The 57,671-nt window shown below is 44.6% G+C and carries 46 protein-coding genes (2 of these 46 cut by a window edge); 16 read left to right on the forward strand and 30 right to left on the reverse strand.

Annotated features, from left to right (window positions below):
• From NQ542_RS16200 to NQ542_RS16275, 16 genes are all read right to left on the reverse strand, one after another.
• Window positions 1-1,058: the beginning of an efflux RND transporter permease subunit gene (locus tag NQ542_RS16200; RefSeq protein ID WP_005650700.1), read on the reverse strand. The gene continues 2,209 nt to the left of window position 1, outside the view; 1,058 of the gene's 3,267 nt are visible here — the first part of the coding sequence; the start codon lies at window positions 1,056-1,058; its stop codon lies beyond the left edge, outside the window.
• 13 nt (window positions 1,059-1,071) lie between these two features.
• Window positions 1,072-2,517 carry a TolC family protein gene (locus NQ542_RS16205; protein WP_050760752.1) on the reverse strand — a complete coding sequence of 482 codons (1,446 nt, stop codon included), beginning with the start codon at window positions 2,515-2,517 and terminating at the stop codon, window positions 1,072-1,074.
• Between the two features lie 54 nt (window positions 2,518-2,571).
• Window positions 2,572-5,655 carry an efflux RND transporter permease subunit gene (locus tag NQ542_RS16210; RefSeq protein ID WP_005640618.1) on the reverse strand — a complete coding sequence of 1,028 codons (3,084 nt, stop codon included), beginning with the start codon at window positions 5,653-5,655 and terminating at the stop codon, window positions 2,572-2,574.
• A gap of 54 nt (window positions 5,656-5,709) precedes the next feature.
• Window positions 5,710-6,774 (reverse strand): efflux RND transporter periplasmic adaptor subunit, encoded by a 1,065-nt coding sequence (locus tag NQ542_RS16215; RefSeq protein ID WP_005640616.1) that lies wholly within the window; start codon window positions 6,772-6,774, stop codon window positions 5,710-5,712.
• A 68-nt stretch (window positions 6,775-6,842) separates the two neighbouring features.
• Window positions 6,843-8,666 carry an O-antigen ligase family protein gene (locus NQ542_RS16220; RefSeq protein ID WP_005650697.1) on the reverse strand — a complete coding sequence of 608 codons (1,824 nt, stop codon included), beginning with the start codon at window positions 8,664-8,666 and terminating at the stop codon, window positions 6,843-6,845.
• A 13-nt stretch (window positions 8,667-8,679) separates the two neighbouring features.
• Entirely contained in the window at window positions 8,680-9,543 is an 864-nt protein-coding gene (gene lepB / locus NQ542_RS16225; RefSeq protein WP_005640614.1) for a signal peptidase I, read from the reverse strand.
• A gap of 52 nt (window positions 9,544-9,595) precedes the next feature.
• Entirely contained in the window at window positions 9,596-10,018 is a 423-nt protein-coding gene (locus NQ542_RS16230; RefSeq protein WP_260069694.1) for a discoidin domain-containing protein, read from the reverse strand.
• A gap of 161 nt (window positions 10,019-10,179) precedes the next feature.
• Entirely contained in the window at window positions 10,180-11,550 is a 1,371-nt protein-coding gene (locus tag NQ542_RS16235; protein WP_260069695.1) for a hypothetical protein, read from the reverse strand.
• Window positions 11,551-11,573: 23 nt separating this feature from the next.
• Window positions 11,574-12,503, reverse strand: a complete 930-nt coding sequence (locus NQ542_RS16240; RefSeq protein WP_229032943.1) for a DUF4221 family protein — start codon at window positions 12,501-12,503, stop codon at window positions 11,574-11,576.
• A gap of 234 nt (window positions 12,504-12,737) precedes the next feature.
• The gene (locus tag NQ542_RS16245) at window positions 12,738-12,983 is read right to left on the reverse strand and encodes an NVEALA domain-containing protein (RefSeq protein WP_005637772.1); all 246 of its coding nucleotides are present in this window, start codon (window positions 12,981-12,983) and stop codon (window positions 12,738-12,740) included.
• Window positions 12,984-12,995: 12 nt separating this feature from the next.
• The gene (locus tag NQ542_RS16250; protein WP_005637769.1) at window positions 12,996-14,054 is read right to left on the reverse strand and encodes a BF3164 family lipoprotein; all 1,059 of its coding nucleotides are present in this window, start codon (window positions 14,052-14,054) and stop codon (window positions 12,996-12,998) included.
• A 12-nt stretch (window positions 14,055-14,066) separates the two neighbouring features.
• Entirely contained in the window at window positions 14,067-14,663 is a 597-nt protein-coding gene (locus NQ542_RS16255) for a hypothetical protein (RefSeq protein ID WP_005637767.1), read from the reverse strand.
• A gap of 63 nt (window positions 14,664-14,726) precedes the next feature.
• Complete coding sequence (locus NQ542_RS16260; RefSeq protein WP_370686468.1) at window positions 14,727-15,035, reverse strand: NVEALA domain-containing protein; 309 nt, start codon at window positions 15,033-15,035, stop codon at window positions 14,727-14,729.
• 157 nt (window positions 15,036-15,192) lie between these two features.
• Window positions 15,193-16,056 carry a DUF1573 domain-containing protein gene (locus NQ542_RS16265; protein WP_005637763.1) on the reverse strand — a complete coding sequence of 288 codons (864 nt, stop codon included), beginning with the start codon at window positions 16,054-16,056 and terminating at the stop codon, window positions 15,193-15,195.
• A gap of 6 nt (window positions 16,057-16,062) precedes the next feature.
• Complete coding sequence (locus tag NQ542_RS16270) at window positions 16,063-17,118, reverse strand: BF3164 family lipoprotein (protein WP_005650689.1); 1,056 nt, start codon at window positions 17,116-17,118, stop codon at window positions 16,063-16,065.
• A 2-nt stretch (window positions 17,119-17,120) separates the two neighbouring features.
• Window positions 17,121-17,351, reverse strand: a complete 231-nt coding sequence (locus tag NQ542_RS16275) for an NVEALA domain-containing protein (RefSeq protein ID WP_005637759.1) — start codon at window positions 17,349-17,351, stop codon at window positions 17,121-17,123.
• Between the two features lie 145 nt (window positions 17,352-17,496).
• Between NQ542_RS16275 and NQ542_RS16280 the strand changes: the two genes are divergently transcribed.
• Complete coding sequence (locus tag NQ542_RS16280; protein ID WP_227945701.1) at window positions 17,497-18,609, forward strand: hypothetical protein; 1,113 nt, start codon at window positions 17,497-17,499, stop codon at window positions 18,607-18,609.
• A gap of 1,089 nt (window positions 18,610-19,698) precedes the next feature.
• Here NQ542_RS16280 and NQ542_RS16285 read toward each other — a convergent pair.
• Window positions 19,699-20,700 (reverse strand): 6-bladed beta-propeller, encoded by a 1,002-nt coding sequence (locus NQ542_RS16285; protein ID WP_005637748.1) that lies wholly within the window; start codon window positions 20,698-20,700, stop codon window positions 19,699-19,701.
• A 228-nt stretch (window positions 20,701-20,928) separates the two neighbouring features.
• Here NQ542_RS16285 and trpS point away from each other — a divergent pair, with 228 nt between their 5' ends.
• The 8 genes from trpS to NQ542_RS16325 all read left to right on the forward strand — a co-directional run bounded on the left by trpS (window position 20,929) and on the right by NQ542_RS16325 (window position 32,005).
• Window positions 20,929-21,981: a tryptophan--tRNA ligase gene (trpS, locus tag NQ542_RS16290; protein WP_005637744.1), complete on the forward strand. Its 1,053-nt coding sequence runs from the start codon at window positions 20,929-20,931 to the stop codon at window positions 21,979-21,981.
• 217 nt (window positions 21,982-22,198) lie between these two features.
• Window positions 22,199-22,714, forward strand: coding sequence for an RNA polymerase sigma-70 factor (locus NQ542_RS16295; protein WP_005637743.1), 516 nt, complete (start codon window positions 22,199-22,201; stop codon window positions 22,712-22,714).
• An 81-nt stretch (window positions 22,715-22,795) separates the two neighbouring features.
• Window positions 22,796-23,554, forward strand: a complete 759-nt coding sequence (locus NQ542_RS16300) for a porin family protein (protein ID WP_005650686.1) — start codon at window positions 22,796-22,798, stop codon at window positions 23,552-23,554.
• A 55-nt stretch (window positions 23,555-23,609) separates the two neighbouring features.
• On the forward strand, window positions 23,610-24,455 hold the full coding sequence (locus tag NQ542_RS16305) for a FecR family protein (protein ID WP_005637739.1): 846 nt from the start codon (window positions 23,610-23,612) through the stop codon (window positions 24,453-24,455).
• Window positions 24,456-24,460: 5 nt separating this feature from the next.
• Complete coding sequence (locus tag NQ542_RS16310; RefSeq protein ID WP_005637737.1) at window positions 24,461-27,121, forward strand: TonB-dependent receptor; 2,661 nt, start codon at window positions 24,461-24,463, stop codon at window positions 27,119-27,121.
• Window positions 27,122-27,126: 5 nt separating this feature from the next.
• Window positions 27,127-28,149 (forward strand): DUF4249 domain-containing protein, encoded by a 1,023-nt coding sequence (locus tag NQ542_RS16315; protein WP_005650681.1) that lies wholly within the window; start codon window positions 27,127-27,129, stop codon window positions 28,147-28,149.
• 76 nt (window positions 28,150-28,225) lie between these two features.
• Window positions 28,226-30,985 carry a TonB-dependent receptor gene (locus NQ542_RS16320; protein ID WP_005637733.1) on the forward strand — a complete coding sequence of 920 codons (2,760 nt, stop codon included), beginning with the start codon at window positions 28,226-28,228 and terminating at the stop codon, window positions 30,983-30,985.
• Between the two features lie 12 nt (window positions 30,986-30,997).
• On the forward strand, window positions 30,998-32,005 hold the full coding sequence (locus tag NQ542_RS16325; protein WP_005637732.1) for a DUF4249 domain-containing protein: 1,008 nt from the start codon (window positions 30,998-31,000) through the stop codon (window positions 32,003-32,005).
• Here NQ542_RS16325 and NQ542_RS16330 read toward each other — a convergent pair.
• Together NQ542_RS16330 and NQ542_RS16335 are read right to left on the reverse strand one after the other, a co-directional pair.
• The gene (locus NQ542_RS16330; RefSeq protein WP_005637730.1) at window positions 31,992-32,891 is read right to left on the reverse strand and encodes an endonuclease/exonuclease/phosphatase family protein; all 900 of its coding nucleotides are present in this window, start codon (window positions 32,889-32,891) and stop codon (window positions 31,992-31,994) included. The genes NQ542_RS16325 and NQ542_RS16330 overlap by 14 nt on opposite strands.
• 66 nt (window positions 32,892-32,957) lie before the next feature.
• Complete coding sequence (locus NQ542_RS16335) at window positions 32,958-33,788, reverse strand: hypothetical protein (protein ID WP_005637729.1); 831 nt, start codon at window positions 33,786-33,788, stop codon at window positions 32,958-32,960.
• A gap of 124 nt (window positions 33,789-33,912) precedes the next feature.
• Between NQ542_RS16335 and NQ542_RS16340 the strand changes: the two genes are divergently transcribed.
• Window positions 33,913-34,086: a hypothetical protein gene (locus tag NQ542_RS16340; RefSeq protein ID WP_005637727.1), complete on the forward strand. Its 174-nt coding sequence runs from the start codon at window positions 33,913-33,915 to the stop codon at window positions 34,084-34,086.
• A gap of 102 nt (window positions 34,087-34,188) precedes the next feature.
• Window positions 34,189-34,845, forward strand: coding sequence for a fructose-6-phosphate aldolase (gene fsa, locus NQ542_RS16345; RefSeq protein ID WP_005637724.1), 657 nt, complete (start codon window positions 34,189-34,191; stop codon window positions 34,843-34,845).
• Between the two features lie 14 nt (window positions 34,846-34,859).
• Here fsa and NQ542_RS16350 read toward each other — a convergent pair whose 3' ends face one another.
• A complete protein-coding gene (locus tag NQ542_RS16350; protein WP_005637722.1) occupies window positions 34,860-37,265 on the reverse strand; it encodes an ABC transporter permease in 2,406 nt (801 codons plus the stop codon).
• Window positions 37,266-37,519: 254 nt separating this feature from the next.
• Here NQ542_RS16350 and NQ542_RS16355 point away from each other — a divergent pair, with 254 nt between their 5' ends.
• Complete coding sequence (locus NQ542_RS16355) at window positions 37,520-38,329, forward strand: response regulator (protein ID WP_005637721.1); 810 nt, start codon at window positions 37,520-37,522, stop codon at window positions 38,327-38,329.
• Between the two features lie 14 nt (window positions 38,330-38,343).
• On the opposite strand, the gene NQ542_RS16360 is transcribed toward NQ542_RS16355, so the two are convergent.
• Window positions 38,344-39,657, reverse strand: a complete 1,314-nt coding sequence (locus NQ542_RS16360) for a DUF4933 domain-containing protein (protein WP_036724370.1) — start codon at window positions 39,655-39,657, stop codon at window positions 38,344-38,346.
• Between the two features lie 690 nt (window positions 39,658-40,347).
• Window positions 40,348-41,568, reverse strand: a complete 1,221-nt coding sequence (locus NQ542_RS16365; protein WP_172676529.1) for a 6-bladed beta-propeller — start codon at window positions 41,566-41,568, stop codon at window positions 40,348-40,350.
• A gap of 169 nt (window positions 41,569-41,737) precedes the next feature.
• Between NQ542_RS16365 and NQ542_RS16370 the strand changes: the two genes are divergently transcribed.
• Entirely contained in the window at window positions 41,738-42,739 is a 1,002-nt protein-coding gene (locus NQ542_RS16370; protein WP_005637711.1) for a sensor histidine kinase, read from the forward strand.
• On the opposite strand, the gene NQ542_RS16375 is transcribed toward NQ542_RS16370, so the two are convergent.
• Window positions 42,736-45,420: a S9 family peptidase gene (locus NQ542_RS16375; RefSeq protein ID WP_005637710.1), complete on the reverse strand. Its 2,685-nt coding sequence runs from the start codon at window positions 45,418-45,420 to the stop codon at window positions 42,736-42,738. The genes NQ542_RS16370 and NQ542_RS16375 overlap by 4 nt on opposite strands.
• Window positions 45,421-45,558: 138 nt before the next feature.
• On the opposite strand from NQ542_RS16375, the gene NQ542_RS16380 reads away from it, so the two are divergent.
• A complete protein-coding gene (locus tag NQ542_RS16380) occupies window positions 45,559-46,539 on the forward strand; it encodes an acyltransferase family protein (protein ID WP_229055966.1) in 981 nt (326 codons plus the stop codon).
• Window positions 46,540-46,793: 254 nt separating this feature from the next.
• On the opposite strand, the gene NQ542_RS16385 is transcribed toward NQ542_RS16380, so the two are convergent.
• Together NQ542_RS16385 and NQ542_RS16390 are read right to left on the reverse strand one after the other, a co-directional pair.
• On the reverse strand, window positions 46,794-47,939 hold the full coding sequence (locus NQ542_RS16385) for a TlpA disulfide reductase family protein (RefSeq protein WP_005637707.1): 1,146 nt from the start codon (window positions 47,937-47,939) through the stop codon (window positions 46,794-46,796).
• A 139-nt stretch (window positions 47,940-48,078) separates the two neighbouring features.
• Window positions 48,079-48,753 (reverse strand): ABC transporter ATP-binding protein, encoded by a 675-nt coding sequence (locus NQ542_RS16390; RefSeq protein WP_005637705.1) that lies wholly within the window; start codon window positions 48,751-48,753, stop codon window positions 48,079-48,081.
• Between the two features lie 458 nt (window positions 48,754-49,211).
• Between NQ542_RS16390 and nudC the strand changes: the two genes are divergently transcribed.
• Window positions 49,212-49,985 carry an NAD(+) diphosphatase gene (gene nudC / locus NQ542_RS16395; protein WP_005637704.1) on the forward strand — a complete coding sequence of 258 codons (774 nt, stop codon included), beginning with the start codon at window positions 49,212-49,214 and terminating at the stop codon, window positions 49,983-49,985.
• Window positions 49,986-50,019: 34 nt separating this feature from the next.
• The gene (locus NQ542_RS16400; RefSeq protein WP_005650667.1) at window positions 50,020-52,161 is read left to right on the forward strand and encodes a S9 family peptidase; all 2,142 of its coding nucleotides are present in this window, start codon (window positions 50,020-50,022) and stop codon (window positions 52,159-52,161) included.
• Window positions 52,162-52,232: 71 nt separating this feature from the next.
• Here the strand turns inward: NQ542_RS16400 and NQ542_RS16405 are convergent, their stop codons facing one another.
• The 5 genes in view from NQ542_RS16405 to NQ542_RS16425 are tightly spaced (at most 52 nt apart) and all read right to left on the reverse strand, a layout consistent with a single transcriptional unit that may run on beyond the window.
• Window positions 52,233-53,867, reverse strand: coding sequence for a sialidase family protein (locus tag NQ542_RS16405; RefSeq protein ID WP_005650665.1), 1,635 nt, complete (start codon window positions 53,865-53,867; stop codon window positions 52,233-52,235).
• A 6-nt stretch (window positions 53,868-53,873) separates the two neighbouring features.
• Window positions 53,874-55,310 carry a sulfatase gene (locus NQ542_RS16410; protein ID WP_005637699.1) on the reverse strand — a complete coding sequence of 479 codons (1,437 nt, stop codon included), beginning with the start codon at window positions 55,308-55,310 and terminating at the stop codon, window positions 53,874-53,876.
• A 52-nt stretch (window positions 55,311-55,362) separates the two neighbouring features.
• Window positions 55,363-56,490: a sialidase family protein gene (locus NQ542_RS16415; protein WP_005637697.1), complete on the reverse strand. Its 1,128-nt coding sequence runs from the start codon at window positions 56,488-56,490 to the stop codon at window positions 55,363-55,365.
• 21 nt (window positions 56,491-56,511) lie between these two features.
• The gene (locus NQ542_RS16420; RefSeq protein ID WP_005637696.1) at window positions 56,512-57,450 is read right to left on the reverse strand and encodes a dihydrodipicolinate synthase family protein; all 939 of its coding nucleotides are present in this window, start codon (window positions 57,448-57,450) and stop codon (window positions 56,512-56,514) included.
• A 9-nt stretch (window positions 57,451-57,459) separates the two neighbouring features.
• On the reverse strand, window positions 57,460-57,671 hold the end of the coding sequence (locus NQ542_RS16425) for a RagB/SusD family nutrient uptake outer membrane protein (RefSeq protein ID WP_005637694.1). Its footprint extends 1,243 nt past the window's final position; only the last 212 of its 1,455 coding nucleotides appear in the window; the start codon falls outside the window, past its right edge; it ends in the stop codon at window positions 57,460-57,462.

Consider the following 57,671-nt stretch of genomic DNA (forward strand, 5'->3'; position numbering starts at 1 on the left):
GTGAGCCCCGTACGGACATAAATCTTGTTCAGTTCGTCCTGAATGAATTCGGTCGCGTCATAGCTGGTATGTATTTCATAACCGGGTGGAAGCAAGGTACGGATATGTTCCATTTCGGCTCTTACCCGTTTGGCAAGTTCCAGCTGGTTCGCCGTCTCCTCGGCGCGGATGGACAGATAGATGGAATTCAAGCCGTTGATACGGTAATAACTCTGTGGAGCTTCTTCCTGACGGGTAACTTTTAGCAGTTGGTCCAGGCGGATCAGCTTGCCGTCTTTGTTCAGGACGGTTATAAGCGATGGGTTGAATCCGTCTGTTTCGTTTTCAGGAACCAAAGCGAGACGTATCCACTGGCTACTTTGTCCTTCTTTGCACGAAGTCGCCAACTGGGTTTCCACGTTTCCGGTTCCTAAGAATTCTTTTTGATAATACTGGCTGATCGCTTTCTGTATATCCGGGATGCTGATACCTAACGTTGCCAGCTGACGGCTATCATATTCCAGTCGCCATTCCATCGGGGTGGCACCACTGACATCGATGCGGTAGATGCCGGGAATCCCGCTTAGGCGAGGTTTTATCTGGTCTTCGGCAAAGCGTTGTATGAATATGGGTGTGGCTGCCGCATTCAGTGTGTAGCTCATGAAAGGCCGTACTTCCTTGTCGTCCGGCCGGCTCATTTCCAGGACTGGATAGCTCAGTCCGTCCGGTAGGCTGGGCCATGTCTGTCGGATGATGGTAGACGCTTCGAAACGGGCGGCATCGATATTGGTATGCTTGTCCAGCTCGAGCGTGACATATCCCCATCCGTTGCCGGAAGTGGAATTGATCTCCTTGATCCCCTTGATGCGTGCCAACATCGCTTCGAGCCGCGAGGTCACTTCCATCTCTATCACGCGTGCCGAATTGCCCGGCATGTTATAGCTGATAGTCAACTGTGGCAGCGTGCGTGACGGCGACAGCTTGATCGGCAGCAGCGGTATAAAGGCAATCCCTGCCAGTGCCACGCAAAGGAAGGTGACGATGATGGTGAAAGAGGATATTTTAGGAGATGCACTCATTATTCATTTTTTGTTACAATCCGTATTTATATTCGAACTCGTTCGAAAGGGAAACTCCCGTTTCGAAATCGTGCAACGTCAGTTTTCGGATCTTATAATAGCTCAGCCAGTAGTTCTGTAAAGCCGAAATATAGTTCCGCTGCGCTTCCTGTTGGCGGTTCAGCGACAGAGTAAGACTGTTGATATCCGCTTTTCCGATCATGAAGCGTTGCTTGGTTTCGCTGTAGGCTGTTTCTGCCAGGTCTACCGCTTCTTCGGCACTCCCAATCAGGGCTTGCTGGATATTGAAGTCGCCGACTGTCATAATCACGTCTTCTTCTACTGTCAATTCTTTTTGTTTGGCGGATGTTTCGGTGACAAGCAGGTTGTTCTTGGCAATATTATGCTTCCCTTTTCGTACGCCCCAGTCTACCAACGGGATCGAAACAGACAAAGAGACGATTTCCTGCTGTTGCAGATTTTTGTAGGCGTCCTGTATGTTCTTGGACACTTGGTTGAATCCGACGCTGGCATTGATCTGGGCGTTGAACATCGCTTCTTTCTTGGTTTTGTCTACCTGCTGCTGGGCTTCTAATATTTGCTGGCGCAACTCCAGAAAGGTCGGGTTGTTTGCACGTGCCAATTCGAGTGCTTTGTCGACCGAGATTTCCATATTGCGCGGGCGGCTTGGGAGGCGCAGGCGTATTTCTGTATTCTTGTCGAAGTTCAAGTAAGAGGCGAGGCTGAACATGGCACGTTTTAGGGCGATTTCCGCATTTTTCAATGTGTTGCGTGCGTTTACGGCATCCAATTTCAGTGTCAGCAAATCCGCTTGGCTGATAGAAGCTATCTTATGCCGTTCCTGCCCTGTCCGGTACAGTGTGTCGGTCGTGGCGACATTTTCCTTGGCCAGATCATATTCCACCTGTGCCATTGCCAGAGCGAAGAAATAGGTCGTTGCTTGCTCGCTCATTTGCTCTACATTATATAATAGTTCTTTCTTGACCTTCTCGTATTTCAACGGTTCGATTTTCCGTTCCCATTTAAAAGCGTTATACCCCAATAAGTCTTGCTGGTAGCCGAGGCGGATCGGAACCGATGAGAACTGGTTATAAGTTTGGTCGCCGAAATAGCGCATATAATCCAAGTCTGTATCCAAATAGAATGTACCGCCTAAGAGGTCGAAATTCTGTTCGATCTCCAATTGCCCGCCCGCATAAAACGATTGTTGTTTTCTATATACGTCGATATCAGCCTCCGAGTCATATCGTTGGGTAAAATAACGGCGGTATTGTGCCGGCGTCAGATTTAGGGTAAGGCTTGGCAGACGGCCGGCCTTGTAAGTCCGGTATTCCCAGTAGCCGGCCAGATACATATTCTTGTATCGGAAAGCGTCCAGCGAACTGTCGGCCGCCAGTGTGATAGTTCGTTCCAGCGTCAGTGTGAGCTGCGCTTTTCCTCCGAACACGCATGCAAGCATCAACAACGTGATGACATATCTATAAATGAATTTCCTGTCCATAACTTCCAATTTTCAATTTTCAACATTCAAATTACCAACCTCATGTTTGCGATAAATGAACCAGTATATCAGTGGTATGACAAAAAGGCTGACTGCCGTACCGATCAGCATGGCCGAGATCATGGCGATGGAGAGCGGCTTTTGCAGTTCGCTGCCCATATCGAATGTGAAAAGCAGCGGAACCATTCCGAATATTGTCGTTAATGATGTCATGATGATAGGGCGCAGGCGCCGCCGTCCGGCTTCATGTATGGCTTCCATAAGAGGAACCCCTTCTTTGCGGAGTTCGTTGATAGCATCCAGTTTCAGGATGGAGTCGTTGATGATGATACCGCAGGTCACGACGATACCGATGGCACTCATCAGGTTCATGGTATGGCCGCATATCCAGAGCACCAGCAAGGAGGCTGCCACATCGATCGGAATTTCAAGCAGCACGATGAGCGGCTGCAGGAAACTTTCGAACTGGGCTGCCAGGATGAAATACATCAGTAGGATCGAAATGAACAAAATCACGACCAGCTCGTTCAGCATCTGCCGGTTGGAAAAGAAACTTCCTGAAAAATCGATATCCCAGTCTGTATCGATTTCTTTTTTTACATTTTCCATCAACTGTTCGGCATTGTCTATATCATAGAAACTGAATGGAATGTATTCTCCGTTCTTTCCTGCCGTGATCGTTTTCAAGTCCTCTCCCGGAGTGACACGCACCAGCGATTGCAGCGGGATATATCGTACGTTGCCTTCCGTATCAGGAACAGTGTTTACCAATGTTTTCTGCAAGACCTCATTTACCGTTTGTTCCTCTCCGGCCAATGCGATTGGCAGATATTGTTGGTAGGAGCGGAGCGTTGCTACTTCATTCTCTTTGAATGCCGTTTTCAGCAACCGGTACACTTCGTTGTAGTCGACGTTATAAAGCAGAAGTTTCTGTCTGTCTATTGTGATATTTAATTGGTTGTCGAAGGTGATACCGACAGGAGTATGTCCTGTTTTCGCCTCGATTTGCTGTTCTATTTTATTCAAGACGGAGGCTTCCGGTGCTTCAGATTTATTGCGGGTGTGCAATTCGGCGACAATGTCGGCTTCACCTGTCACAAACAGCTTTTCAAATACTGTTTCGGGAGGCGAGAAGGATATCACTGCCATCGGGTAATGCGTTTTGATCCATTTTTCCACCGATTTTTGTAAAGGAGCGATTCCGGTTGGTTTCTCCGTCTTGAAATATAACTCGCTTTCGGAAACCGACATCTCGCGATCCCGGTTCAACAGGAATTGCTGCTGCCCGACATAGGCCGTGTGTTCTTGTACCTGATTGTCGATAGAGGCGAATAACTGGCTGACACGGCTCTGGTTTTCATCGATATGGATGTTTTCGTTCCATTCCACATGAGCGATCAGTTCGTTCTGGTCTATCTCCGGCATACGGCTTTTCGGTATTTCGTAGAACAGAAAGGCGCAAAGCGGGAGCGTAATGGCAATGAAAATCAGGCTTGCCGTTTTGTGACGGAACACAAAATCCACTCCGGTATCATAGAAGCGGTCCAATGTATGCTCTTTTACCAGATTGTTGATTCGTATATTGAAACCCTTATGTTTGATGTCCGGAATACTGTATACCAGTTTGTAGAGTACCGGCAGCAGCATGATTCCCGTGAAATAGGAAACCATCAGACCGACGGTGACGGCAAAGGCTTGGTCGAAGAAGATCGCTCCTGCTATTCCGCTCATGAACACAAGCGGAACGAAGACGGCAATTGTCGTAAAAGTGGAACTCAGCATCGGAGTAATTACTTCGGTCGTCCCTTTATTGCAAGCCTCTTCCAGCGAGTCTCCTCGTGTCCTGTATTGGGTAATGTTTTCCGTTACGATGATCGAACTGTCGATCATCATACCCAAAGCCAGGATCAACCCGGAGATGGAGATGATATTCAGCGACATCTTGCAGAGGTAGAAAAAAAGGAAACTGATGATCAGGCTCACCACCATACTTAACCCGATCACTGCCGGGCTCTTGATATCCCCTAAGAAAAGGATGGCGACGATACAGATGAAAAGGAAACCCAACGACAGGTTTTGTTTCAGGTTCGAGATGGTATAATCCAGCAATTCCGTCTGGTTGCGGCTGACACTGAAATCGATATCCGGATAGACGGAAGCAAAGTAATCCGTCACTTCTGCCAATGCCTCTTTCATGTTATCCATATTTTCATCCGCCTGCTTGATTACAGCCAGCGTTACCGCCCGTTTCCCGTTGGAAAGGGAAGCTCCGGTCTCTTTCTCCGGCACGACGGAAATGCGTGCCAAATCTTTCAGTTGAAAAATATGGTTATTTTTCCTGATATAAATATTCTCGACATCTTCCGGTGTGCGCAGCAGTGTCGAGAACTTGATATTGTACTCGTAATAGCCGTCACGTACGGTCATGCTACCCGGTTCTATATTGTTAGATGTCAGTGCGGCCTCCAGATCGTCAAGTGTGATCTCCGACATTTTCAGCAACTTCATGTCCGGAACAATCTGTAACTGCCGTTTCAGAATTCCGGTCACATCTACCATTGCCACTTCGGGCAACTGTTCGATACGACGTTTGATCACCGTTTCGGCAAACTGGCAAAGGTCGAGGAACGATCCTTCGTTTATTTCACTGTAAGCGCTGTCGCTTTTCAATGTCAGATTCAAGCAGAATACGGGAATATCAGTGGCACTGGCTTTGATTACCCGTGGACGTTCTACTTCACGTGGCAGGTAGTTCATAGCTGCGTCTATCTTTTCGTTGACTTCGATAAAAGCCAGATCCGTATTTGTTCCGAAATCGAAGTTTAGGCGTATGATGGCAGCACCGTCGCGTGTTTCACTGTGGATGTCGCGTAAACTGGCAACCTGCATTAATTGCTGGCGGATGGTTTTTACTACTGTGTTTTCCAATTCGCGTGCCGAAGTGTTCTGGCCGGATACCTGTACGGTGATCTCCGGAATTGCAATATCAGGCAGCAACGACACCGGAATGGTGAAGTAAGTAACCAGTCCCACGATAAAGCAAGCCGTAAAAGCCATCAATACCGCGATAGGGCGTTGTAGTAGAAACTTTATCATGTATTAGAACTATGATTTATAAATTATGATTTCTGAATTGTCAATTGTCCATTTTTAATTGTCAATTACTTTGACCGGTGCTTCGTGAGCCAGGTTAATGTTACCGCTTGTAATCACGATATCCCCTTCTTTCAGTCCGTCAATGATCGTATAGCTGTCGGCATTTTCCAAACCTGTATGTACATAGTTCCAGTATGCTTTGTCTTCCGTTAATGTGAATACAACCTGTTTGCCGGAACGGAGTACGACAGCGCTTTTGGGAACGACCAACTGTTTACCCAGCGAACGATGGATACTTACTCGTACATTCATCCCTTCGAACAACTTACCTTTATCGTTTACGGCAGCTTTCACCTGTACCATCCCGTCTTTGTCTACCAGCGGGTTTATTTCGGATATACGGCCGTCAGCCGTGACATCGGACAAGGCAAAAGGAGCTACCTCTACACGATCGCCTGTTTTGATAAGCGGCAGTTCGCTTTCCAAAACTGTGAAAGCGGCTTCCAATGTGCGGGTATCGATAATGGAACAGAAAACATCGGAGGTAGAAGCCGTATTGAACTGTTTGGCGAACAGGTTAGCGACGACACCGTCGAAAGGGGCGGTCAGGACTGCGTTTCGTTGTTCGTATTCGGCAAGCTGCCAAGAGATCAGTGCCTGGTCATACCCGCTTTTTACCTTGACTAACTGCATGGTTGCGGGCGGTACTTTTGTAGAATCTTCCAGTTTGTAGCCCTGTCCGATCAGTACGTCTTGCAGTTCCAGTTTGGCGCGTTCGAGTGCATCTTTGGCTTGCGCTGTCTTGTTGGCAAGGCGGAAGGTTGAGAGTTCTGCGAGTTTTTGCCCTTTCGTCACGCGATCGCCGTTCTTCACATATATCTTGGCGATCGGTTCTGCCGATTCGAATTTTAGGTCGACAAAGTTTCGGGCTGACAGTTTGCCGTTACTGATCAGTTCGTGGTTGAAATCAGTAGTATTCAACTTCATCACCGTCACCTCGTTTGTCTCATCCGGTAGAACGGTTTCTACGCTTTCTTCGGAACCTTTCTCTTTCTTTTCACCGGAGCAAGCCATCATCCCGGCCAGAATCAGTATAGCAAACAATTTGTAGTATTTCATATTTTATTGTTTTTATCAAAGTTGTTTCGCAAATATACAAACATATTTTAGTTACGAGCCTTTCGTAATTACTTTTTTTCTATTATCTTTTTTACTTCTTCCCTCATTTCCCGGATTGCCGTACTTTCCACCTTCGGTTCTTTGGTCAGCACAGCTCCGGCGGCAGCCCGCAATTTATCCACCTGGTAGAACTCCGGCTCTGCATATAGCTTGGCTAACAAATAATATGGATACAATCTCTCCGGCAGTATCCCGATAGCCTGAAGCAATTCTTCTTCCGCCTCCCGGTAATCTCCGAGCATCTGCCGGTTTTTGGCGATCATGTACCGGATCATCGGGTCTCCGCTCAGCCGCTTCGCCCGTTCCAGCACCCGTATCGCTTCGGCGTGTTGTCCCGTCTTGCTGAGGCATTGCGCCTCTTCGAACAAGAATTCAGGTTTATGCTTTAGCTTGTCATGCAAACTGTGATAATCTTCCGCAACCGATTCATACGCCTTGTTGTTGTAGATCATCTGCATCCGTCCCCATCGTTTATATGCCTCATATTGCCCTTTCTGCAAGATGAACAGACAGACGGAGGCAAGCGACAACAGACTTATCATCGTAATATGGCACACCGGTGATACGGATAGGGCAGATGATCTTGTCCGCGTCCCATCTTCCGTCACGCATATCGCCCCCAAAAACACCAACGCCACCCAAAACGACGGCAACTGCAACGGATAGGACGACACCGCGAACACCGCTAACGCCAACACGCCACCGGCCGTTCCCTGCTGCCTGTTCCGGATTCCATAGTACGCCATGCTCCCCAGCCATGCCACGAACACGATCAACCCTCCGACCCCCTGTTCCAGCCCGATCTGCAGGTATTCGTTGAACGCATATTCGGGACATCCCGCCACCCGTTTCTCCCGGTCTGTTGCGTTCCCTGTTGCGAAATACCCGCCTTGCGCCTCCGCGTATGCCGCCGGGAATCCGCCTAACCCCGTTCCTGCAAGCGGCTGTCCGGCAATCGCTTTCACCGTCACTTTCCACATCAGCAATCGCCCGTCCGCCGAATCTTGTTTCATCCCGTAAACCCCGGCAATGGTACATCCCACCAATATCGCCACAATTGCAATAAAAGGAATTGTAGCATTCTTATACCTTCGACATACAGCTTTCGTCTTCTCCCATCCGATCCGTTCCGTCCAGTACACCCATCCGCAAGCCACGACCGCCGCCATCCACGCCGACCGACTCATTCCGGCAGGCAGGACAATCAGGATAGCTCCGGCGCATACCCAACCGAAATAATGCATCCCCTTTTGAAACCGCAACGCCGTCCACAGGCAAACCGGCAGCACGACCGCTAAGTACCCGCAGTAAGGCCCCGGATTAAAGAAAGAACCCGTCAGCCGGAAAAGCGAATGGTTGGAATAGGCATAGCCATGCAATTGCTGCATTCCCCAGACGGCTTCGACCAGTCCGGTGAGCATCAGCACAAATAAGAAAAAGAACTTCAGGCAAGGAGCCTCTGTAAGAAAATAGCGCAACAGAAACCACAACACGACCAACTGCCCGCCGAAAAGCAGTTTTTCGGGTTCGGGATCGAGCTGCCAGTCGTATGTCGCGAGCGTGATCCCGGCAAAGAGGAGCAACAATCCGTCCGGCAATGCAAACGGGATGCTTTTCCTCCCGCCAGGCCATGCCGTCACAACCGTCCCGATCGCCATCAGCGCCATCGACAGGTGGAACCAGAAGACTTTCCCCGTCACAATGCCGTTCGCCAATGCGCTGTCGCCGACGAACGGCGTGGCGATCAGCATCGCCCCGAAAACGGATGCCAGTGCAGTCCGGATTCCATGCCTATGCAATTTGAGTTCCATGCCGGTGTATTTTATTTCCATGCTTATCCGTTTTTTATTCGATTTTCTTCATGAACCGATCCCAGCGGAACTGCCCGGTGTACGGATCGACCGATTTCCAGACAAATGCCGCCTTGCCGACGATATATTCTTCCGGCAACAAGCCCCAATAGCGCGAGTCCTGCGAGTTCAGGCCTTTGTCACCCGCCATGAAATAATAGTTTTTCAAGAAGCGGTATTCCCGTATCGGTTCGCCGTTCAGGAAAACGGTTGAATCATTATAGTTGATTTCCGCTTTTTGTTCCCATGCGATCAGCTTGCGGTATAACAGATAATTTTCCCGGTTCATTTCGACCTTGTCACCGGCTTTCGGGACATAGAGCGGTCCGAAATTCCGGATGTTCCAACTGATGACGGAGTCGAACGGGAATGCCTTATAGACACCGTCCGGAAACTCTCCCGGCAACGTCCGCCCGATGCGTTCCTGCGAATCCATGTTCCCGAGCGGTTCGTTCGTGCCGTTTATCCGGAACCTTCCGTTCCGGATGGAAAGCGTGTCGCCCGGCAATCCGATACACCGTTTGATGTAGTATTTCAGGATATGCATCTCGATCTTGTCCCAGCCGTTGGGATGCGGGAAGTTGAAGACCAGCACGTCGCCCCGCTTTGTTTTCCGAAATCCCGGTGTGCGGTGTATCTCGGTCTGTTCCAGCCGCAGCGTCGCGTTGAGGTCGAACAGCCGTGCGCCGAGCGTCGGTTTCCAGACCGCCACGAAATCCCCTTCGACCAGTTCCGGCTCCATCGAGTCGCTGGGGATGCGGAAGGAGGCGAGGAGGAAGACTTGAGAGAAGAGCCAAAAGGCGATCAGAACCACCAAAGCGAGAAATAGATTCAATAATATGTTAATCCATCGTTTCACAATCTATCTTTTAGATTAAAAAATATATCATTTTATATTCAGGTTGCTACAATCAATACCAGTCAATTTTATTATCTTCATCACAAACGAATATTCTTTGTTGCTTTCCCTGCGAGCATTTAATGGCCAAAAGGGCTTTTTGAGGCACATTTTCAAATTCGATAAAAACATCATTCGCTATTTTGGTATTGATAAGTTGCCAATTATTATTATCCCAATAATATAAAGAATACTCCAATCCTGGCTGAATAGAATTTCCATCACAACGACGAATATACGAAATTTTGGATATATTTACTGGCCGGCAAAAATCAAAACCGACCCAATCTTCTCCTTTGGCACTGAAATTTGTCAATTGATCACCATCTGCTATATTAGCTGCGTTGTTGCTTTTATCAAAAATCGAATTTGTACATTTGATAATGTTGCCTTGAATGATCGAATCATGTTCATCATAGAAATAAATTTCAGCCATGTCACACTGACTTGTATCAGAAGATGTAAAACGCCAATATCGATATTCGGCATTTTTATCAAGAAACACTGTGCCATTTGTTAAATTCCCTTGAGGTAATTCCGCTATTTTCTTTGTATGATCAAATTCCCTGTTTTCAGAAGTTTCGATAATACCTCCTGTTATTTTTTTCTAATAGAAAATACATTGTCTCCCAAAGGATATTTTCGATTCAATCTGATCGTACGAAAAGCTGAAGTGTCTGGTTCTATAAATTGGATATGCTTCGAAGCAGAAGCCAAAAACGGTTTGCTGATCGGAATAGCATTGCCATTAGAGTCATACGCCAAGGCGATATAACAGGTATTCAGTCCCATTCTTTCGAAAACCACATGACTACCAGCTATTTTCCCCCAATAGACAGGAGTCCAATTATTTCCATCATAGATGGCTATAAATGGAGATTGTCCACTCTTCAATGATTCCTGCAACGAAATACGTATGTCAATCGTAGGCATATATTCAGCGGTAACATCTTGTATAAACATATTCCTGAGTTTGGGTGGGATATATTTCTCAGTTGCGATTTTCAGATACTCTTCATTGGGTTTGTACACATTGCGGAAAATCTTAGGGACTTTCAAATATGGATAATGAACTGTGCCCGGATCTGTCGTATGGGGCGCAAACTCCAAGTTTCCAAAACGCGTTGTATAAACTGTATTCCAAGAATGTCCATTATTACCTGTAGACCAATTGGGCGTAAAATCATAAGCGACAGGAATTCCTTTACTACGCATGATTAAGACAGCCCCTAAACAATACGTGGCACAATTAGAAAAAGGAAGTTTCAGTATGATATCAGGATCATAAATCGGAAGTGTCTTTAATAATCCAAAACTTTGAGGTGTGTTTTTCATTTGGTTATTCACTTCTGTTGCTGCAAAAATTGGATTTCGTTTATACTCGTCACACAAATATGCCAGATCAATATCTCCTTTACAAATATCGTAATAGGCATTCCTCCATTCGGTAAGCGGCTGCCCTTCAAAACATTTATAAGGTAATAGATATTCACAAAATTGTTCGAAATCCAGATGTTCGGCCCATTCGCATTCTCTCCATTGTTTGAAAGCTTCATCGATTGACTGAATAAGAAACTCCGAAGTGATAACCTCTATATCCCGTTTCTGTTTATATTTACTTTCAAATCTAAGACGAAGCGATTCGATATGTTTTTCTTGTTCAAGTTTGTCTTCTGATAAAGCAACGACAGAATCAATGGCGTGATAATAGTCCTCAATGCCTTTATCATAAGAAGTATGGTAAGGCATGTATCGAATCAGGTATTGGGCTGCTTCCAGTTTCTGCCGATCATCCAGTTTTGCGTAGTGCGACAAAACCGCTTCAAGCTCCCCTCTGTTTTCTCCGGCTTCCCGCAGAGCGTATTCCACATCGGTTATTTGTAAGCCGCAAGCAAAAAGCATCAAGTAGAAAGGCAACGAAAAAAACAGATATTTTGTAGTTGTTTTATATTGCAATCTCATATTCATTGTTTTAGGGGAGAAACTATATTTCAATCATTCTTTATCATGACAGGATGAAAGATATGCACTTCTAAATCTTCGGAAATCTCTTGATCTGTAATTTTATCTACAAAAAAAAGGATTCCATCATGAAGCTGACACCAGCCTGTATAAGGATTGAATGTGTTTATGGGCAGTTTGATTTCTTTTATTTTATTAAGCTCATTATCAAACAGACATAAATAAAAATCCCGTTCTCTGGATAATAATTCCAGGTTTTCGTTTTTACCGAAATCAATGGCATCCACATGCAAACGGGCATACATATCACATGTCGGAAGATACATGATATCAAAAAAATGAGGATTTTCAAATCCGTGTCTTTGCCATTCTGTATAATCTGTTTTGGATTTACACTTTTGAGCTTTATTGGAAGTGTAATCGCTATCAGCTTTGTACATTTTTCCAGATCCTGTGTTCAAATCGATCTTGTAGAGATGTGATTCTATCGGATAATTATATAAAATGTAATCATCCCGAAAGTTGACATTCGGTTCACTCATGTTCGCATACCCTTTGCTTATGTCTGGTTCCGCAATAGATGGAGATAAATTGAAAGTTTTTACCTTTTGGTTTTCTTCGAGGAAAATTTCTTTTACTTTGAATCGGGGTGGCGAAACAGACCTATCTTTTACCGTGCATAGCAGCGACTGGTGCAGGGCATTGTAATACAAACGAATTGTAGACATAGCATGATTCGTATTTATGATCAATTCCTCGTCTTCTTGCAAAGAATTACGGATTTGAATACGTTTCAACACATTCCCTTTCGGATCAATCAGGAATACGGATTCCGATTCATCAGCAACCCAAATGGAGTCTTTTTGATATGCAAAAATTCCAGTTAAACGAGTTATGGCGTTAGGACCACTTGTTTGTAACGGAATTTGAATGATTTTTTCTCCAGAAGATCGATACAATCCAAAGCATGTTCCTTATGGTTATATCCAATCAATATATGTTTAGCACCTACTTGTACCGAAGAAGACAAATAATAGGACTTTAGTTGTAATACGTCAGAAGGAGGGAAAAAAGTTCCTCCTTCTGTATTTCAACTAAGTCATTATCAACGGTCTTTATATTTTCTCTTCTCTGAGAGCAAGATATACTAATGCAAATTATGCATAAATAATGAAATAGTAATTTGTACATGGTTATCTACAATACGTTGGACCATAACATTCAGGACGTTCACTGTCTTTAAAACGGCATTCATTTCCGGAACTTGATGGACATGGAAACAAATGATAGTTTGATTTATTCTCATCCCAAGCTAAAGCCTCGACATTTTCCAATGCCAAGTCAGAGAGTTGAACCTCATTTTTGTTTTGCTGGTAGTTCCAGCCTGCTACTGCGGCGATCGCTGCAAAAGCGATTACGCCGATGATTTTCTTTCCCATGTTTCTCTTTAATTATAATTGATATTCTATCACATGAAATTCAGGATTATCACTTAATCCATACAATTTATTTGTCGTAGGATTGATTGTAAAGGTGAAAATAGGCGAATCCAATGTATATCGTTGTAGAGGATTTCCTTTATCGTCAAATACAAAAAGTTGATCTTTTAGATATTTGTGGTTTTCACGATTAAAATAGATCCCAGAGTATAAAACATATACTCTCCCATTTATGGATAAAGGTGAAAAATATGCATCTCGTGATTGCCCTGAAACAGAATTAACATGAACTGATTCATCTTGAATAGTCTGTTTGATTACTGGAAAAAACAAATCAGGACCTTGTATTCTTTTTTTTAAATTGCCATATATATCATATAGCTCTATTAAATCTGTTTGTTTATAAAAAAGGAAGATCCCATTTTTATCCGGAGACAGGGTAGCATAACAGGAAAGTCCTTCTATTTTTTCAAAAGGGGTCAATATCTCTCCATATTCCGGGTATTCACCTTTTGTTTCTATAAATTTGCCTTCTGAGTCGTAGAATGATAAACGCTTTTGAGTACTATTATAAGCTGTTGTCATAAAATGGTGATTGGGTAAAATAACGATATTTCCAAAAAGATCAGGCAGCATAACTTCTTTTATTGCTGTTGGTGATATAGTATCTGAAAATAAGATGTCTTTTTTACGATAAGCAGATATGAATGGTCTTTGTGCATCTGATAGCCATAATAGGCTGTCAGATGATTGTATTTGTTGTATATGAAGAAATTCTCCAGGGCCATTTCCAAAAGAAATAGATGTGTTAACTTTCTCTCCTGTATTAACATTATACATATGCAATATATGTTCATCCATATCTTCTTTTAGAATAAGGATTGAATCTTCTATATGTAATGCTGTCGGACGCATTACCTCTTTAGAAAATTGAAGATCAGTGCCTTTAATCTCGCCTTTATCCAAGAAATCTGTCAATTTGAAAGATATGCAATTCTCATAAACTCCTTTGTTGTTACAAGAACAAAATGTAATAAAAATACATATACTGATAAATTTTGCAATTTTCATAACCTTTATTTTTTAATTGGCTATATAATATACTATTATGTAACGATTTAACTTTGACGTGATGAGATCTTTTTCATTCGGATCCAATTTCCCGTCATGCAAAAAGGATTTTAATGTTTTTTGTTTGATCCTATCTTCTATATCAGCCTCATATATGATCAATAACGGAATCTCTTTATTGTAAATCATCTCTTTGGTATAGTCGAAAAACTTATAGTCGAAATATTTGTTCAAATCAGTTGTTACTTTTTCTCGAAGAGACATGGAGCCAGATCTATAAAAAGAGAAAATTTTCACATGTCGACAATTTGATGTATCCGGAGTCAAGATCCAAGACACAGTACTTCCTTTTTTCGGATAAGCAAATTCAGTCAGTTCAAATTCATCTGGTATATGTTTTTGATCCACGTATTCCTTTGTGTAGATTTTGTAGTTGGTTTTTTCTTTAGTCGCTTTATTACTGATAGTTCTACTTTCACTATTGAAAGACGGACTATCTACGAACTTTCCATTGTTAGGGGTTGTCGTACGGCGAACACCTTTGGATGGAAATAGATTTTGCCCCCATGTGACGAAGGGAAACAATAATAATATGATGATTAATTTCATGGTATATTTATTTTAGAAAGTGCTGAAGAGGCTCCTTCAGTCACTTTCTTTATTCGACACGTTTTATCCTCTCATGTTTGGACAAACTTTTATTAAATTTCCCCAAATGGATGAATATACATTACAGGTACTACTAAAATCAACAATACAACCATAATAAGTACAATTTCCCCAATCTGTTTCGCCTTGGGCTAACGCTTCCGCATTAGCTAATGCTAAATCTGACAGCGGCACTTCATTTCTACTCTGATTGTAATTCCAGCCGGCAGCCACTGCTATTGCTACTAAAAGTGCTGCTCCAAGTATACGCTTTTTCATTTTCGTATTTTGTTTTATCGTTTTTGATTCAGTAAATTCCCTATCTTTGTTCATTCTTTTAAAGCAACAAGATAGCCAAATGATGTACTGAACTTGCATCATTCTGTTTTGTCCGGTTTATATTACCATCATACACCTCCTTTCTAAGGGGTTTCGGGGAGCTTGCCGTCGTAGTTTCTGAGGCTTTTCAGGCAGGCTCCCTTTCGTTCAATTACTGAACTTGGCCTCTTATTTTTACTTTGACAGGACTTGCTGTGTTACATTTAAGTGTGACGATTTCATCGAAAAAGCCTGTGTCTTTCGGTGTCATCCTGACTTCAATACGAAGCCGCTCTCCCGGCTTCGCTGGGCGTTTGTCATAGTTTGCAGTCGTACAACCGCAAGTGGTACTGATATCCAATATGACAAGGGGATTGTCTCCCGTGTTTTCTATTTCAAAAACAGCCGTTTTCTCTTCGGATTTCGAAAATGCGCCGAAGTCTACTTCGCTGTTTATGGCTTTTGCCGTCGTTTTGATCCGGTCGCGCCCCGGTGATATTTTCCCGGTCATCTGTTTCAAATACAAATCCTTGACCTCCAAGTTATGCACCGGATTGCCGATCACTTTCACCTTGTTGTCCCAGTCAAGCAGGAAGGTTTGGAATGTGATGTCTTGCGGAAATTTGTTCAATTTGTCCAACTGACTGTCCCGGTCGATACAGACCGGACGGTTAAAGTTGTCGCGTTTCAGGATATATCGCAATTCTTTATCATCTTTCGACTGGAAGACGAAAATGAACGGGATGTTGCTGTTTGTTGCCGAATCGACATGGGCGATCAATTCTTTCCATTTCGGCAGTTGCAATTTGCAACTGGTGCAACCTGTTGAATCGACATAAATCAGCACTTTATATTCCGCATCGGGTATCCGGTATTCCACCTGCTCAGTGACGAAACGAGTGAAAGCCATATCCTGCGGAAACACGATCTCTTTTCCCTGCCATTCCTGAACCAGACGGGCAAATTGATCTTTCTTGTCTTCTTTGCAAGAGGTTAACAAAAAGAATATAGATAATATGTATAACAGTGGTTTCATCTATTGTTATATTTTAAATTCCATGATCGGCTCGTCGCTTTCTACACATGTGGCGATGACCGTCTTTGTTTTTTCGTTTATATCGATTCCGTATATGGGTTTGTCTAAGGTGTATTTTTGTATGGGATTTCCTTTCAGGTCGAATACATATATATAACGCCCTCCGTCTTCCGGCTTTTCGCCCCGTTGATAAGAGGCTAATTTGTCTTTAAACCGGATTCCTTGGAATACGCTATAGATATATTTGTCTGTGATAACAATATCGCTGAATCCCATAATTCCGGTCGGGAAGCCTTCACCTTTGATGCTTTTAAACCGGGGTTCGCCGTTCGGACCGTATAATACGGTATGGGTATTCTCTTTGGTATTGTATATTTCGATGGATTCCCCTAATTGGGTGACCATTGCCAATATGCCATTGTGCGGGTTGTAATCGATAAAACTACGCCATGCCTGTGCTAATGCCGGGCGGATTTCCGAAGCCAAATCTTTTTCGGTAGGTATTTTACCGATGCTTCTGATAGGTTTACCACTGTAATTGACTTGCCAATATCGGTGCTCTCCTAAATAGTCCGGGATCAGAAAACAAGAGTCTGTGGCACAGAAATCTAATGAACGGATTAGATTTTTATCTAATCGTATCACTTCCTGTCTTGTAGCTGAATGGTCTTTTGCTGAAATCGCCCAGCGTGAGATCTGCATCTTGTTTGCATCGAGTGCATATATGGAATCGAGGGAGTTGAACTGGAATGTTTCGGCCGAAAGCATTTCTTCCGGTCCTTCACCCCGTTTGCCAAAAGAAACAATATGTTTCCAATTCGGATATGTGAAAGCATGAAAATAATTGTCTGCGTTATGCAAATCCATTACAATAGCTATACTGTCTTTGACCACTACCCGGAATGGGTAGCGGAAGAGGGCAGTGTCCAGTTCGATCACCCGCGCACTTATTGCCTTTTCATTGGGAAAAGTCGAATATCGTGGGTAGTAAGTACCGGGGGAATCGGTACAGGAGATTATCGCACTGATACCTATTAATAATACGTATGCAAAACGTTTCACGATTATTCTAAACTTAAACCTGATATTTTATATTTTACTTTGTAGCTTCGGCAATCGACTGAACCATAACCATAGCAATGGGCATCATCATCATTTTCGCCTTGGGCCAATGCTTCAACATTCTGAAATGCCAGACTGTCCAATGTGCTTGTTTCATTATTGTAAAACAGGCTACACACAGCCACCAAACAACTTGTAATAAAAAGCAATTTTAATACTGTTTTCTTTTTCATGTTCCTTTTTTGAGCGTAAAAGTAATCTTCCGATTTAAGATTGTCAACTAAAAGTGGAAACACTTTGCTGTTTCCGGTGAAATGTTGCTAAAGTGTTGATTTTGCTTGTTCGTTTTGTTACTTTTGTCTCACAAATGAGATGAAAATGGAAAAACATAGATTTATTATAGTCTTTGGAGGGATATCGATTTTAACGATATTGGTCGTGTTTTTATCTTGTTGTTACTTTTCTCAAATTAAAAATGAGCAGATTCTTAAAGCAACTTATCTTTTTAGTCATGCAGTCGATCTGGAAAAGGAACTGATGCAACCGGAGTTTATCTCTTTCCCAAGATCTGATACCGGCATTTCTTCTGATTCTACTGTTATCGAGACCGAAAAGGGAAAAGTTGTTTATAAAAAAAATAAGCAGGCGGATAGTCTTGCTTTGATCGATAAAAGAGAATGGTTTTTTCAGATGTTCATTTCATTCGAAAATCCCAATCGTGCCTTTACCCTCGACAGTCTTTTTCAAGAAGAACTGAAAAGTGAAGGCATAATGGCCCGGACTGCCGTTTCTTTTTTACAGGGCGACAGCCTTGTCAGTTGTTCGAATAAGCCGTTATCTCGGGCAGGGATCGCTTTAGACCCCATTGTCTTTGGCGTAGAACAGGATCAAAGGCAAATAGAACTACAAGCGTATGTCCTGTTCCCCCATTCCTATTTATTTAGCCGGATGCCTTTGATTTGGGGGCTGATTTTGCTGTGGTGCATTCTTGTTATTATAATGTATATATGGCAACGCCGCAAAAAGGTGGAGTATAATAAAGCAGCTGTTGCTCCTGTTACGCCCGTACCGGCAGCGCTTTCTTCGGATGCTTCGGAGTGGATAGAGATAGCGCAGGATGTTTTTTTCAGCAAGAAAACGGGAGAATTGAAAGATCGGGATCATAAAGTTTTTTTGGCAAGAAACCGTTTACGTGCTTTTATCCGCTTTTTGGAAGCGCCGGATCATACTGTCAGCTATCCTGTTTTTTGTAATGATGTGTTAGGGCGGCCTTTGAGCGAAGATGAATCGACAGAAGAAAATAGGCAGCAAAACCGAGCGATAAAGAAATCTATGACGCAAACCATAATGCGACTGAGAGAAGATTTGACAACTTTTCCGGAGTTGTCTATTGAAAATGCTTCCGGTTTATCTTATCGCCTGAATATTGGAACTGTCCGGGAGAGCAACATCGGGCTGGAGGATACCCGTAGTAGGTCATGCGGATCATAACCGGGGCGTTCTTCAAAATTTGGCATATTCCTGCCATTTTCAGGACAACCGCATCAAAATTTTCCAGGGTTGTGATCTACATATGAAGTTTTCTGCAAATCCTCTATCACTCCATCACTCCAAAGGTTGTAGCTATTAATATTCAAGCGTCAGAGACAGTGATACAAGACATTTTCCTCTATCACTCCTCTATCACCTCTGGAACATGTTTTTTTTGTTATATTATTGATAATCAGTATGCTGTATTCTATATGCTTTGGAAAAAGCATATAGAATAATCGAATAAACAAATGTAAAAATAATATAACAGGTATTAAATCGGCGAAATACGGTTCTTCATTCCACAAAAGCCCTCTCTTTTTTTGCCAAAGACAAGCAGATAATTCCGTAAACACCCCCATGTTGCCATCCTTAACACCCGGGTGTAGAAAGTCGGTACACCCGGGTGTTAAGGATGGCAACATGGGGGTGTCCGGCAACTAAAGTACCGTGCTAGACAATGAAAACCACCCGGTTTTACCTATTTTGCACTCGTTTTTACATAAAATAATCGCGTGATTTACAGGGATGAGAAAAACTGCTATTGCCAGTGATAGGGTAGTGATAGAGAAAACGGGCATGTATCACAAATCAGACAATTTGAATATCAACTGATAGAAAGAAATCAGTGATACAGTGACAGAGGAAATGGGAAAAACTTATAAGATAAGGTCCTATTTTTTCTTTGGTATATTTCATACACAATAGTTCGTTAAAAATTCGCCAACCCTAAGCGGCTCTGGCAGTAAATAAAATGAGTTCTTTGAAAAGTTTGTCAATAACTTGCGTGTCTGGGTTAATCCCAAACACGCAAATAAATCGGGAGTGCTGATAAAAAGCACTTGGAACAAATCGTGATCCGATTGCGAAAAGGCTTGAAGGATATCTTTCTTCTGGCTTTCCAAATTATACTGGAAACAGACTTGTTCAAAGTTGGCTGACAGAATGTGAATCTACTCTTTTTATCTATCTGAATTGTGTATTCAGTCCGTAATATAACAACGATAGTAAAGTTTCTTTGCATAGCCAAGACTGTCGGACTGATATAGTCTAAATTATCCCTTCTAAATCCAAATAAGCGAACTGTATTTCATCGTTTAAGTTTATGATAAGCCGGTTATTTTCTTTGTCATAACAGAAATCGGTTATCATGTATCCGGTTTCCAGGGTTTTGAGGTAATTGCCATTTAAATCGAAGACCAGGAACTTTGTTGGATAGTAGGCGTCTGTGCGGTGATCGCCACCGGAATAAAGGGCCAGAATCTTATCTCCACAAAATTCAACTCCGAGAGAATAGTGCTGGGTTTGTGTTTTTTCGTTTACCCATTTCGGGCCGTAGATATTGCATTTTAAATTCCCGTTAAAATCACAGATGGTCATCAGGTCGTATTGAGTATAACACTGGACATATAATTGGTGCTCTGCGGATGCAGCGTATATGAAGCGGACTTTTTTCAAATCGGGATATTCGTATGGCATAGGATTTATTTCCTCGGTTGCCATATTCCATCTGGCAACCGAAGGTTTATAATCGTTGTTACCTATCGGTTCGATGATTTTGGCAATGCAAAGTGTGTCATTCAAATATAAATAATCATCCGGAAACAGTTTTTTCTTCATATCTATTTTTACACTTGGCTGATATTCCGGAGTCGTTAAAACACTGTCCAGGTCGTAAGCGAATATTTTCAGTTTGCCGTGATCCGATACAAAGAAGCGGCGGTTCGTCTCGTCGATTCCGACATGGCCTATAATTGTAATCTCATCCGGACCTTGTCCCTGATATGTACTGCTGGCAAGATGTTCGAATGTGTTTTTGTCAAACAGATGAATGAGTTTGTCCGGTGAATTATAATCGGTGACAATTAAATAATTGTCGATTAGATAAGTCCTCGATATCCGGCCTATCAGCACATCTTGTGTTGAAAACTCTTTCATTTTGTCCCGTACGTCGACCACCTGATCCCGTTTACTCTGGTGTTTTTCTGTTTCAGAATCCTGACTGCAACTCCAACAGACAGCGATCAATAAAAGGTATAACAATTTATTCATGACTTTATTTGCTTTTAATATGTTGTCACGATACAAATATACGAATATTATTTAATTACGATATGATCGTAACGGCTTTGTCCGAATTATTGATAGACATGAACTATATTTTTGTTTTTCATATCTTCATGATGAGATATTGGATCAGCCGGAGGCATAAAGATTCGGAATCTGTCAAAATAATTGCTATCTTTGTCGCCATTTGATATTAATAATTTAAGAAAGAAAATGGAAACAGTAGTAAGTGGCATTCGCCCAACGGGTAATTTGCATCTGGGGAATTACTTCGGAGCAGTAAAAGGATTTTTGCAAATGCAAAATGAGTATAATTGCTTTTTCTTTATTGCAGACTGGCACTCGTTGACTACACATCCGCATCCTGATAATATCCGTAACAGTGTAAAGACGATCCTGGCCGAATATCTGGCTTGTGGCATCGATCCGGAAAAAGCGACCATCTATCTTCAGAGCGATGTGCGCGAAATTCCCGAATTGTATCTGTATCTGAATATGAATGCAGGGATCGGCGAGTTGATGCGTACTACTTCTTTCAAGGATAAGGCACGCCAGCAGTTGCACATCGACCGTGTCAACACCACGGAAGGGGATGTGGAAAAGGAAATTTTCAACGAAGGCAATAAACATAGCGTAAGCGCCGGTTTGCTGACCTACCCGACTCTGATGGCTGCCGATATCATTATTCATAAGGCGGTGAAAGTACCGGTAGGGAAAGACCAGGAACAAAATATGGAAATGGCGCGCCGTTTTGCCCGTCGTTTCAATGCAACTTACGGAGTCGAATGTTTCCCGGAACCCGCCTCTTTCTATTATTCCAATAAGGCGATCAAAGTTCCCGGACTGGACGGATCCGGCAAGATGGGGAAGAGCGAAGGTAATGCTATCTACCTGATCGACGATGAAAAGACAATCAAGAAGAAGGTGATGAAAGCTGTGACAGATGCAGGTCCGACGGAACCGAACAGTGTGAAACCCGAACCGATTGCCAATCTGTTTACGATGATGGAGATCGTATCGACAAAAGATACTTTCGATTTCTTCAATGAGAAATATAACAATTGCGAGATCCGTTACGGAGATTTGAAAAAGCAGTTGGCTGAAGATATCAATAATTTCTGTGCTCCGATTCGTGAACGTATCTTGGACATTCGTTCCAACGAAGACTATTTGGCAAAAGTAGCCCGCATGGGAGCCGAAAAAGCAAGCGAGAGCGCTGCGAAAACGTTGCGTGAAGTGCGTGAGATTATCGGATTCAGAGGATAAGCATATTCAGGCTTACTATATTTGAGGCACGGATTGCACCGACCTCACGGATGAATTAAAACCGTGTAGTCTGTGTAGTCCGTGTTTTGTTTATGTTTGCAAGGCAGGTGATTTTGTGCGGTATAATTTATTAAAATCATAATAAAGAACCTGAAAATCGGATTATTAAATGGAAAACTACTTTACTTTGCAGTGAATAGAGACAAGTAACAAATGTATGGCGGCAATATCTGCGGGTGAATTTGAACGTATTTTCAAGGAGTTTTATAAGCCCTTGTGCCTGTTTGCACTCCGTTTTACAGAAAAAACGGAAGATGCCGAGGACGTCGTGCAGCAGGTTTTTGCCGATGTTTGGGATAAGAACAGCCATGATATGGTAATTGCTAACTTTAAATCCTATCTCTATCAGGCGGTACGGAACCGTTCCCTTACGCTTATCGCCCAGTCTTCCGATATGTTACAGACAACGGAATGTATTGCTGATATAGAAGACCTGTCGGAAGAGGAACAGATATATCAATCGGAACGGGATGCGCGTCTTTGGGCGGCTATCGACGGATTGCCTGCTGAACGGAAGAAAATATTTCTGCTTTCCAAGCGGGACGGATTGAAATATCAGGAGATTGCGGAGGAGTTGCATATTTCCATTAAAACAGTTGAAAACCAGATGGGAAAAGCATTAAAGACTTTGCGGGAAACTGCCATACGGATTTATTGTTTCTTTTTTTCTTGAATGAATAGGGGTTTTTTCAGATTTCCGGTCTTAGTGATAGAAAGGTTAAATGTTTATGTATCACTAATACAAAAAAGAAAAATGAAGAAATTCGTGTTATTTGTGATGTTGATGATGAGTGTGGTATCGGTGAGCGCACAACGGTGGTCGTTGACGCCGGAAGTCGGGATGACGGCCGTCAAGAGAGGCGGCTCTTCTTATATCGATGAACCGGGATACACTTGGAATGCCCGTTGGAAAATCGGAGTTGGAGTGGAGTATGTTGTTAAACCGGACCGTTTTTCATTGAAATCGGGGTTGTATTATGCTCAACGGGGATATTCGAGACAATCGACTTCGTTCGGGAACATTTACCCGACAATAGACGATCAGTCGGAGTCTACTTTTAGTAAAAGCTATTATAAGACGAGGCGTCATTTCTTGCAAGTCCCGTTGATGGCGAATTTGTCATTCCGTTTAGCGGATAATGTACGGTTGAATCTGGCTGCCGGTCCTTATATCGCTTATTCGATGGGAGATAAAAATATAGCTGTGTATAATGAATATACACCGGGTAATAGTAGCAGTCATGAAAGTTATGGCTCTATCTATTATGGAGGTAATGGAGGTTATTTGTATGGTGGCGGATGGGTAGAGAAAGGTTTTAGTCATGAAAGTTGGACGCACGATAACTCTTTCGACTGGGGACTTTCGTTTCAGGCAGGATTGGAAATAGGCTCCTGTGTGATGAATGTCGGTTACGATGCCTCTTTGGGCAAGGAATACGAATATGATTCGGTCGACTTGAAATACCATACTTTCAGTTTATCTGTCGGGTATAAATTTAAATTAGGAAAATAAACAATGGAAAGGGTTGTGGCAATTGTCCATTGTCCATTATCAATTGTCAATTGAAATGAAGAACAACGAGCGAGATGATAGATTTGAAAAACGCCTTCGTTTTGTAGTCCGGCACTACAAAGAGGGGAGCTTGGATGAGGATAAGGCTTGGAAACGGTTTGCCTTTCGGCAGGGAATCTGCCGCCAGGTCGCTTTTCGCCGTTATTGGATGGCGGCCGCTTCTGTTGTGCTTTTGCTTATTGGATTCGGCACTTTTTATGTGAAAGAGCGTAATAATCCCGAATGGGTATCTGTCGCTACTGTATCGGGGCAATTAAAAGATGTTTATTTGCCGGATAGCACGCTGGTTTCTATGGCCGGAAATTCGACACTTCGGTATGATGTGAAGAAATATGGAAAGGAAAGACGTGTGGTGGAGATGACGGGAAAAGCTTTTTTCCAGGTGAAGAGGAACGAGGCGCGCCCCTTTTCCGTTCATACTGCCATGACGGAGGTGACGGTTTTAGGTACCAGCTTCCAAGTTAGTGAACAACCGGACATGACGGAAGTCGATGTCGTTACGGGAAAAGTGCGTTTTGCTGCCGGAAAGGAGCCTGAACCGGTTATCCTGACAGCGGGAATGTCGGCCTCTTATTCGAATGAAAAGAAAGAAATAGATATCCTGAAGGAAGAGAATCCGAATAATCTTTCCTGGAAAACGAAGCAGTTGAGGTTTAACGATACGCCTTTGGAGAAGGTGATCAGGGACCTGAACGAGTATTACCAGGTGGAGATCATCAACAAAGTGGATTCGCCGGATTCCCGACTGACCGCAACATTCAACGATCTGCCTCTTGACGAAGTCCTGATGGTTATCAATCAGACGTTGGATATCCGATTGGTTCCCCGGAAAGATAAATAAAAAATATGTATCGTGTTTACCTATTTGTCATCGGGATTTGTATATGTTGCCCGCTGATCGGAGCGAAAGAACCTTTGCCCCTGTTGGCGGACCCGACTCCTACTGTCACGCTGGATATGAAGCGGGTACCGTTACAGGATATTTTGCTGGAGATCGAAAAGCAGACCGGCCTGTTTTTTTCCTATGAATCGTCGATGTTGAAAGAATTCCGCCATGTTTCGTTGACGGCGCGCGACGAGTCTCTTTCTTATTGCCTGAAACGGTTGTTCGAGCCTTTACCTCTTGTTTACCGGATTACGGGACGTTATGTTATATTGAAACGGAAACCCCGGCAATATACCATCAGTGGGTTTGTGCGGGATTCCGTATCCTACGAGAGTCTGATTGCGGCAACCGTGGTGGAGCGTTCTTCCGGAAAAGGATCGGTTTCCAATAATTACGGCTTTTACAGTATTACGCTACCTCCGGGGAAAGTGGTGCTGTCTTCTTCTTATGTCGGCTACGAGCCCTGTTTCGTTACGTTCGAGTTGACCTGCGACACGATGATCGATCTCTCCCTATCGCCTGCCGGGGTACTGGGGGAAGTCGTGATAAAAGGAATTTCTCCCCGGTCGGATGTTTTGAACAGTCGGGTAGGGGTGTCGGATGTCCCGGCAAGCCGGGTGAAATCGTTGCCGGCCCTGTTGGGCGAAACGGATGTTGTCAAGACTTTGCAACGGCTACCGGGTGTGACCGGAGGAACAGAAGGCATGAGTGGCTTGTTCGTGCGGGGAGGTGATGGCGACGATAACCTGTTTTTGCTTGATGGAAATCCGGTCTATCATACAGACCATGTGTTAGGCTTCTTTTCGGCTTTCAATCCGGATGCTGTGAAGAATGCCACTTTTTATAAAGGAAGTTTTCCGGCAGAATACGGCGGGAGACTTTCTTCTGTTGTAGATGTGCGTACAAACGAAGGAAACCGGAAAGAATATCACGGGAATATCTCGATCGGCTTGCTGGCGGCGCGTGCCAATCTCGAAGGGCCGATCATCAAGGATCGGTCTTCGTTCAACGTGTCGGTACGGCGTACTTGGATGGAATTGATTACCTGGCCACTCATGACGGCAGTGAACAAGAAGGCCGATACTGAATGGAAGGGGGGATACCATTTCTACGATATGAATGCTAAAGTCGATTATTCTTTTACGGACCGTAGCCGTGCTTATCTGAGTTTTTACATGGGAAGTGACAGTTATCGTAACGGTGAGGATTCGAAAGATATACATGGTGAAGATCGGGACTTCCGTTGGCGCTGGGGAAATCTGATCGGGTCTGCCGGGTGGAACTACCTGATTAACCGGAAACTGTTTGCCACTTTCACCGGAGGATATACCCGCTATCGTTCGCATATAATCCAGAAGCAGAATGCTTTTGTCTCATCGCCGGATAAGAGCGGACAGGTCTATTTTCAGGAAGGGCATTATCGTTCGGCTATGGAAGATGTGAGTCTGAGAGCCTCTTTTGACTATCGCCCGAATGTCGACCACCGGGTCCGGATGGGAGGCGATTACCTGTTCTATCTTTTTCGTCCCGAACAGAGCAATATGAGTTCCTGGTATAAGGATTCGGTTGTTTCGCAAATGAATAATACGGTCTTTTCGCATTCCTTGATTCATGGCCACGAAGTTTCCCTGTATGCGGAAGACGAAATGTTGCTGACCGACCGGTTGCGGGTGAATGCCGGGTTGCGCTTTACCCTTTTCCATGTGCAAGGAGAGACATACCAGTCATTCCAGCCCCGTTTTTCCGCCCGCTATCTGTTAGGGCGGAACCTGTCGGCAAAAGTGTCCTATACGAAGATGAACCAATATATCCATTTATTGTCCAACAGCTATATCAGCCAGCCGACGGATATCTGGGTTCCGGTTACCGGGAATATCCGTCCGATGCATGCGCATCAGGTAACGGGTGGCCTATTTTGGCATTATAAAGAATTGGATTTCTCGGCTGAAGGCTATTACAAACGGATGAATAATCTGGTGGAATATAAGGATAACGGTCCGGTTCTTCCCTCTTTTGAGGGGTGGGAAGACCGGGTCGGAGTGGGGAAGGGACGTTCTTACGGCTTGGAACTGATGGTGCAGAAAAAGACCGGGCGGTTTAACGGATGGATCGGGTATACGCTCTCCTGGTCCGATCGCTGGTTTCCGGATGGGACGGTCAACAAAGGACATCGTTTCCCCTCCAAATACGACAACCGGCATAAAGTCGATATCGTCGCTTCCTACAAACTTTCTAGGAAAGTGGAGCTGACGGCAGCCTGGATGTATAAGTCCGGTAATCACCTGACGATTCAGGATGTGCAATACCGCCCGTTACCGGAGCTGACGGAGCGCGGCTATCAGGAGGAGCTTAGGTGGGGATATGGCGAGAACGCAAGTTCGCGCAACAATTACCAGCTTCCGGCTTACCACCGGCTTGATTTAGGTGCTAATTTCTACCGGTATAAGAAGAACGGGCGTATGGGAATCTGGAACCTGAGTCTTTGCAATGCCTATTTTAAGGCGAATCCTTTCTCAGTCCGGCCTATTTATTATCAAACGGAAAAAGGGCGGGAGGTCGTGTTGGAGCAGACCTTGTTGTTTCTTTTCGTCCCTTCCGTTTCTTATACATATAAATTCTGATGGCGATGAAGAAGATACTGTTTGCCTTGTGCCTGCTTTTGTTTGCCTCTTGTACCCGCGACGTGGTGCTGGTCCTTCCGCCCGTTTCTCCACGCCTGGTGCTGAATGCTTCCGTTTCGCCGGATACGGATGTGACGGCTTTCTTGTCCAAAAGTTGGTTTGTCTTGGACACGGTTACGGACGACGGGGTCGAGGATGGCAGCATACAAGTGTTTATAAACGACCGTTTGCAAGGACGTATGCAGCCCGTTTCCGATAGCCGGTTTACAGGACGGTACGTGTTGCCCAGATGCCGTGTGAGGGCCGGCGATCGCTTACGGCTGGAAGCAGAGGCGGGTGGTTTCGATCCGGTAGGGGGAGAGACAGTTATCCCGGATCCGGTGGAGGTGTTGTCTGTCGATACGGTCCGTTTTACCCGCTTTGGTTATGGAGGATATGAATATCCTTCCATACGGCTGTATGTCCGGTTCCGTGACAAGCCGGATAAACGAAACTATTATCGCTTGATAATTGAAAAACAGACAGAGTTCCAGAAGGGAGACAGTGTGATAACCTGTAGTTCGATGTACCGGTCAGAACTTAATTATACGGATTGGTTGGGTGTAGTTTATGAAGATCCGGTATTTCGTTCGACAGTGACGAATCCGGTTATTGAACAGTTAGATGGGACGACTTGCCGGGGCACGTTTACGGACGATATGTTCGATGGCAAAGACTATACGGTCCGCTCTTCTTTCTGGCCTGTCGATAGTTCCTTTAAGGGCGATTCTGTAACGACAACGGTGCATTATGATATTCGTCTGATGGCTATTTCGGAAGAATACTATCGGTATCTGGTTGTAATCCGTAATTTCTCTATCTCGTTGGGTGATGCTTACTTAGATGGTTTGGTGGAACCCACCGCCACTTATACGAATGTCGAAGGTGGTTTTGGAATTGTTGCCGGTTGCCAACTGGCCCATCGCCGTTTTACAATGCCTTTCGGTGATAAAGAACCCTCTTGGAATCCGTTTGCCGTTTATGATTGATTTAAAAAAATTTCCGGATCGAGTAGGGGTTTTTCCTGTTTTCCTGTCTTATGGATGAAAAGTCAATAAAGATAAGATGAAGAAGTTTATGTCGAGAGGATGGTTTACCTGTGTTTTTGTGTGTTTGAGTTGTTTTTTGATATCGGAGAAGTTGTCGGCAGAGGTAAATGGTGGAGATGAGGTTCGAACGGTTACATTGAACATGTGGAACGTTTCTTTGAAGGAGATTCTGACAGAGATCGAGAAGCAGGCCGGAGTGACTTTTTCGTATGAATCATCTTTGTTGAAAGAGTTTCAGAAAACGAGTTTCAAAGTGAACGATGCTGCATTGGACGATTGTCTGGCACGACTTTTTGCCGGCTATCCGTTCGTGTACAAGAGGACAGGAAATATTGTCGTTCTGAAACGTAAACCCAGACAGGTCACGATCAGCGGTTTTGTGCGGGATAAAACTTCCGCAGAATCCCTGGTCGGGGCTTCTGTGTATGAAGTGAACAGCCTGAGCGGTGTGGCTGCCAATACCTATGGATTCTTTAGTCTTTCGTTGCCTGTACCGTCGGGCAGTGATGGTGCTCCCGTTCGTTTGCAAGCGTCTTATATCGGTTATGAGAGCCATCTGTTCACAATTCCAGTGTTGAAGCAAGACACAGTCTTGGTAATCGATTTGCAGCCTAATGCCGCAATCGGAGAAGTGTTGGTGACAGCCTTGGAAACAACCCGCCAAACGGTCCGTAGTACGCAAATGGGAACATTGGAGGTGAATCATGCTACTATTCGTGCGACTCCGACTTTGTTGGGGGAGGCCGATATTATCCGGACCTTGCAATTGACACCTGGAGTGTCGGCTGGGACGGAAGGTATTTCTGGTTTGTATGTTAGGGGTGGAAATTCGGATGAGAACCTTTTTCTGGTCGATGGTAATCCTGTCTATCAGGTGAATCATATCGGCGGTTTTTTCTCTGCGTTCAACAATGAGGCGATTAAAGGCATGAATTTCTTCAAAGCCGGTTTCCCGGCCCGTTACGGCGGACGCCTTTCTTCGGTGGTGGATGTGCATACCAAGGAGGGGAATATGAAAGAGTATCATGGATCCGCCTCTTTAGGGTTGGTTTCCGGTAATCTGAATCTGGAAGGGCCGATTTGGAAAGACCGGACTTCTTTCAATATAGCGCTTAGGCGTACGTGGTTGGATGTGCTGACGGCTCCTGTGTTGGCGATTGTAAATAAGAAAAATAAAAAGAATGGGGAACGTATTAATGTCCGTTATGCTTTCCATGATTTGAATGCTCGTATCGACCATCGTTTCAGCGACCGGAGTAGGATGTATTTGAGCCTCTATAACGGGAATGATGTCTTGAAAGTAGAAAGTGAAGATTTTGCTTATTCCGAATATACAAGCGAATATCGTAATACGATCGACGCCTATATGCGTTGGGGGAATTTGGTCGCTTCTGCTGGCTGGACGTATGCGTTCAGTAATAAGTTATTCGGAAAATTGTCCGGTTTCTATACGCGATATCGTTCTAAAATCAGATATAAAGAGGAAGATGTTTCCGGTAAGGAAGGTGATTCCGGATATAAGTATTCTTTGGACGAGACGACCAATGTGACAGGAATCACGGATTTTGGTGTTCGTACCTCGTTTGATTATCGACCGGTGGCGGCACACCGTATCCGTTTTGGCGGTGATTACCTGATTCATTATTTTCAACCGGAGTATAACCGGATGAAAGCATTGGACAATAGTCTGCCGGATTCTATGCAGATTGCTAAAACTTTTTCCGACGACAAGTTGTGGGCACATGAATTGGCTGCCTATGCTGAAGATGATTGGTCGATTTCCGATGCTTTTCGTTTAAATGTCGGACTTCGTTTCAGCCTGTTTAATATTGATAACAGGACGTATACCGGTATTGAGCCGCGTGTTTCTATGCGCTGGTTGCTTTCACCGGATGTTAGTTTGAAAGCTTCTTACTCCCGTATGAACCAGTATGTACATTTGATCAGTAACAGCTTTATGGATTTGCCGACTGATTCTTGGATGCCGGTGACTAATAAGTTGAAGCCGCTTGTCAGTGACCAGATTTCTTTGGGTGGTTATTACAATTGGAATCAGCTATTGGATTTTTCTGTTGAAGGTTATTATAAACGGATGAACAACTTGTTGGAATATAAGGATGGTTATAGTCTGATTCCTTCATCCGTTTCATGGGAAAATAAGATGGCTTCCGGTGAAGGGCGTGCTTACGGAGTGGAGTTTATGGTTCGTAAGCAAACAGGAAAAACAACCGGATGGGTCGGGTATGCGCTGGCGTGGGCGGATCGTCAGTTTGACGAAATAAATAAAGGACGGCGCTATCCTTCCCGTTACGACAATCGGCATAAATTGAATATTGTTGTCATGCATAAACTCTCCAAAAAAGTAGAGCTGTCGGCTGCCTGGACTTATTCGTCTGGTAATTATACAACATTGTCACTGGAAAATTATTATCCGAGTGACCATCTGCACCAACCGGGAGAAAGACCTTTCTGGGGGAATGGGACTGGTGAAGATTATTATGACCAACGTAATAATTATCAACTTCCTGCCTACCATCGTTTGGATGTGGGCATTAATATATATCGTCCTAAAAAGAAGGGGCGTATGGGAGTTTGGAATATTAGTATTTATAACGTGTACAGCCGGATGAATCCTATCCTGGTTTATAAAGGAGATGTCAAAGAGGAGGCTGGATCAGACGACTATGGGAATCCGAATGTCACCTATCGGAATGCATTCAAGTCTATTGGTATTTTTCCGATCATACCGTCGGTTTCATATACATATAAATTTTGAAGGAGGAAAAAGATGAGATATAATATTTGTATATTGGTTTTGTTGTTGTTTGTCTTGTCCGGTTGCGAGAAAGAGATAAATTTGGAACATATGCGTCCTGAACCCAAACTGGTGTTGAATTGTCTGGCCGTACAAGGTGATACACTATCGGTAGAACTTTCCCGTACCTGGTTTTATGCGGATAATAAGGTCAAAGATATTTTTGTGTCTGGTGCGGATGTAAAACTTTATGTGAACGATGTGTTCCGGGAATCATTGTCCGAAGTGGCCGTAAAGTATGAAGAGCTTGATATCGATGCCGTTCGTTACAAATCTTCATCTTATATACCTGTGACGGGCGATCGGATACGCCTTGTGGCTTCTCGGAATGGTTTTAAGGATGTGGAGGCCGTGACGGAAGTCCCTCGCCCCTGTTCTGTCTCGGGTTTCGAGCTTCAACAGGAGAGTGTAAGAGATACTACTGAATGGTTTGATGATGCATATATACATTTGGCTCAAAATAATACCGTGTGCTTCACTCTTCACGACGAACCAGGCGAAGACAATTATTATCTGATTTATTTCCGTCAGGGAAATATTTGGGGAGGAGAAAACGATACCGTTTATTCCTGGTATTCTTTTAGGCCTGATTATGGTAGTGAACCGGTATTTGCTGTTCAGAATTCGGCTTTAGATCAGATTTTCGGATATGATGGTGTGGGTGGTTATAACGGACTCGCTTTTTCGGACGAGTTGTTCGATGGGAAAAGCTATCAGTTTAAGATCCCTTGGAAAATAAGTCTTAGCTATACTCAGAGTGTCGATTATACCCCCTACATATACCGTTGTTATCTGTATTCCGTTTCTCGCTCCTATTATAACTATATGAAAACCATGAATGATTTGTATGAGAGTGGCTTTGTCGGCGATCTGGCGGAAATAGGCTTTGCCGAACCGGTCCGCATCTATTCGAATGTAGAAGGCGGAACCGGTATTTTAGGCGGCAGCTGCATGGAGTCCTGGGAATTTACAAGTGAATGATCAAGTCTACGCTGACCGGATAATGGTCCGAAATCCCTTCAGTTTCTATTCCGTTGTGGATATGGGCGTCGACACACCGGGAAACCAGGGATGGAGAAACCAGTATATAATCCAACCGTTCGCTTATCCCGTGCAGACGGGTGTCGCCATGTTGCCATCGGTAAAGGAAAGCGGTCGGGAATGTCGTTCGTTTATCGGCAGGGACATACAAACGGCATATATCGGTCAGCCCGATGGATAGGAATTGGGACAGAACTGAATAATCAAGCCGTCCGTCACGCATATTCCGGTATGTTTCTTGTTCGGCATCCCATTTCTGCTTGTTTTTGATGAGTTGGGCGTGTGTTTCCACCCAATCGGCGTCGAAAGGCGAATAGGCGTTGAAATCTCCCATGACCATACAGTTGTCCAACTGATTGTCCTGTATGTATTTTGTCAGCATTTGCGCTTCTTTCAGTCGGAACTTCCAGTCGTGAGGGCTGAGATGGGTGACGATGATATCCAATCCATACGTTTTTACGTGCAGCATGCCGTGCCAGAAATCTTCTACTTGTTTCTTTACGACCGTGATCGGTTTGTTGGAAGTTATGCCGACCGGGTATCCTTCTTCTTTCACGATGGCATAATACTTATGCCCGTATTCGGAGGCTAGTTGGCCTAAATTTTTTTCTGTAAATCCAACCAGTTCGGTTATGGCCAGAATGTCCGGTTGCTGTCCTTTTATCCAGTCGATAAAATTTGCTCGCCGGGAAGCATCATGTTCGAAACCGTTCCAAATATTGTAGGATATAACCCGTAGTTTCTCTTTTCTTGCTGGTTGCCCGTTGCTTGTTATGGGAAATAACGATATGAGCAGTAAGGTATAGAGTATATGATGTAGTTTCATGGTTCTATTGTTTTGACACATTTAAAAGTGGGTGTTGCGATAATTTTGTCTATTATTTCTTTATGTTCAGTTACCGATCCGGAACATTCCGATCTTGCCTGCCGGATAGAACATGAACTGGCGTTCCATCTTTCCGCGGATCGGATTGTATTCGTAGTTAACCCCTACGCCGACCCTGAAGCCGCTGTCGTTCACCTTGAATTCGAATGCTCCGCCTACGTTTGTATGGTTGTAAAACGGGTTCATCAGCATATGTGGGTTGTTTCTTTCGTTGTGATCGTAAAACGTATATTGTCCCCATCCTCTCACTGTCATCCAGTCGGTCACGTCATAGCTGGCCATCGCATTGAACCCGCCCATGAATTGGGGGGAAGGATTGAACGGGGTGAAATAGCGTCCGCCGAAAGCGCCTCCCGACAGGGAGAACCGGTCGTATGTCCATAGTAGTTCCGTGTTGATCCGGGTAAGACCACCGATGCCGGGCCATGTGTATTGTTGTCCGCTTGTGATAAAGGCCACTTGTTCGCTGACGGGGATGATCGATACTTCATGGAAATCCAATGCCATCGGCGAAACACGTCTTAACATCGGTGTGTAAGGATTGAAGAAAGGCTGGTAGGCAGCAGATGAAATAATCATGTCCATCGGGCGCTCCTGTTCATATGCGGATTGGACCGGAAGATCGGGAATGAATTCACGCAACTTGGCTTCGATCAGTTGCCTGTCCGATGGCGTGAAACTTTTGTATGTGAATTTGGGCAGGTTCAAGTCGAAAACCGCCCGTTTGGGTACTGCCACCATTCGTCCTTCTTTGGTTCTGATCCAAGTCAGATCAGATTGTGCTTGCAAACATAATGCGCACAATAACAATATGATTAAACTAATTCCCCGCTTCATACAACAACTCATTTAATTTCTGCGAAGATAAAAATAAATTTAGATATTTGTGTATAAATAATGAAGATCGGTGCAACTATCCGGAAATCTGTTTCATCATGTAATCAGAGAGTAGCAAGTATTTATGGACGAACAACTGTTAATCGACGGATGTAAGCGTGGCGAAGCATTGGCTCGTAAAGAATTATATGAACTGTACGCACCTGCCATGATGAGCGTGTGTGTCCCGGTCAATTTGGTGATTAATTTGTGGGACAATCCGGATTGGAATGTGTACGTCTCCGGGGGGGCAGCATGATAGAGAAAGGAGTGCGCTTCGAGTTTTGAAAATCAATGGTATAGTATAAACTATTATGTGCTTCCGCTTGTTATATTTTATAGTTACTTAAAAAAATAGGCGATGAAATTCTTTATTGACACGGCTAATCTGGATCAGATCCGGGAAGCAAATGAATTGGGTGTACTAGACGGTGTTACCACCAACCCTTCTCTGATGGCGAAAGAGGGTATCAAGGGAGTAGAAAACCAGCGTAGACATTACATCAAAATCTGCGAAATGGTGGATGGGGATGTGAGTGCCGAAGTGATTGCCACAGACTACGAAGGCATGATCAAGGAAGGTGAGGAACTGGCCGGACTAAATCCGCATATCGTAGTGAAGGTCCCTTGTATAGAAGCCGGAATCAAGGCAATCAAGTATTTTTCAGGTAAAGGCATCCGTACGAATTGTACGCTTGTCTTTTCTCCGGGACAGGCATTGTTGGCGGCCAAAGCGGGTGCGACGTATGTTTCTCCTTTTGTCGGCCGTTTGGACGACATTGCGAGTGACGGAATCGAACTGGTGCGTAAGATTGTTGAGATGTACGATTACTACGATTACGAGACGCAGGTGCTGGCAGCCTCCATCCGTTCTACACAGCATATCATTCAGTGCGTGGAAGCCGGAGCCGATGTGGCAACCTGTCCGCTTTCTGCTATCAAAGGCTTATTGAAACATCCGCTTACCGATAGTGGCTTGGCAACTTTCCTTGCCGACTATAAGAAGGTGAACGGATGATTTTCTTCCTTTTTTTATTCACTCTTTAGGCTTTTTACCGGGTTGCTCGAAGCTGCCCGGTAACTGTGCCATCCTACCGTTAGTAATGTGATGGCCAGGACGATGTCTCCGCCCATTAGGAAATAGAGTGGGGAAATGCTTATCCGGTTGGCGAAACTTTCCAGCCAACGGTTCAGCAGTACCCAGGCAAGAGGTGTTGCAATCACGAATGCCACTGCTATCCATTTGACGAACTGTCGGATCAGCAGTAACATGATGCTTCGTGTGCTGGCTCCATTCACCTTTCGGATGCCGATCTCTTTGGTCCGCTGTTTGGTCGCGTACAAAGCCATTCCAAACAGGTCGAAGCAGGTCAGGAGGATACTGATGATGGAATACATCAGCAATAAGTTCGCCATATCGGTCGTCCTGCGGTTGCGTTGCATGAATACTTCGTATACATCTATATAGGTGAAGTATTCATTAGGGTTTACCTTTTTCCATACCGCTTGTAACGTTTCCATCCCTTCCTTTTTCTGTTTTTCATTCAGTCTGACATAGAGTGTCCGGTAGTGTTGGTTGCCGGCGTTATTGAGATAGATCAAGGAAGGCATCGCTTCTTCTTCCAGCGTATTGATATATAGGTCGCTGACAATCCCGCAGATTGTACATGCCTGTTTTGGATCCCCGGCCAGAACATTTTGGAAGGATTTGTCATACCGGCTGACCAGTTGGCCGACAGGGTTTTCGCCGGCCGGGATCAGTATGTCCGCATATCTCCGGTTTATGTAGACTGGTTGGTCATATTTCTGCATGGCTTCCCGGGGAGCCAGTCCTTGGTGGATTTGTAGGTTCAGGGTTTGCAGGAGATCTTCTTCGCCCATGTATTGGACCGACGAATAGTAGGATTCTGATCCATCTTTGTTTTCAACAATGATCTGTTGGAGCCAGGCGAAGAGGAGGGAACCTCCGGCACGTGTGACGGAGACTATTTCCGGTCTGTTCTTCAGTTCGGCTGCGAATGTGTTGACATCCAGTTTCCCTCCTTTCCAGCTTCCGATTTCGATTAGATTGCGGTAGCATTCGCCTTTCTTTTGTGTCAGTTTCAATTGTGCATGGATGGTGAGTGTTCCGATAACCAGCCCGATGGAGATGATATACTGCATGACGGAGAGAGCGGTGACGACCTTTCTTTTTTTGTTTCCGGTGAAGAACATGCGGTAGTTGCTATCCGTCAGGTTGGCGATTTTCCGGCTCATGTAGCAAGCTGGGATAACGGACAGGATTAGGATTAGTCCGCAGATAACGGGTAGCACCTGCCTGTTCAGAAAAAATCCGGTGGTGATCCTTCCGGACATGATCCGGTTGAAAACGGGGATCAGGTCGTGGGCGATCAGCAACGAGAGCAGGAAGGCGATGCCGACCGTGAGGAATGTATCCAGAAACAATTGGTAGTTCATCTCTGCTTGTGTGGCTCCCATCAGCTTTTGTGTGTGTATGATCCGTATCTGTTGAAGGATCCGGGAGAAACTGAGATTGATATAGTTAGAGCAGGCGATCAGCAGGATCAGTAAGGCTGATATCAGCCCGATGAGTAACAGCGATTGCTGGGAACGGGCGATATAAGGAATCGATTCCTGCGTATAGTGTTGGAAATAGGATTCTTGCAAGGTATAGAAATAGTATCGCCCTTTCTCCTGTTGCAGGGTAGGGACTCCGTCTGCTTTGATCTTTTGGGCGAATTGTTCTTTGTCGAACGAGGGGGAGACTTTCAAAAGGGCGACTCCTCCACCGTAATAGTCTTGTCCGATACCGGTGAGCATGTCGAATTTGAGGTAGGACTGAGAATGTTCTTTCAATACGGCAGCAATTTGGAAAGGGCGGGAAAGGGGTGTTGTTTCGTCCTCATAACGTATGCCTCCGTCCGCCAGGTCTATTTGGACAATCTTTCCTACCGGGTTTGTTTTTCCGAACAGTTTCCGGGCACATGATTCGCTTAGCGCGGCTTTGTCCGGGGAGGCAAGGGCGTCATGCAGGTTGCCGTGCAGTACTTCATATTCAAAGAAGCGGGCAAAAGTAGTGTCTGTTATGGTAATCAGGATTGGGTCGTATTTTTTATCCCCTATGGTGACGGAGTTGCAATCGATTGAGCCGAAGCGCAGATAATCTTTCACTTCCGAATATTGCTCTTTTAGTTGAATCGGGATCTTTCCAACAATAAAAGATACCTTTTCTCCTGACTTCAGCGGCGAATCCTGGGCCATATAGACGATCTTTTCTTTGTTCGGATTATCAGCCTCGATGTTGAATTCATATATGACGAAGGCTGCCAGCAGGTTTGTACAGGCAATCCCGATTGCCAAGCTGACAATCGAAATAATGGAAAACGTTTTATTGCGCCACCAACTACGGAGGACCAGTTTGAGTGCTACGGCTTTCATGACTTTTGTTTTAATACGGATCAAAGCTATCCCCTTTCTGTGGATGTCGCAAAGGATAGTTCTTTTTTCTTCGGGAAACCGAAAATTTGTCTAATTATTGGACAATGGGACCGTCATAGAGTGAAGGGAAATGTTTAGGTGTAACTTGTTTTCGACAATGTCGAGAATATATGTAACATTGTGGGGAACAAATTACGTTTGATTGCGGATTTCTTGATAGAAAATATAATTTTGTAATCAGAAAAAATGAAACTATGCTGGATGGGAAAATAATTCTTGTGGATGATAACGAAGCGGTGTTGAAAACATTGAAAATGATTCTGGCACGCGAGTTCAAGACGGTAGTAGGAGTGTCCGTGCCGACACTTTTGCCGGCTTTGTTGCGTGAGGGCGATGTCGATATTGTTCTGTTGGATATGAATTTTGTGACCGGACGGCAGGATGGAAGCGAGGGCTTGTTTTGGCTGGATCGGATTGTGGGGCGTCCCGATCCGCCGCAAGTGGTCTTGATCACGGCCTTCGGAGATATTGAACTGGCGGTTTCCGCCTTGAAAAGGGGAGCGGCTGACTTTGTTGTCAAACCGTGGGATAACGAGAAGCTGGTAGCGATTTTACAAGGGGCTTTCCGGCGCAGGCGGAAGGTGCGGACAGAAGCGGCTTCGATGAGGCGGATATCGGCTGAGGAGGAGAAGGGGCAGGTTGTTTCCCTTTTGGTCGGGTCTCTATTAAAGAAATACGCACAGGCGTATGGAAAACAATTGCCGGTTGTCACTTCCGGCGGATTGGATAAACTCTCCGGTCTGATCCGGCAAGGGGATCTTTCGGCTTTGCAACAAACAATCGAGCGGGCAGTCTTGTTGACGGACTCGTCTTCGCTGGGGGCGGACGATTTCCATATCGAAAAAACAGCTTCCGCATCCCGTCCGGTGACATTGGAGGAGATGGAGAAGCTGTTTATCAGTGAAGTTCTGCGCGAGAAGAACGGCAACCTGACACTTTGTGCCCAACAGTTGGATATCAGCCGGCAGACGCTATATAACAAGATACGGAAGTACGGTTTGTAGCCGGATAGACACCCTTATCGTACAACGATCATTACATAATCCCGTTCATGCACTTTCGGGTTATCCAGCAGTTCGACCAACTTCTTTTGCTTGGGCGAGCCGGTGCGCTTTACCAGTTCGCGCATCTCGGTGACGGTACGGAGCATGTACAGGCAATCGTCCGTTTGTCCGTCCGGCCAGAAAGGCATCCCGTCGTCTAGGTCGTTAATGAAGCCCCTGTTTTTGTCAGCCGGGAGCATGACCGTGCGTCCTTCTTCTTTCAAGTAGACCGCCTGGTGGGTCAGGCTCGGTTTGTAGTCATATTCCCAGCCGAGCCAGTTTGCGATGATTCGTCCCCCCTTTTGATAAAGGCCCATGAACAAACCTTTGGGGTTCTCGTAAAAAGTTTTCAACCACATTTTGCCTTTGGGAATTTTAGCATCTGCCATCTCTTTCAGGTTAAGCCCTTGCTCCCCGTAACGGATAGCGTAGAGCGGGGCGACGGTTTGCGGATTGCGTAATTGGTAGACGGTGTCGCAATAGGGCATCATGAAAGTCATCCGGTCTTGTCCGGTGTTCCAGTAAAACGTTTGGAAGAACGGAATGTTGTCGGTCATCGTGCGCGGGGCCAACTCCCCTTCTTTCAACCTGAATTTGCAGAGCGTATCGCCTTGGAGGTTGAACGTCGTGATTCCGTCCGGTTCTCCCGTTGCCTCACTTTGGTTACATAAGGTATAACCAGTGGAGGAGAAACCAAGTAGTTTGTCGTCGCGTCGACCGAGCGGATATTTCTCGATGGGGCTTTCGGGGAAGATGTAACTTTGGATCGTCAGCATCGTATCCAGTGGCGGCAAGACACTGATGCAGGGGATGCTGTCCGTCCCGGTTCTCCGCGTTTCCTGAGTCTTCCCGCTAAGGGCGACATACATGCGGGTGGTTTTCTTATCGTAAAACATGTTCTGCCCGTTCATCTCGTTGTTCCATTTATAAGCCAATGCCTTGAAGCCATACCGTTTGCTCGGAATACCTTGTTTCCGGTAGTAGATGCGCGGGTTGTTGAATGTGATAAAGGCATTGCTATCCGGTAGCTCGATTGCCTGGGTGACGGTGAACCGGGCATCTCCGACGGTATAGTATTCGATCTCGGAGGCGATCTGGCTCAACTTCAACGGAGCGGGTTTCCTGGAGGCTTGTTCCACATCTACGATTTTTACGGGTTCGGAACGGTCTATCTGGGCTTCCATCTGTGGGGCGGCCGGGATGTGCCGTGCTTTTTCTTCCGTCTGCTTGCATCCGGTCGTTATCAGTAAAACGGATAGGATACCTATGGTAAAAAGGTGCTTTTTCATCTTGAATCTGTATTTGTAGCGAATGTAATGATTTATTATGAGCCTGTTTAAATTTCCCTGAAATAAATTTTGCATAGCCTTCATCGGCCAGCTTTATCTCTTTATAGGATTATTTTGAAAAACAACTGTCATACTATCACTAATTTCCTTTTATCAATTGAATATCAATAGACACAAGCAATGATAGTAGGTATGATGGATGCCTATTCCATCTATCATACTATCACTAACCGCCTGTTTAAGATTCTTCTTCACATGACTTATTTTCAATAACATAATAAGATAAACCCATTGACACCCGGGTCTCGATATCATTCACACTCGGGTGTCAAGACCGTTCACATCCGGGTGTAAAAAGCCTGTAAACGGGAATCTTCGGCACTTTTTCTGCCTGTTTGAAGCAAAATAAGTCACGTGTTTCAACAAAAAAGACTGTATCTCCTACAGAAAAACATCCTCACTCCATTGAAGTCTTGTGTGTCCAGGCGACGGCCGGTATATTGGGAAAAGGTAATAGCCTTCTTTATAGGTCCGGATAAAGAGGGCTTTCGTGTTTTTCGGCGGAAGCGGTTGATGAGCTTCGACCTTGATGATCGTGCCTTCCGTTCCGGATGCCTGTTGTTGTTTACATCCTGTTGTCAGCAGGAGTGCCGGCAACAGGATGAGGAGTAGTTGTTTGTTCGTGGGAGGCTATTTTTTGAGCTTGGCGATCATGACATAATTATTGTCGTTATCCTCGATCGTGTTTTGAAGATCGGTCAGCTTTTTACGCATTTCGGAGGTGATATCCTTGTTTTTCAACGCGTTCTCGATGTCGGTCATGAGGTTACCGGGTTCGATATTCCGGATATAATAGCCATTTGAGAATGCATAACTGGGATAGTCGATTTCCAAATTGCCGAAATAGTCGTTATAGAGTTTAAAGAAAGAACCTTTTCCTGTTTTTTTGTCCACGATGTAATGAAAAGTCTTTCCGTTGGTCCATGATCCGGGAGCGACTTCAACCGGCGGTTCTGAGAAATCTCCAATGAAATGGTGTGGCCATTCTCCGTATCCGTGCCAGGGAATTTTATCTGTATTGGCAAAGTTGAGTGTGAATGTCGGGATCAAACGACTGTTGTCTCCGTCATATCGGTAGAGCGAATCGACGCGGGTCGGCATTATACATAAAATATTGACATCGAACGTGCCGGGGATATTGAATCCTGATATTACTTCATTACTGAAGTCCTGAGGTGCTTCCAAATGTCCCGGTTCCATGTAGCCGAGCCTGTTTCCTTTCAAATCCTGTGTCCAGGCAACGGCCGCAGAGCCTTTGAAAGGCAACAGAACTATCGAAACCTTGCCTCCGGTAAGATCGACATTGAATTTTGCTTTCGGACAACGCAAGCAAAGAGGAATCGGGTCTAAGACGTTTCCTTGCAAGTCATACACTAAAAGTTGCGATGCATTCCAAGGCAGGATATAGATGCGGTTGTTTGCCTCGTCCAATTTGACATCATACACCATTTGGTATTCGCCGGGGCCTTGTCCGATCGCACCGATGTTGGTCAGGAAATTCCCCTTGCGGTCGAATAGTTTGAATGGGTTTGGCCGGCGGCCATGTACCAAGATGTAATTATCTGAAATTGTCACTCCGGTTTGTCCGACCAATGCCTCGTCCCGACTATCCAGTTTTACTATTTCCAATTTTTCTGTGAAGAAACTGAGAGGTATGCGTACAGTATCGGCCAGTAGTTTTTGGTCGCACGACATTACTTTGTCTGTTCCTGCCTGTACATATTGACCGACTATCGGGCTGTTGGCCAAAGGATCGTCTGTTTGTGCGGATTGATTTTTGTCTCCCGTTCCGCAGGATGTTGCTATTGTGATAATAAGCAAACTTCCTAAAAGTCTCGTTGTCTTGTTCATAATCTCCGGATTAATTGTTTGTATTTTGTTTGCATTAGATAGTCGGATACAAATAAATCGATTTAATTTGTTAAAAACAAACATATTACTGTTTATTCGTAAAATAACGTGCAATTCGTATCCTTTCTGCCTTTTTGCTGGTTTACTGTAATTGATGTACCTTTGTTTTATGTACAGTCGTAGGTTATATGCTAAGATTGTAGGGGGTGCAGTATTGATCGTGCTTTTATCCTTGATTGGCTCCTGGTTGTTAATAACACGGTTGTCATTTTTCTTATCATTTGTGTGTCTGCTGTTTATCCTGTTGATAACTCTGTTTATAATCCGGTTGGCAACCCGCTTGAATTATAAATTGTCCGTCTTCTTCGAGGCGATGCGAAACGAGGATACGACGCAACATTTCCCTGCTAATCCGGATGATCCCTTTACGAATGCTTTATATGCCGATATGAATCATATCCTCCGGCAGTTGGGTGATAAACATATTGAGATTGAAGAGAAAAGCCTTTATTATGAGAGTATTCTCCGAGTGATGACACATGAAATTCGTAACTCTGTCACTCCGATCGCTTCTCTTTCGGCAGACCTGTTAAAACATCTGGACCGTACTTCCATATCCCGGCAACGCGAAGGACTTGAAGTTATCAACAGCCAGGTGAAGAATCTGACTGCTTTTCTCGATTCGTACCATCGTTTGACACATTTGCCGGAACCGGAATATAAAACAGTTTCCGTACCGGCGTTATTTACTAAGCTGGAACGGTTGCTACAAGCCGAACCGAGAAGTGAACGGGTCGTTTACTGCGACGGTAAAGCTGATAGGTCGACAGGCAAGGAACTTCAAGTATATGGCGATGCCAATCTGCTTACTCTTGCATTGATTAATCTGATCCGGAACGCATTGCAGGCAGTAGAAGGACAAGAGGATGGAATTGTCAGGGTCGATACATGTGCTGGGGCAACCGGGCATCTCCTTATAATAATAACAGACAACGGTCCGGGGATTCCTCCCGAACGGTTGTCTGCAATCTTTACTCCTTTCTTTTCCACCAAATCCGGCGGAAGCGGTATCGGCCTGCCGATTTCCCAACGTATCATGCAATTGCATGGCGGCCAACTTTCTGTCTCATCCATACCGAATGTCCGGACAGAGTTTCGGATGGAGTTTTAATATCCCAATTCGAAATCCTGATCTACCGCCGGAACACCTTCATTCATCCATTTAGGCATGGGGGCATTTTGCAGGTAGTGGTGGAAGAACTGGAACATGCGTTTCTGGAAATCGATCCGGTTTGCCAGGCGCATCGGCCAGTGCGGTTCGCCGGTATAGTTGAGCAACCACACAGGTTTTTGCAAGCGTTTAAGGGCAATGAAGTATTCGATTCCCTGATACCAGGGTACATGCCCGTCTGCATCGTTGTGCATGATCAGGATCGGAGTGGTCACCTTATCCATATTGAACAAGGGAGAGTTTTCAATGTATTGCAACGGCATTTCCCAGATATTGCCCCCTATGCGACTCTGCCCGTGTTCATATTGCATGGAACGGTTTAAGCCGGAGCCCCAACGGATTCCGCCATACGCACTCAGCATATTAACAACCGGAGCACCCGATTCGATTGCGGCAAAGAGCCGGGTGCGGGTAGCTAAGTAGGCAACCTGATAGCCTCCCCAGCTATGTCCCTGTGCACCGATCGCCTTTTCATTTACATAGCCTTTGGCGATCAGTGAGGTGATACCCGGCATCACGCAATTGTAACAACTTTCACCCGGATAGCCGTCTGTGAAGCGGACATCAGGATTGAAAATGATAAAGCCGTGGCTGAGGTAGAACGGATAGTCGATCGTTGAACGTCCGGGACTGGGCATGTGGTAGTTGTATAATGTATTGGCATTACGTTCGTAGAAATTTACGATTACCGGATATTTCTTGTTCGGGTCGAAATCGGCCGGTTTGTAGATGACACCTTCCAGAGGCCGGCCATCCAGGGAGATCCAGGAAGTCAGTTCGGCTGTCCCCCAAATGATGGAATCCTGCTGGCGGATGCCGTCTGTCAAACGGATGGATTTTTTGAAACTGAGGTTGGATAATTGGACATCCGGATATTGTTCGTATGTTTCCTGCGTGTAGATTACGGCATTGGCATCCTTTGCTTTGGCCAGGGCCGCCAGTTTGAAATTACCGGCAAGCAATGCTTTCGGGGCAACCGGCTTGTTGAGGCGGGTAGTATAATATCCGGAACCTTTGGTTCTTTCGTTAAATCCGGTGAGATATTGTGCTTCGCTTGTATTGTAGGCTCTTTTCTCCCGATCCAGTTGGATCAGCGAGTAAGTGATTTGTTCTTTTCGCCCGTTGACGGTCAGGTTGACCGGAGAAGAAGCAGCAATCGGATCAAACTTCCAGATATCGTAACGGTCCTTGATCAGGATAGATTGATCGTCATCCGTCCAACCTGCTATTCCGTAGGGTGAAGGATAGTCGGGGACATCGTTATCTTCGTCCCAGGCGGCAAATGTCTGCGGAGTTGTCAGGCGGTATTCTTTGCCGTCGGCCGTCGAACGGGTATACCAGGAACTATCTTGATCCTGATACCAGTATGTGTATTTTCCTTTTGGGGAGAAACGCATGTAGGAAGGGCTTTTCTCCTTGATCTGCCGGCGTTCCCCGGTTTCCAGGTTGATTATGTAGATATCATGAAACTGGCGTGCGGTCCACATGCTTTGTGTGCCGTAAGGTCTTGTGGTGGAGAGAAGCGCCCATATGGCATTCCCCTCATCGGCTGTTTGCAGAGTCGGAAGTTCTTCTGTTGCCAATTGGAGAAGGCGTCCGGAACCGAGGTTGTAGATGGCTGTATAAGATCGTTTCAAATCGGTCGCTTTGTTAAAGGACTGTTGCGTGTATTGTACCTTTTCATCCCAGCTCCATACCTGTACATCCGGGCGATTCTCAGCCAAAAGGGTCGTGTCTTTCTGTTTGGGCTCCGGAGCAGTTCCGAAGAAAAGACGGCTTGCGTTTTCGGAAAAATATAAGGGCGCATTTTCACTGATAATCCATGAAGCGGGGAATGCTTTATCCCCTCGTTCTGCAATCAGTTTGCCGGGGGTATTATTTTCTGCCAGATACAGGCTGCTCCGGGTTGCGGCCGAATCTTTATGGGGACAAAACAGGTAAGCGAGCTTGCTACCGTTTTCGTTGAATGCAATCTTCTTGAATACCCCTTTTTTATCGGAGATCCGGTTATTTCCTTTCTGAGGAATGTAGGTATAAAGGACAGAGTCGGATACGACGTATAACACATTCCCTTTTTGGGCAAATCCGAAATCGCTGACTGCCGGGAACGAGTCTTGTTGCATTCCGTCGAGCGACCGGATATAAAGCATGGAATCTTTTTTGCTTCCGCGTTGGTAAGCCAGCCAGTCGGCTGTTTCCGATAGTTTATAAGATTTGAGCGAATCGATTGTTTCCATCCCTCCGGACAGGCGGGAAATGATGAGGCTGTTCATCGGCATTTTATCCTTGTCTGTTTTCTTTAGCTTCTCAGCCTCCACTTCTTTTAGGGGAGGCGTTTTTGTCACCAAGAGATATTCGGAGGAGGAACTGAATTGTGCTTTTGCAGCAGGTTTAAAAGAACCTTTCTCTTCTCCTTTATCATTATATAGCAGGATGGTCGCATCTCCCCGCCAGGGTTCCATCTTGCAGAATACCCATTTCCCGTTATCGGAAATACGTTGTTCGGATATGCGTTCCCATCCGACCATCTCATCGAATGTCATGGCTCTCTTTTCCTGGGCGTGTATGGATAGGCCGGAAGCCAATAATAAGAGACTGATTAAATGTATAGAATTGCTCATTAATTTGATTGATTTGTTTTAGTATGCAATATTACTCTTTTTTATTAAAAGGAAAAAGTATCTTTGTAACCTTCAATGCTTATAGGAAACAAATAGAACATGAGAGATCGGAATCTGGATATATACAGAGGGGCTATAATGATCTATATCACCTGTTTTTGTCATTTGATATGGTGGGAAGGTGTCAAGGTCGGCATATTTGAAGGAAGCTGGATTACCGGGATATTCTTTGCAATGGCAACCGTGTTTTATATAGTAGGAGCCTCATTTTCCCTGTCATTGGAAAAACCGTTTCGGACTTATTTGAAGGGCCGGATAAAAAGAGTCGCGATCCCTTACTGGAAGTATGCATTGGTTTGTTTTCCGGCTGTTGTGTATCATTATTGGAAGTCGGGAGAGATAATACCGTTGAATGACTTTATATCTTATGTGTTCTTTACCCCTACGGTAGAATATCGATTATTTGATCATATTTGGTTTATTCCGCCTTACTTGATCATATCTCTTTGTCTTCCCTTTTTATGCCGGATGATTCGCCGGTGTAATATACCTTTTATCCTTTTCAGTGTCGTTTTGGTATTGTTGCTATTGTTCAAAGCTTATTATCCAGAGTTGCTTCAAACTGTAATAGTCTATCTGTTTTTTACGATATGGGGATTGTATTATAAGAAGAAGTTAGGCTGGCAAATTGTTGTTTGTGTAATAGCTGCCGTAGGATATTTGATTTATGCTTTCGGAGTTGAAAGAGTCCCTTTTGATCTGCAAGCTAATAAATTTCCGCCAAACTTATTGTTTGCCTCATACGGAATGGCTGTTTTAGGAATAGGTGGAATTTATATGAAAAAGGGATTAGTTTTCTTATATGACAGATCTGCAATGGTTCGTCGTTATATTAATATATATTCTAATGAAGGATATGAAATATATTTGGTCCATCCCTTTACCATCATTCTGTTAGGCGGTATAAAGCGGCTTTTGGGGTTGGACCCAATTATTGCCGACCATCTGTATTTGCAAATGGTGTATATTGTTTCCGGCTTTTTATTCATACTGTGCGTTAATGTCTATGTGCTGAAAACTTACAATTATATATGGTCTTTGGTAAATAGAGTTTTTTAAGTCGTATTTCCTGCCATGCTCATTAACCAGTTGGATCTTTGATTTATAATCCGCTGCGTGCTGAATTGTTTCAGGAAGAATACGGTTCCGTCTTTCACATCCCGTATGCGGGCCTGTCTTCTCCGGTAAAGTTCGTATATTTCAGGTAGGAGATCAGATAAGTGAAAGAGCCGTCATACAGCAGCTACGGATCGTTGCTTATCAACTCCGGGATAAATAAGTAAAGTCCGTGTTTCATATTCATTTGAATTAGGTTATTTGTCTTTTATAAATGTACGGATATCTTCCGACAAGAATTTATACCCTTGTCCGGCTTTCAGGACGGTGCTTTCCGGTGAAATATAGATAAACGAAGGAAGCGCATGTACCCCGTAATGAGCCGCTATGCCACTCATGCCCAGTCCATCGGACAGTTGCAGCCAGTTGTCTGCCGATTCTTTGACTTCTGTCTTTTTCCAAACCGCTTCTGGATCTACAGACAGGCTGATAACGACAATTTTCTCTTTATATTTTTCCGCAATTTCCTTTAGTAAAGGAAACGCATCGAGGCAAGGGCCACAGTATCGGCTCCAGAAATCAAGGATGATGTATTTCCCTTTATAGTCGGAAAGATGGTGGATGTTCCCTTTGATGTCTTTCAGTTCGACATCCGCGATCTTGTCTCCTTCCTGAACTGTCGAGGAGATAGACAACAAGGAAGTTATCTCTTCCCCCAACCGGGATTGTCTTTGTTCGTCCGTCAGCTTGCTGTAGACAGATACGACTAACGCTTTATCCTTCAACTTTCCCGCTTGGCAACTCTTGGCAGCGTCTCTCAGTTCTTCCAGACCGGCATCGGTAATCGGATAGTCCAGCATGAGCAGCAACTCTTTTTGCAGGATAATCTCGTCATGTATGCTATTCACCGTCTGCCTGATCGAAGCAAATTTCTGTTTGGCGACCGAATCTTTCGCTCTGATCTTGGGGAGCAGTTTCATACACTCTGCCGTTAAGTCGTGGATGCGTATGTTTTCCTCCCGTGTAGCCTCCCGGAAGCGGTTCAGTTCGACTTGTTCGGGGATTGGAATGTCGCTTTCCGCCAGCCAGTTCTGCACATAAGGGGCTTCTCCGGTGATTTTGATGTTCGCTCCGGGCTTCACCCATACGGTGTAGCCGGTGTTGTTGAGGGATATGTACATCTTGGTCGTCCTGTCGGCTTCCCTGGTGAATTTGAATTTACCGTTCACCATTTTTTCCTGATCTTCCGGTCGTACATCCATCCCGTTTCCTTTCATCTCTGCGCAAAAAAATCTGACGGTATCCGGCATATTCCGTATGTCTCCTTCGATCGTAACGGTCTTTTGCCCGTAAGCGGAAGAAGCGCAGACAAAGATTCCAAACAACCATGCAAGTGTCTTCATAAGCAATTCGATTTATGATTAGTGCCGGCAATATACAAGTTTATTTGATTTGGAATCATGCGGGGTACGATAATTTCGTAAGCCGTAACATATCTTGATACGTTACGGCCCATTCTTTCCCTTTTATAACATTTAAGACTTAGATCAACGTCTCCGTTACCACCTGTCCGTCGAACAGGTTGATGGTGCGGGAGGCAAACCCGGCATCGTGCTGGCTGTGCGTCACCATGACGATCGTCGTCCCTTCCTTGTTCAGTTCGCTGAGCAGGTTCATCACTTCCTGTCCGTTTTTACTGTCCAGGTTACCGGTCGGTTCGTCGGCGAGGATCAGCTTCGGGTTGGCCACTACGGCGCGGGCAATGGCGACACGCTGTTGCTGGCCGCCGGACAACTGCTGCGGGAAATGCTTTTCGCGGTGCACGATCGCCATCCGTTCCATTGCTTCCTGTACCTTTTTCTTTCGCTCGGCAGCCGATACACCCATGTAGAGCAAAGGAAGTTCTATATTCTCGTATACATTCAACTCGTCGATCAGATTGAAACTTTGGAAGACGAACCCGATAATCCCTTTGCGCAGTTTCGTCCGCTGGGCTTCCGTATATCGGGATACTTCGATCCCGTTCAGGTAATATTCTCCGCTGGTCGGGTTGTCGAGCAATCCTAAGATATTCAACAACGTTGATTTTCCACAACCGGAAGGGCCCATAATGGCTACGAATTCCCCTTCCTTCACCTCTATGCTTACTTTATTAAGAGCCAACGTCTCTACCTCTTCCGTGCGGAAGATCTTTTCTAATGCAACTGTTTTAATCATGGTCTTTAACTGATTTGTTTACGAGAAATGTGACAAAAGTCGTGCCATAATCGTAAAAAACTTGTAGATAAGATGTTATCTGTTGTGCCGGGTTTGATGATCGTGCATATACGCACAAAAGGAGTTCGGATGCGCACGGTTTATCATAAGCATCTGTATCTTTTACCCCGTTCTTCTGTATATATTAGCACGCTTATCTTAACCCATAAATCGTTCGCTTGGCGGCGAACGGTTGTCCGCTTGCAAGAGAACGATCGTTCGCCGCCAAGCGGACAACTTATAAGTAGAAGGAAAAGGGCTAAATAATACGGTACTTCTTCTTAATTCATATAGTATAAGTTCTTAATTGGTTATTATAACCATACCTCTTCATGTTTTATGCGTCACTATATATATTGCAAGTGCGAGGATAATTCCATTTTTTCCGTATGTTTGTGGTGTTCTAAAGAATCAGATATATGGAAAAGACAAATAACGCGTCTTTGTATTGGTACGTCTTCTACAATGACCAACTTCTACTGCAAAAGAAAGCTGAAGGCTATGTAATCCCTTGTACGGACGAAGCGCCTGTGACGGTTGCCCGCTCGCTTCCGGTCGAGATGCAGGACGGGACAATGGCGATGGCGGCTTTTACCGATGCGCCCCTGGAAGAGACGGATGTTTTCATGCCTATGGGACTCCGCGCTTCCTATGATCATATCGACCGTTACTCCTATGATCAGGCGGGGAAAGCGTATGAGATTGTCTATTGGGATCAACACAGCCGGTTTTGTCCTGTCTGCGGGACGCCGACGGAACTGAAAGGGCCGATCATGAAGAAATGCCCTCATTGCGGCAATGAGATGTTCCCGTCGGTATCGCCTGCCGTACTGGTCTTGATCCGGAAAGGTGAGGAAATCCTGTTGGTGCATGCGCGTAACTTCCGGGGAACGTTTCATGGGCTTGTGGCCGGCTTCCTGGAAACGGGGGAGACGTTGGAACAATGCGTGGAACGTGAAGTGTGGGAGGAAACAGGATTGACGATCAGGAATATCACTTATTTTGGCAACCAGCCGTGGCCGTATCCGAGCAACCTGATGATCGGTTTTATAGCCGATTATGTCAGCGGGGAGATCAAATTGCAGGACGAAGAGTTGAGTTCCGGTTCCTTCTTCTCGAAAGATAACCTGCCGGAAATACCGCACAAGCTGAGCTTGGCACGGAAGATGATCGACTGGTGGTTGGGAAATTGAAAATTGAAAATTAAAAATTAAATCATAGATTATTATGAAACCAATGTTTTTATGTTCTCTTTTGTGTCTGCTAACTATGGCATTCGGTGCGGAAAGTGCCGCTTCGCAGGTGACGCGTGCCGATTACGAGCGTGCTGACACGATCCTGAAATGCTCCGACCGGGTTTATTCTCCTGCTATCCATCCCGAATGGATAGACAGTTCACACTATTTTTGGTATAAGAATCATGAGAAGGAAGGAGATTTCTACTATCTCGTCAATGCGGAGAGTGGAAAGAAACAGCGTGCTGCGGATAAGAAAGGATTGGCGGCATTCTTCTCCAAAAAGCAAAAGAAACTGGCCGAATCCCTGCTGAAAGAGGAAGAGAAGAGGCCGGATCGCTGGCGTCGTCGCGAAGAGGCTCCGGTTCCTGTTGTCTCGCCCGATAAGAAGTGGGAAGCGTATGTGAAAGATAATAATCTCTATCTCTCGCCCCTCTGGGATGAGAAGGAGAAAGATAAACCAAAGGAAGAGATTGCCTTGACGATGGATGGCACGGCGAATCTGCGTTATGACGGTTGGTCGATCATCTGGTCGCCCGACTCCCGGAAGCTGGCAACCGTGAAAGTGCGCGACGTGCAGGAACGCCGCATTCCGCTGATCGAATCCAGCCCGTCTAGCCAGAAGCAGCCGATCCTGCAATGGCGCGACTATGCGAAGCCGGGGGATGTATTGCCTGTTTACCTGCCGGTGCTCTTCGATGTGGAGGCGCGCAAGCAAATGGCGTTGAATGTCACTCCTTATGAAAATCAGTTCTATCTGAACCTGACCGGTTGGCGCGAAGACAGCCGCGCGTTCACGTTCGAGTTCAACCAGCGCGGGCATCAGCGTTATGTCATTGGCGAAGTGAGTGCTGCCGACGGTTCTATCCGTCATTTGGTGGATGAGCAGACGAAGACTTTCATCTATTATTATAACAACTATCGGTATGATCTGGATGACGGAAAAGAATTGCTTTGGATTTCCGAACGGGACGGATGGCGTCATCTTTACCTGATAGATGGTACGAGCGGGCAGGTGAAACGACAGGTGACAAAGGGTGAATGGGTGCTCCGTCAGGTCGATTATGTGGATGAGACGAACCGGGTTGTCTATTTCACCGCTTCGGGCTTTAATAAAGGCGAAGATCCTTATAACCTGCATTACTGCCGGATTAACTTGGATGGAACAGGCTTTACCGATATGACTCCTGAGAACGGGAACCACCGTGTGACTTTCTCTGCCGACCGTTCTTATTTTACCGATGTCTATTCTCGTCCCGACCTGCCGCCTGTCAGTCAGTTGAAGCGGACTTCGGATGTGTCTGTGGTGGCCGGATTACAGAGGTGCGATGTGAGTGCGTTGCAGGCGGAAGGCTGGCAAATGCCGGAAGTGTTCTGCGCGAAAGGCCGGGACGGGCAGACGGATATTTGGGGGAACATTTATCGCCCAATGCACTTTGATGCTTCCAAATCTTATCCGGTCGTAGAGTTTATTTATGCCGGTCCGCATGATTCGCATGTGGATAAGGACTTCAAACCGGCCCATCATCTGGTCTCCAAATTGGTAGAACTCGGCTTTATCGTCGTTTCGATCGACGGTATGGGGACGTCCAACCGCTCGAAAGCTTTCCATGATGTATGTTGGAAGAACCTAAAAGATGCCGGTTTCCCGGATCGTATCGCTTGGATGAAAGCGGCAGGTGCGAAATACAAGTATATGGATTTGAATCGTGTCGGCATCTATGGCTGGTCGGCTGGAGGTCAGAATGCGATGGCTGCTTTGCTGTTCCATAACGATTTTTATAAGGTTGCAGTCGCCCTTTGCGGTTGCCATGACAACCGGATGGATAAAATCTGGTGGAACGAACAGTGGATGGGCTATCCGATCGACGCCTCTTATAGCACCTCCTCCAATGTTGACAATGCTTACCGTCTGAAAGGCAAGTTGCTCCTGATCAACGGTGAACTGGATGACAACGTCGATCCGGCTTCCACCTTGCAGGTTGTTAGTGCCTTGATGAAAGCAAACAAGAATTTCGAACAGCTTTATCTACCAGGCAAGACGCACAGCCTCGGCGGTCCGTTTGAAATGCACAAAATGCACGATTTCTTCGTCAAGAATTTGCTGGGGCAGGAACCGCCGGAGTGGGAGTAAGGAGATATCTGAATAATAAAAAGGCCCTGTATCCAAGAGATTTCGAACCTTGGATACAGGGCCTTTCCGGTTTAGGGCAGTAATTCTTCCAATTTGATTTGTTGAAAGACCATATCGGCTTGACTGCTTTCATATAAAATACCGATTGTGTTTTCATTTACAGAGGTTATGCAGGAATAGCCGCGTCCGTTATATTCATCCAATAGGATTTTCTTGTTTTCAGGCCAGGTCTTTCCATCGTCATAGCTAATCTTCAGTGTGATATGATTACGCTCCGAATAGGATTCCGGGTTGACGAAAAGCAGGATTGATTTATTTTGTCCGTCTTTGTGATAAGTGTGTTTGTGTATGCTACCCATACAAGTCGGTTCGATTAATGCTTTTCGTGAGGTGGGATGTTCTGTCCAAGTTTTCCCTAAGTCAGAGGTGATGCAGACACGCCGTCCGTTCTCCTCTTTGTTTCCCCGGTTACGGTTGTCACGCATATTTAGCATGATGTTTCCGTCGGATAGTTGTACGGCCATACATTCTGTTACATTTGTAAAAGCCGGATTGCTGGCGCTCCAGGTTTTACCACCGTCTTTGCTCCAAGTGATATTGGAAAATGGGTGTCCGTCTTTATCTCGTCCTTGTGTCGGAAAAACGAGAGTTCCGTCTTGTAGTGTAATCCCATGTCCCGGTGCAGGGGCATATAGCCACCATTCCTTTCGTTTGGTTTGTTCCGTTATGTTTACAGGGGGATTCCAGGTTTGACCGTCATCGGTACTTTTTGCAATTAGGAACTGACTGGTCTCTTTTACTCCAAACCCAGGCTGAGAGCCTTTTTCACGCCATTGGTGTATCCAGCGGGTACTGTCTTTTGTCATTCCAGACACCCATTCCCCTGTTTTTCCATCTAATACTCCATGCATCCAAAGGCCGGCTACATAAATATCCCCTGTGTTTTCATCTACCAGGATGTTGGCATCACTGACTCCATTGTATTTTTCAGGTAATCCTCCCCAATCTTTCATGTCCAGGACTACTTGCATAGGTTGCCAGGTTTGCCCTCCGTCTGTACTGCGATTCAGACAAATATCCATATGCCCTTGTAAATCGCGTGGACTTTCGTAGCGGGCGTCATAGATTGCTAACAATGTTCCTTTTGTAGATGTTGCTAACCCTGGGATACGAGACGTGTGAACGCCGTCTTGCTTGTGCTGGCGTACGGCCACTCCTGCACGAAGTTCAGATGAAGCTGTTACAGGCACTTTTATCTCTCCTTCATTTGTCTCTATCTTAGTACAGCTTGCTTTAAAGCGATGGCTGAGATCGACTTTGTCTTTTAACTTAAAGGATACCCAAAAAGGGAAGGTGTCCGTATCAATTGAAATATCTGTATTGAAAACAACTTTTTCAGATGCGGATACTGTTTGGAGAACCGGCTTGTTGGTATCGATCATTCCTTTGGAATCGGTATGATAAAGACCGACACTTTCAATATCGTCGATATCTGTTGTGCCATGAAGGTCCACTTCTAATTTTTGTAATGAATAATTATCGCCAGTTTGATGTCTTATCAGTTCAATTTTGAAGACAGGGTTGGCTTCCTTCATGGTAAGAATGGGAAGTACCGGATGTTCTGCTGTCATGGATATGTTGTCTGTATAGTTCGTACAGGAGAATGACAGACCTGAAAGGATTGTAAATAATAATGCTCTATTCATGGAATTTTATTTATTATGAGTGTTTTTATACTCTTCAATCATTTGCTGTAGTTCATTTTCAATGTCAACATATTCTCTTTTTCCGCTTAGATTTTCTTTTTCTGCTTTATTGCCGTTCATGCAATAAAGTTCTCGGTCTGTAATATGATTTGTCGCATTGTCGTACCATAGCGTGTAACGCCAGTTTTTAGTCCGGACAGTGTATCCCATGTGTGTCTGGTTTTTATAAGAATTTACCGCTTTATAGGGCCTTGGGAATTGGCTGAAAGCACGATTCTTCCAGTTAACTTTATTCTCTATCAGAAAACGAAGGGATTGCCCGGATAATGTATGTGCAGGTTTTAGTCCGCAGAAATCGGTCAATGTCGGATAGATGTCAATCAACTCTACAATATCGTTTATTCTTTTCGGGGCATCTTTATATTCTGGGCTGTATATAAGTAGAGGAACTTTGCAATCCAATTCAAAATTTGTGGATTTCCCCCATAGGTGCTGTTCTCCGAGATGGAAGCCGTTGTCACCCCAAATGACAATGATTGTATTTTTCTCCAATCCCAGTTCTTTGAGCTTACCCAATAATTTCCCGACTTGTGAGTCGATAAAACTGACACATGCATAATAAGCTTTACAAAGTTCTTCCTGCTTTTCTATTGAAAGGTTTCCGTGTTTGGGTATGTCGGTATATCCTCTCAACTCTTCCCAATTGTGGAAGGAAATAACAGGAGCGTGTATTGGCTGTTTATCTTCTGCCTCTTTTCGGATGAAGGATTTATTCCGGTATATATCCCAGTATTTTTTCGGCATACTAAATGGCAGGTGAGGTTTGATATACCCGACTGCCAAAAAGAAAGGCTGCTTGGATTTGGATAATTTATCCAATCTCTTTAGAGCTTCTGCGGTAACTTTGCCATCCAGAAAAGAAGTGTCCGGTTGATCGGCAATTTCAATTGTTGCCGCTTTATTCCCTTGTCTGTTTTGCATCAACGTATATTCTTCTTTCTTAATAGATAAGTTGTATATGGGGGGGCGGGTCCAGGAAATCGTATCTTGTGTCCGGGTACTGCCATGATAGATTTTACCGATACCGATAGTTTCATATCCGTTATTTTTAAAAAGTTGCGGCAGAGTGGTAATATACGGACATTTTTCTCTGAAATGGGTGTTTAGATCGGTAACTCCGATTTCATCCGGACGCAATCCTGTCAGTAGGGATGCCCGTGAAGGGCCACTGACGGATTGCTGGCAGTATGTGTTTTCAAAGAGGAAACTTTTAGTCGCAAATGTATCGATATTGGGAGTTACGGCGTATGGATCACCGTAACATCCCAATGTCGGGCGCAAGTCATCTATGGCTATGAAAAGCACGTTTCTAACATCATTTTCTGCTTGTATGCAAAAAGGTAATAATGCCCCAATGGCTGTCAAAGTAGTCTTTTGTTTCATGTGCTTTTAGGGTTAAGCAATAATTTGCGTACGTGGAATCATACCATTTGTTTTATTTTTTTAGTTGTTCGAATGGTATTATTATAAAGCCGATTTTTTCATACGGATTGTTTATGCCATATTCATATAACAGTCCGATATTCCCGTTTCTCAGATTGGTCAGGTCTGAATAAGCGCTTGGACCTGAATAGACTTGATAGGCATAGGGCCAGGTTTTACCATTATTTTCACTCAGTTTGATTGTCATCTTTTCTCTTTTATCCGTGGAGGCTGGATTGGAGAATAAAATGTTGTTGCTGATCTTTCCCTTTTTCATATAATTTAGCGTGCTCCCTTGACAAATAGGCTCGATCAGTTCAGGAAGATATGACATTTGAGAGACAGTTTCTCCACCATCTTTACTGATTGCATACGAACGGGTTTTACTTTCTTCCCGGTTGTAATTACGCATGTTTAGCATTAAGTATCCATTTTTTAATTCCACAACACTACTTTCATTTCCTCCATGTTCGTTGACAATTCCTCCTAGTTTCCAAGTCTCGCCTTTATCATCGGAATAAATCAGTTGGGAATGATAAGTCTTTGTCCCTGCCACCATATGGTTGGCGGCAACTACTAACCGTCCTTTATTCTTTTTACCTTGTAATTGGATCCCATGACAGGGGCCTGTTGCGTACCAAGTCCAATCAGGGTGTTTGACAGATGATGTGATTTCTTTGGGGGTAGACCAACTTTTGCCATCGTTATCGGAATAAAGAACATATACTCTCCGACTGTCTTTACTTGTTTTATCGATGATTTGTTTTTCGTGATCCTCTCCTAAATTCCAACAACTGACCAAGATGATACGACCTGTTTCTTGGTCTACGATAGGAGACGGGTTGCCACATACATTATCACCATCGTCCCATACTGTAATGATGCGGCTCCAAGTCTTACCTCCGTCTTCGGAACGTTTCACTACTAAATCAATATTACCGGTATCGGAACAACTGTTTTTTCGCGCTTCAGCAAAGGCAAGCAGGGTTCCCGCTTTGCTTTTGACGATAGCAGGAATACGGAAGCAAGCATATCCGTCCTGACTTTTTAGGTAAATGTCTGTTGTTGTATTTGTTTGTGCATGGACTAAAATCCCCAATTGCATCAAAACGAAAAAGCATGTTACTATTATATTCTTCATGATTTATTAGCTGATTTGAGATTATTGATTGAAAAATTCCGGAATGATACGATAGCCTTCTTCTCTTACTTTAATAACGTATTCTTCCGGTATCGAACGATAAGGCCATCTCAAATGACTACCTATATCAGCCCATTTTCCTACTAATGCCATGAAGCGATCACAGGCATGGTTTGGAAAATGTTCTTTTACGATAAAAGGAGTTATCAGTTTATCCATAAACAGATGAATACGCTCTTCCAATTCGAGTGCCATATCCTTATTTGCTGTTATTTGCTCATACCATTTTTGAGCAGCAAAAGGATTCAGGCAAGCTATATTGGAATACGCTCCGTGAGCTCCGGAGAGTATGCCGCTTGCCAGATTATGGCCTGGAATAAAAACGGATAATCCTTGTACCTTTTCTCTGATTTGTTTATACCATTCGGGATTCCGGTTTCCGTCAAAAACTTTGATGCCGATCAAAGATGGTATATGTTGTTTTAGGTACATCCAATCATGGGGAGAAAGTATCTTTTTTGCATGAGGAGGATTGTAAAGGACGATAGGAATTCCGTTTGCCGCTTCTTCCATCCTTTGCAAAAAAATGACAGCCTCTTCCAATGTGACCGGAAACCAGTCTGGTAAGATTACTTGGACTGCGCCAGGATTTAGAGACTTGACAGCTTGTAATCGATTTAGAGATATTTGCGGGCTCATGTGGCTGACACCGATTTGAAAGGGAATACTGGCAGCAGAACATTTCTCTGCCAATAATTCGCTTGTTTTTATAAATTCTTCTTCATTTTGAGTATAAAACTCTCCTGCTGTCCCATTCGAATAGATTCCGCAGGGAGATGATGCTATCAAGATATCTATTTCATCTCCCATGCGTTTATAATCTATTTCTCCGTTTTTATTTGTTGCCAGCAAAAGTGTTGCCCAGTTGCCGACAAGAGTTGTATGTGTTAACGGATGCATAAGTATCAATTATTCATCATATCCCGGAGTTTGTATGATATTCGGGTTCTTATTAATTGACGTTTGAGCTACGGGCCATAATAAAATATTTAACTCGTTTTCACGTCCAATCAAATAAGGGGCCTTTTTGAATACAACTCCTAAACGGATGAAATCCCACCATAATTTGCCTTCGGCAGCGAATTCTTTCATTCTTTCTGTTACAATGGCTTCATTCAAGT

The sequence above is a fragment of the Parabacteroides merdae ATCC 43184 genome (genome assembly GCF_025151215.1).
Lineage (GTDB): Bacteria > Bacteroidota > Bacteroidia > Bacteroidales > Tannerellaceae > Parabacteroides > Parabacteroides merdae.

Coding starts and splice junctions, on each gene's coding strand:
- NQ542_RS16280 (WP_227945701.1), top strand. CDS start 17,497: ATGGAAAAACATAGATTTATTATAGTCTTTGGAGGGATATCGATTTTA.
- trpS (WP_005637744.1), top strand. CDS start 20,929: ATGGAAACAGTAGTAAGTGGCATTCGCCCAACGGGTAATTTGCATCTG.
- NQ542_RS16380 (WP_229055966.1), top strand. CDS start 45,559: ATGATCTATATCACCTGTTTTTGTCATTTGATATGGTGGGAAGGTGTC.
- NQ542_RS16420 (WP_005637696.1), bottom strand. CDS start 57,450: ATGCATCCGTTAACACATACAACTCTTGTCGGCAACTGGGCAACACTT.
- NQ542_RS16370 (WP_005637711.1), top strand. CDS start 41,738: ATGTACAGTCGTAGGTTATATGCTAAGATTGTAGGGGGTGCAGTATTG.
- NQ542_RS16405 (WP_005650665.1), bottom strand. CDS start 53,867: ATGAATAGAGCATTATTATTTACAATCCTTTCAGGTCTGTCATTCTCC.
- NQ542_RS16230 (WP_260069694.1), bottom strand. CDS start 10,018: ATGGCTGAAATTTATTTCTATGATGAACATGATTCGATCATTCAAGGC.
- NQ542_RS16285 (WP_005637748.1), bottom strand. CDS start 20,700: ATGAATAAATTGTTATACCTTTTATTGATCGCTGTCTGTTGGAGTTGC.
- NQ542_RS16265 (WP_005637763.1), bottom strand. CDS start 16,056: ATGAAACCACTGTTATACATATTATCTATATTCTTTTTGTTAACCTCT.
- NQ542_RS16255 (WP_005637767.1), bottom strand. CDS start 14,663: ATGAAATTAATCATCATATTATTATTGTTTCCCTTCGTCACATGGGGG.
- NQ542_RS16340 (WP_005637727.1), top strand. CDS start 33,913: ATGGACGAACAACTGTTAATCGACGGATGTAAGCGTGGCGAAGCATTG.
- NQ542_RS16325 (WP_005637732.1), top strand. CDS start 30,998: ATGAGATATAATATTTGTATATTGGTTTTGTTGTTGTTTGTCTTGTCC.
- NQ542_RS16410 (WP_005637699.1), bottom strand. CDS start 55,310: ATGAAACAAAAGACTACTTTGACAGCCATTGGGGCATTATTACCTTTT.
- NQ542_RS16335 (WP_005637729.1), bottom strand. CDS start 33,788: ATGAAGCGGGGAATTAGTTTAATCATATTGTTATTGTGCGCATTATGT.
- NQ542_RS16220 (WP_005650697.1), bottom strand. CDS start 8,666: ATGGAAATAAAATACACCGGCATGGAACTCAAATTGCATAGGCATGGA.
- NQ542_RS16260 (WP_370686468.1), bottom strand. CDS start 15,035: ATGAACAAAGATAGGGAATTTACTGAATCAAAAACGATAAAACAAAAT.
- NQ542_RS16275 (WP_005637759.1), bottom strand. CDS start 17,351: ATGAAAAAGAAAACAGTATTAAAATTGCTTTTTATTACAAGTTGTTTG.
- NQ542_RS16300 (WP_005650686.1), top strand. CDS start 22,796: ATGAAGAAATTCGTGTTATTTGTGATGTTGATGATGAGTGTGGTATCG.
- NQ542_RS16375 (WP_005637710.1), bottom strand. CDS start 45,420: ATGAGCAATTCTATACATTTAATCAGTCTCTTATTATTGGCTTCCGGC.
- NQ542_RS16360 (WP_036724370.1), bottom strand. CDS start 39,657: ATGAAAAAGCACCTTTTTACCATAGGTATCCTATCCGTTTTACTGATA.
- NQ542_RS16350 (WP_005637722.1), bottom strand. CDS start 37,265: ATGAAAGCCGTAGCACTCAAACTGGTCCTCCGTAGTTGGTGGCGCAAT.
- NQ542_RS16245 (WP_005637772.1), bottom strand. CDS start 12,983: ATGGGAAAGAAAATCATCGGCGTAATCGCTTTTGCAGCGATCGCCGCA.
- fsa (WP_005637724.1), top strand. CDS start 34,189: ATGAAATTCTTTATTGACACGGCTAATCTGGATCAGATCCGGGAAGCA.
- NQ542_RS16250 (WP_005637769.1), bottom strand. CDS start 14,054: ATGAAAATTGCAAAATTTATCAGTATATGTATTTTTATTACATTTTGT.
- NQ542_RS16310 (WP_005637737.1), top strand. CDS start 24,461: ATGTATCGTGTTTACCTATTTGTCATCGGGATTTGTATATGTTGCCCG.
- NQ542_RS16205 (WP_050760752.1), bottom strand. CDS start 2,517: ATGCTTGCATGCGTGTTCGGAGGAAAAGCGCAGCTCACACTGACGCTG.
- NQ542_RS16385 (WP_005637707.1), bottom strand. CDS start 47,939: ATGAAGACACTTGCATGGTTGTTTGGAATCTTTGTCTGCGCTTCTTCC.
- NQ542_RS16355 (WP_005637721.1), top strand. CDS start 37,520: ATGCTGGATGGGAAAATAATTCTTGTGGATGATAACGAAGCGGTGTTG.
- NQ542_RS16235 (WP_260069695.1), bottom strand. CDS start 11,550: ATGAATATGAGATTGCAATATAAAACAACTACAAAATATCTGTTTTTT.
- NQ542_RS16365 (WP_172676529.1), bottom strand. CDS start 41,568: ATGAACAAGACAACGAGACTTTTAGGAAGTTTGCTTATTATCACAATA.
- NQ542_RS16315 (WP_005650681.1), top strand. CDS start 27,127: ATGAAGAAGATACTGTTTGCCTTGTGCCTGCTTTTGTTTGCCTCTTGT.
- NQ542_RS16330 (WP_005637730.1), bottom strand. CDS start 32,891: ATGAAACTACATCATATACTCTATACCTTACTGCTCATATCGTTATTT.
- NQ542_RS16210 (WP_005640618.1), bottom strand. CDS start 5,655: ATGATAAAGTTTCTACTACAACGCCCTATCGCGGTATTGATGGCTTTT.
- NQ542_RS16400 (WP_005650667.1), top strand. CDS start 50,020: ATGAAACCAATGTTTTTATGTTCTCTTTTGTGTCTGCTAACTATGGCA.
- nudC (WP_005637704.1), top strand. CDS start 49,212: ATGGAAAAGACAAATAACGCGTCTTTGTATTGGTACGTCTTCTACAAT.
- NQ542_RS16305 (WP_005637739.1), top strand. CDS start 23,610: ATGAAGAACAACGAGCGAGATGATAGATTTGAAAAACGCCTTCGTTTT.
- NQ542_RS16390 (WP_005637705.1), bottom strand. CDS start 48,753: ATGATTAAAACAGTTGCATTAGAAAAGATCTTCCGCACGGAAGAGGTA.
- NQ542_RS16215 (WP_005640616.1), bottom strand. CDS start 6,774: ATGAAATACTACAAATTGTTTGCTATACTGATTCTGGCCGGGATGATG.
- NQ542_RS16320 (WP_005637733.1), top strand. CDS start 28,226: ATGAAGAAGTTTATGTCGAGAGGATGGTTTACCTGTGTTTTTGTGTGT.
- NQ542_RS16415 (WP_005637697.1), bottom strand. CDS start 56,490: ATGAAGAATATAATAGTAACATGCTTTTTCGTTTTGATGCAATTGGGG.
- NQ542_RS16295 (WP_005637743.1), top strand. CDS start 22,199: ATGGCGGCAATATCTGCGGGTGAATTTGAACGTATTTTCAAGGAGTTT.